The organism is Cronbergia sp. UHCC 0137, assembly GCF_034932285.1.
Taxonomy (GTDB): Bacteria; Cyanobacteriota; Cyanobacteriia; order Cyanobacteriales; family Nostocaceae; genus Cronbergia.
Genome location: NZ_JAYGHC010000003.1, coordinates 1716 through 59386 on the forward strand (window position 1 = coordinate 1716; position 57671 = coordinate 59386).

A 57671-nucleotide genomic window follows, 5' to 3' on the forward strand; every position below is an offset into this window, starting at 1 on the left:
TTAAATAAACTTCTAAATCGCCTAAAAAATCATGGGAAATATGAAGACTGACTTGAATATCTTGCACAGTCACAACTTCAATAGGCGCAGTTAAAGAGATATTACTTTTAACTCCTTGTTGATGATCATCAGGAATAACTATGGGTGTATTATTTTTAAGCTGGATTTTCCGGTTGGTAGATGTCACCACTGCTACTTGTTGGGCTGCTCGTACCGCCTTAGCTGCGTTCACCTTCCCATAACCAAACCACTGACAATGACCATTACTATCATAACTACCCTCTCGTAAACCTAATTGGGGGTCAGGATCAAGATCAACAATTTTATCAGCCGTTTCCTGAAGAATCCGCTTCACCTGTTGAGCCGTTAAATTAGGATTAACCGATAAAACCAAAGCCGCAACCCCAGCCACAATAGGAGTAGCACTAGAAGTACCACCGAAATTATTAGTAAAATTACCAGGGTCGTAACCAGCAACCCCCAACTGGTCTGTCGTAAATATACTCATACCGTACAAAGAAAGAGCGATCGCTGGTTGAGTGTGAACAAAACCCAACTCCTGAAACCACATCCCCGGAGGAGCATTATTACTAGGAGCGCAAACAGCAATATTCGCACCCCAATTACTATAGGCCGCCTTCTTATTCAAGCTCGTAGACGCAGCCACAGCCATCACATCAGGATGAACAGCAAAACCACTCAACCAAGCCGTCTCACCCTTTAAAATCTCCTTTGGCCAATTTCGTTCATTTACGGTACCTGCAACCGGACGATTGGCATTGCCCGCAGCAAATAAAATTACACAACCCTTACCATTGCGTCCCAGAGTTGCAGCCCTAGTAATAGCCGCCTTTTGCCGCAAAGATAAAGGAAAATAAACAGCAGAAGCTCCCCAGCTACAAGAAATTACACTCGCACCTTGAGCAACAGCCCAATTAAATATATTCTCAACAGATTGATCATCCAAAAAACCAGTCGTGCGAATCGGCATTAACGCACAACCAGGAGCAACCCCCACAATTCCCGTACCATTTTCCTCCGCTACAGCCAGCCCCGCGCAAGCAGTACCATGACTTGTTTCCTTTTCCCCAGGTAAAGGTAAAAAATCATTTTCCTTCAAATCTCTCGGCGCAACAATCTTACCCTGACCTTGAAAATCTGGGTGATTCAAATCAAAAGAATCATCCACCACCGCCACCACCACAGAACGCACACCACGAGTCACGTCCCAAGCCTGTTCTACCGCAATATGAGAACCCGCCGCCAATTGACTACCACCCTGATGATTGAGATACCATTGTTGGGGATAAAGAGCATCACTGGGTTTGTAATGTGATTCCTGTTGAATCAGGATATTTGGTTCAGCCGCTAAAACCTCAGATAGTGCTTGTAAACGATTAGTGATTTTAATGGGATTTTCCGTAGCTTGTTTACTTACCAGAAACACAAAAGTATTAGGTAGACCCAAAACAGGCTGATCTTCGATTAAGCTAAAGGAGAGAGCCATAGACCTAATTTTACTCTCATCCACCCATGTAGCAAATTGAATCGTAATTTGATCACTCAAATAGACAAAAGTACCGGGATGATCTCGCAGTTTGTAAACATGACTGACGAAAACCACATTTTTATCAGCCCGTGCCTTCAACATCACCCCTTCTAAATCCCCAGATTCCACAGTAAACAGTTCTAATTGTGCTTGGGGAATACTACGCCGCCACACAGCACCACTAACCTCATTAGCTGACCCAAAACCATCTAGACGCATAGTAAAGCGATCTACAGCCTTCTCTAACATCAACTCCTCACCACCACGTTGTAGAATTAATCCCTGGTTAGTGATTAGAGCATCAGAGGCATCGACATATTGGGGCAGTCCATCATTGTTATCGCTCATAAAAAAAATAGTTAATCAACAGCAAAAAAAGGAACTCTTTCAAACCGATTTCCAGTCTAAATCAAAGAAACTTATTCCATAACGTTGCTTTATCTCTTACACAAACAGAGTTAAGATATCCTAAGTTTCAATACATTTTCTACAAACCTGTTCTAATAATTAGCCTCGTTAAACTGATCTTGTTTCCGTTCTTTTTCTCTAAAATCTCAAGACACGTTCATTTCTCACTTACCGGATATTTTTTATGCACTCTGCTGTTATGTTCTTAATTCGCTTCACCTCCCCATCACTGGTCGTTATCTTTGGACTATTATTACCCGTGAATGCTCAAGTACCACAGTTGCCCAGTCAGAATGGCGAGATACCAGCCAGTCAGCCAAAAGAATCAAACACCCTCAGTCCCACAGGACAAAGTAACAGTCTTTTGAGTATAGAAGGAGGCCAACGTCTGCTCAAAGAATCAGATGATGCCGTTTCTGCCCAAAAATACGATGTAGCTGCCAAAAAACTCCTAGAAGCACGTCAGTTGTTTAATCAGCTATCCAATTTGTATCAGGATCTCAACTCCAGCTTTTCGGGAATTGACAACCGAGTATCAGATTCTCAACGCAAAAAAGCCCTAGACACAGCCCAACTACGAGATGAATCTACCTATCGGTTAGCATTGGTACATCGTTCTCTCAATCAGCCAGATTTAGCAATCCCATTGTTAATACAAATTATTAAAAGTCAAAACCCAACCAGAGAATTAGGTAAAAAAGCTTATCAACAATTAGTCGAATTAGGTTTTGTTGATATACAGTATCCCCGAACTGGCGCTAAGTAGATTGGTAATTGGTAATTGGTAATTGGTGATAAATTAATTATTCCTCCCCTCCTGCCTCCCCTGCCCTGACAGGTGTAGGTATTTTACAATCAAGAAGAGTTGGCAAAAAGAAGTGAGAAAAACCAGGACACAATCAATGGAAACCATTGGCAGATATAGTCCCCCAACCAGGACAATCTTGATCAGGTCAAGTAGTCTGTTTTAAAACTAATCCACTGGCTTGTACACTACTTGCTCGTTGGGATCTGGGTTATAAGGATTCTTGGCTCATTCTCACTGATTTGCCACCTAATCAAGCTGATGCTAGTTGGTATGGTTTGCGTCCCTCTACTGAATGTGTTTATCGTGATCTTAAAAAAACCATGCAGATTATCCAAAGTCTCCATACAGCCATTTTGATTACAAATCTAGAACGCTCTGAAAACTTCTATGGACAAGTATTAGGATTAAATAAAATAGAACGCACCCTTAAATACCCCGGTGTATGGTATCAAATTGGTGATTCTCAACTGCACCTGATTGTTGCTGCTGTTGTCCCAACGGAAAATCAAGCCGAAAAATGGGGACGTAACCCACATATCGCTTTCAGTGTTGCTAACCTAGAAGCAGCCAAAGCCAAATTACTGAGTCACAATTATCCAATTCAACCCAGTGCCTCCGGTCGTCCTGCAATTTTCACCAAAGATCCTGACGGAAACGTGATCGAATTACAGCAGATTGCAAATAATTAATTCTCTCTGCGCCTCTGCGTCTCTGCGTGAAAAAAAAAGATGAAAATCATCGCCTATATATACAGTAATCCCCTCTTAGAAACTGCACCAGAAGAGAATAGCTGGGGTTGGGAAATAGATAAAGTCTACCAAGATTTAGGAAAAGAGCGATCGCAATTACAAAAATTATTCACCGACTGTAAAACCGAACCAGCCAACTATTTATTAATTCGCCGATTAGAGGAATTAGGGGATAATGTAGAACAAGTGAGCGATCGCCTCCGTGAATTTGAAGAAATGGGTATAATTGTTATCTCTACAGAACAACCCTACACTTCAGACGCAGTTAAACTTCTCACACTCCTACAACAAATCCAATATCAACAACGCAGTCGCCGTATCCGTCAAGGACACGCCCAAAATCGTCTTGATTCTGCACCTCCACCGGGAAAAGCACCCTATGGCTACCGCAAAAGTAAAGATAAATATACCATTGACCGCAGTACCTCACCTGTAGTTAAGGAGTTTTTTGAACACTTTATCCTCTATGGATCTTTGCGAGGTTCAGTCCGTCATTTGGCTAAAAAATATGGTAAAAAAATCTCTGTCACCACTGGAAAGCGTTGGTTGACGAATCCAGTTTATCGGGGTGATACAGCTTATCAAACAGGCGATATTATCTCTAATACTCATGTAGGGATTATTTCTAGGGAAGAAGCCGCCCAAATTGACCGATTACTACGGCGAAACAGTCGATTACCATCCCGTACCGCCAGCGCCCCCCGTTCTCTAGCTGGGTTGGTGGTTTGTAGCCAGTGTCAATCCCAAATGATTGTTACCCGCGTTACCCAACGCCATCAAGATAAAGAGTATTTATATTTACGCGCCCTTGACTGTCCCCAAACTCCTAAATGTCGGGCTATAGCTTACCAAACAGTTTTAGAAAGGACGATAGAAACCGTTTGTCGAGATTTACCTGTGGCGGTGGCTGGGGTAAATTTTCCCCAACTTGATAGTATTAAAGATAATATAGGGAGAGCGATCGCTCGTCAGCAAGAAATTCTCCAACAGTTACCCCCTTTAATAGAAACAGGGGTTTTAGATTCAGAAACAGCAAAGTTAAGGGCTTACAAAATCCGTACAGAAATTTCCCAACTGGAAGCCAAGTTAGCAATTCTCCCACCCGTTAATTTGCGTTCTGTTGCTCAAGCCGTATCTATTCCCCAATTTTGGTTAGATTTATCAGAAGTAGAACGACGTTTTTATCTAAGAGAATTTATTCGTCAAATTAATATTATTCGCCATCATCAAGAATGGAATTTAGAAATTATCTTTATTTTCTAAACCATAAAACTCCCACTCATTTTATTAAAGCACCCTACAAGATCAGCGATCAGAACTTAGCTGGTTATCGCTATTATCCATAGTCTGTTGATTGCTAATTCTCCGAGCATTAGCGCGGCGCTCTAACTGATTCCTATACTTGTTGTAATCTTTTTTTCTTAGATTTACCCGTACCTGACGGAGAAGTCCATAGTGGTGATCAAAGTCTCTTTCAAATGTTGCGGGGCTTACCACTAGATCATGAACCATGTCAGCCAAATGGCTTATTAGGGAAAGCTTGAGCTGGAGAGACATAAGATTCTCATTGTTAAGGAGCGTTTGTTTATCTGCGTTTAATCCTGTTCCTTCTGAATTAAGTGGATTAATCCATTGACCATGAGCAAGTCTATTACGAATCTCTATAACTATTATCAGGTCATTGACTAGGGTATCTTTTATATCTGTGTATCGGTCATTGTTTTGGCTACCTAAAGACTGCTCATTAAGTGATGCTGCTGCAATTCCATAGTGTTTACGAAAGGCTAGATCAACTGTCTCTTTCCACCATTTTAACTGTGTTTTCTTTGATTTTACTTGTTCTCGTTCAGCAGAAGTAAATCCAAACTCTTCGTGAAGCAACTTCTGTAAACGACACTCAGCCCATGCTCCAATCAGAAGCGTATAAATTCGGAGCAGGCTTCTCAGGCTACTTTCTGGATCTTTACGCGCAATCGTTTCTCTAGCTAACCGAGAGATATTTCTGAGAGCTACCTCAAGTTCTCGAAGATTCTCAACGTGATATCTGTATATCTGTGATGGATTCCGTTGGACTGAACTTTCTGATGTCATTGTGAAGGTTTGAGAAATTCACGGCGGGGGAATCGAACCCCCGCTAATACTCCGCCGAGGCGGGATGTTTTCCCTTACACCATCGTGCGAAATTAAGTTATAGCAAATCTAGTTTACAAGTTATTATAAGGAAAATTTCCGTATAATATTTTTGCATACAACTATATGGTAATCATTACAGGCGATCCTTGTCAAGTTATGCAGAATTTTTCTAGATAATATCCCTATTGGTGTGTCATACAGAATTTTTCCGTATAACCGAAAAATAAAGCAACCCAACCAATTACACCACATTCAAATATCAGCCAAGCAACACACGGCAAAAAATCGCTAAAAATGTGGAAATTAGAGCTTTAGCGTAGCTTACCGTAGCGATCGCCCCCATTCCAGAACCAAAATATCACAATATTGTCCGCTCTGAGGATTGGTTATATAGCGTTAGGGTAGCTTACCGTAGCGATCGCTTCTCTACGATATCGCACTACTCTATTACATTCATAATTACGCTCCTAAGCTCTTTATCAGGAGGACGCTTTTGAAACTGCTCATGACTATAAATCCATAATGGTCTAATAATAAGTTTACCTTCATTGACCAGATAAATAAGTCGAACTTGTCCAGAAGCACCTTGCCCTACTTTTATTTCAAGTTTGTGAAGAGTCCATTCATTTGGAATACTTATTCCTCCAGGTAATGGTTCATCTCTAGAATTTCTAGGATAAACCTCATGCAACAAGTCTTTCAGGATTGCGGCAATTGTGTTGGGAAAATCGTTGTCGTATGCTTTGCTTTTAGCCAACTTCTTAAAAGTTCTTTCAAAGCTATCTGTCTTTTCAAGAGAGAAGGGAGGTAAGCCAGTCATTTATCTCTTCCTCTTGAACATATTGGGGATCTTTAGCAGGCTGTTTAAAAGATTGCTCGAGTAGATATGAAATTGAAGTCTTGTAAGCAGGATTATCTTGCTCAATCTGTTCCAGCTTATCATAGCCAAGTAATTTCATATCTTCTAAAAGGATAGATTCTGTAGATCGGGCTTGGGATGGAAGTCCTTTCCGTGCTTTCTTCCAAGGAAACTCTACATGAGTCATCCCACTTAAATAGTAAGCATGGTGTTGCCCAAAATAATCCCAAACCTCTTCAAGCACATCCTTTCGATCATCAGCAATCTGTGAAAAAGAATCTTTATCTGGTATTGGGAGTTGTTCAGCTTCAAATTGTGAATAAAAGCGGTAAGCTGGGGGGCAAACAGGTCCATATCGCCACGCTTGAATTTCATCCTCGAATAAAGGCTCATCAAAAAGTGCAAGATGCAAACTTTGTGCGTAGTAAAGAAGTTTTTGCACCTTCATATTAGTCATTTGCTCTTCTCGCCCATCCTCGTAGGCTCTGAGTATGAAGAACTTAGCAACCTGCAAGCAGTTAAACATTGCTTTGCCTCCTAAAATATCCCAAGTCTTATATTATGACACAATCTATATCCATCCTCAAATCAACCTAACTTTCCTGTGGCATAGATTAGTAAATGTGAGACATATCTGTTAATTTTGCAGCACACCATAACAAATCGCTAAAAATGTGGAAATTAGAGCTTTAGTGTAGCTTACCGTAGCGATAGCTTCGCTCGCCGCAGGCATCGCCCCCATTCCAAAACCAAAATATCACAATATTGTCCACTCTGAGGATTGGTTATATAGCGATCGCTACAAGCCCAGAGTGTGTTTCAATGCTTGATCAATTTCTGCTGTCGGCAATGAGCCAATCACACGATGAACCGCTGATATTGCGATCGTTGCCAGATTATCAGTCATCACAACTGAGTCTGTCAACAAGCCTGACTGTTGCCCCTCAAGGGAATTCAGCAAAATAGTGATACGACTGGGATGCCCTGTCCGAAACATTTGGCTGGTAATCATCGCCACAATAATTTGGGGCAGTCCTGTCTGTAAGTCATCTGCTTGCACGATCAATGCAGGTCGTGTCTTTGCAGAAATCAGATTGGAATTTGGAAAGAGAACCAGAGCAACATCACCTCTACTAACCGTTGGCTTTGGCTGCATCATAGTTGTCATAAACACTCATTTCAGGGCTGTTCCAATCGTCTGAAAAGGTAGCTAGACTTGTGCGTAGAGTCTTAGCTTGCTCTCTATCAATTCCTTGAGATGCCAAGTTAATATCATTCAAGCTAACAAAGGTAACAATTACACAAGCCCCTTCAGGTACGTTATTAGGACTTTCTGTGAGTTCTATACGACCGTTGCGGTAAACCCCTTCAACACTTACCAGCATATTTCCTCCTGAAGACTTAATCCTAACAAGATTATAACTTTTGAGGTTACCCCATCACAATTTGCTGTAAACCCCATTCAAATATGAGCCAAGCAGGATTGACACGGCAACAAATCACTAAAAATGTGGAAATTAGAACTTTAGGGTAGCTTACCGTAGCGATCGCTCCCATTACAAAACTAAAATATCACAATATTGTCCACTCTGATGATTGGTTATATAGCATTAGCGTAGCTTACCGTAGCGATCGCTTATAGTTTATTTCATTAACGCAACCTACAAGAACAGCGATCGCTTGATACTGTCGATGTGCAACGGGATTGTTATGCGGTAATTGCTTTGCATTGAGCATACAACTCTTGTGGAACTTGATCAAAATACTTAAATAAAGCAGGGCATAGCCACCCTTCTAGATCAAACTCCGCATTGTAATACCAGTTTCCTCCATATTCTTCGCGTCGCCAATCAAATTTAGCTTGATATCCTGGAAAAGGTTGAGCAGAAAATAATAAGCTGAATCCTGCTTCTGCGTTTGGAATCTTGACAACCATTCGGTCAATTATACGATCTGCTCCTGCAACGAAAGGCTCTCGTAGCAAACCAACCTTATCGTCATCAAACACCCACATCTCGTCGTATTTGTATGGATGTATAACCATGATTGAATTCATATCACTATCTCAACTCAATAATTACAAATGCTAGGGGATAAACAGACGACTAACGCCTAGATAATTTTCAAGGTAAAGAGCAATCTCAATCAAGCGATCAACACATTCTTCTCGATATTCTCGTTCAACAATCCGATCAATATTTGCGATAGTAACTACAGGCAAGGAATTTGGTAAACATTCTTCTCGAATTACTTGTTCTAAAGAATCTTCACCCTTCATGCTACGGTTAGCTGTTAGCAAAATCATTTGATTCTCTTGAGCAAATCGCTAAACTACTCTGTCGCTGCTGGTAATTGGTAGTTCAACTTCATCGAATGACATAAAACGAATTGGTAATGTTTCTAGCCATCCTTCAGAAGTAAGACTTCCAAAAAGCATGAGCGATTGCCCTTCAATATTATGATCGATTAGAAAAATCACTGGCTTATTGCTGCTCGTTTAGATTTGGGGGTCGTCAGTGTTCATCAACCCTACATCTTGAACACGAACTATATCTAATTGGGGCAATCGTCTCACTAGACCACGCAATATAGCCCCGTTAAAATTTTCGTCGGCTAAAAAGCGCACAGGGATCTATCTCCCCTTTGTTTGAGAACGGGCAAGTAAGCGTTGCCTCAAATCAGATATATTGTGCTTTTGAGAAAGTTGCTGCCTTAGTTGCTGAGATTGATGGCTGCGTTGCTCTAAATAGCGATCGATTTCCTGGCGATGGTTTAAATAATAGGCGATCGTGCTATACACATCTTCTAAATTCAAAACCGAGAACTGAATAGCAATTTCTTCTGGAGTCGCTCCATGATGATAAGCTGCTAGAACACTATCGAGGGTAACGCGACTTTGACCTATACGAATTCCTCCAGCCTCATCCCACCGAAATGGTGGAGCAGATACTTTAAATTCAAGTTGTATGCTCATAATTCTTAACTTAATATATACTGCTATTATAGCCAACCAATTACACCCCATTTAAATATTAACCAAGCAGCACACAGCAAAAAATCGCTAAAAATGTAGCTTAGGATCGTGGATTTAATAAGGTGTCAAACTTAGTGATACATCGCCCATTACAAATTTGGCAGCTATTGGACAGCTAGATTTGCTGCAAAGACTGTACAACCGCATCATTATTCCAGTAGCCGTCTACAATGAGATGGTAAATGTTGGTAAACCTGTTCCAGGCGCTACAGAGGTGAGAACTGAAAATCCTTAAATCCTGATTGAGACAGTAGGGTGTGTTAGCGAAGCGTAACGCACCAAAATTGATTAAATTTAAGCTCATGAATTAATGTGCGTTAAGTCTCGCTCATAATTTAATGTATGTTTCATGATATTTTTACGAGCCATCTGTTGTAATCAGCTTAAAAATTAAGACTTATTTTTATTCAAGCATTCTTTTAACTCTTTTGCTAGTTCAGATAAAAACTCTGGCTGATGTTTAATTATCCATTCTGTAATTTTGTATGAGTGTGTGGTTTTTTTAAACTCTAATCCAGTTCCACAAAAGTTTTGAAACAATTTTTCAAGAAGATTTGCTCCGTGAACTTTTAATAACCAGTTATCGTCTGAAATTGTTTTCATGTTAATACCTGGAAATAATTTTTCTTTTTCTCTATTATCAATGTTTTTTTGTTCAATACTTTTAATATTTTCAAGATTGAGATATTCCTTGATTTGATTGATGGTGATAGGTATTTCTAACCCACCTTCTTCATTAATTATTTCTGCTATTGCTTCTGGATTCAGAATATAGTTTTCATACATACGTCTTTGTAAAAAATGAAAATGTTCGTTCTTATCTTTTAACTTTTTAATTTTATCATCATCCTTATTTTCTCTATCGAATATGAATGCAATAGCGGGAGGAAACAAACCTGCTCCTACAGTTAATCTTTTATAAATATCAGCAACACGCTCAGATAGTTTTCCATCCAAGAGAGCATCAGGACTACCAACAGGTAAGATTTTAATCCCCATTAAAGGTATTTTAAGTATTTTTTCAAGTATCAGTGGATAGCAATCTTGCTCAGTTTCTCCTTCCACCCAAATAATACTATCAGCACCAAAAACATCAGATAATCTAACCCCTAATTCTGTTAAAATTTCCTTTTGTAGCTTTATCTTTTCTTCATCCATAACAGCTGATGCAGTTGTTTCACAATTTTCATATTTCAGCTTGATAATATTAGTAGGATCTGCCGTTGTGATAATATCTGGTGAATGAGTAGCAATAAAATATTGATGTTGAGGAAATTGTTTAATAGTCTCAATCAGCTTTTTCGCTGCACCTGGATGTAAGAATGATTGTGGTTCATCAATAATTAATGTTCTAGGTTCTTCAGAAGAAACTAGGATATATACAATTGCTAAAACTTGACCAACTCCACTTCCACATGAAGAAAGAGGAAAGGATAAATCATCTCTATTAAGTTCTTCGGTCATCCAAACCTTAATTTCAACCTCTGAATTATCTCTTGGTACTACAGAAATATACTTTATTTCATCTAAAATGCTTGAAACTTTTTTATTAAACTCCGAGAAAGTCCCTGGTTTTTTACCTGGCAATATAGATAATACTTCGGCAAGATTAGAAGCATCTGATTTTAGTTGATTATTATTTTCAAATTTGCAAATACCAATATTTAGACGTTCAGCTTTAAATCTATAACTACGGCTTACAAAAATGTCAAATAATTTCTTGCCTATGCTATCCTCAACTGTTCCTTTATAATTAGAAAATTGTCCTCCTAATCTACAATATGTGTCTTCATCGTCATATTCATTATATTCAAGTTTCAATTTTCCATTATCATCATAATTAAGTTTGTAAAATCTTACTCTGTCGGAATAAAAAGTTGTTTCATAAGAATCAAAATTAAGTAATTTAATAAGACTTTCTTTCTCTAATTGTTTAGAGCTATTTAGAGTTAAATTTAATTTACAAGGATCTGAGTTTTTTAGAAAATCTTGAAATTTTTTAAATGCTTCCTTTGTTTTGTCATTAAAAAATTCTACTTCCGTTAATGGTTCTCCTGGCGAAGTTGCACAATAATATTCCTTATCATCATAGTATAGTTGAGGAATAGCAATATGAGTATTAGAATAAATCTCCTTAATGAAATTCCACAACTCCTCTTTTTCTATATGCAAAGTAATTTCTATTCTTGATTCGTCTTCTATCCTAGAACTCTTATTTGGTAATCTCTTTATTCGATCAGGATATTTTTCAAAATCCAAAATTCTATGCGGCTGATATTCAAAATTCAGAGTCAGCACTTCAAGTAAAGATGTTTTACCTGCATTATTTTTTCCAACAATAATATTGATACCAGGAGTAAATTCCATTACCCCAGAGTCGAAATAAGACTTATAATTGTATACTCGCAGCTTCTTGATATACATCTTGTGTCATTTATTTACTCAGTTAATTCTATTATTAGCGATTTCACGTAATTTGCCAAGTTCAATTAAATAAACTCATTATAGCGGTGCGTTAAACACTTGACAGATGTTAATGACGAATAGAGTTAGCCTAGCTTACTGTAGATATGGCTGATATTAAAAATGGTAAAATATAAAAAAATACTGAGATAACATAAGGCTTTTGTCATCCCATATTAGTGCGGTGCGTCAGACAGAGAAAGTCTGTTAGATGCTCAATTATAGGGTCTGACGCACCCTACAAGAGATAGAATTGATAGTGCTTATTTAATAGATTCTGTCAAGGCGTAAGTTATATAAATTTAGCCTTTTTCCCAAAACTGTCGCAAAATTTCTCCTGGTTTTCTATCCCAAGTGTCAATATGCTCATATATTAAGCCATCTGGATTTAACTTATAAGTTGAATCACCGTTGAAAAATAAACGTGCTTGCCAAGGAACACGCAAAACACCGCGCACAGTCCATTTAGCTACTATCTTATCCTCCGCTAATTGACTGACTTCGTGGAGATCAAAGGCAATTTGGGTAAAAAATAAGTGGGCATGAAATCGCAAAGTCCAAAATATAATCCGATAGTTGAATTTGCCTTTAAATTTGTTTACCGGATCACAAAAATAAATATCCTGACTGTATATATCATAAGAAATGTCTTGCTCAAACAGTGTTGGTAAGTCCTGTTGAATGATTTTAATAACTTGTTCTATTTGTAATTGAGATTCCACCAATTTAATCCCTTTTCATTATATTTTGGCAGGAGGCAGCACTTCTCTACGAGACGCTTCGCGGTAAGCGTCAGCTATGCCGTTAGGCTTTACGACTACACTCAGTGACCGGAGGCAGGAGGCAGGAAGGGAAAATAAAACTGTTCCCTGTTCCCCGTTCCCTGTTCCCTGTTCCCTCTTTCCTACTATAAATCTTTTAATAAGCAGAAATTAACTTGCGGTGGTGATTAGCAGTGGTATCATGCGAGTATTACAAAAAGTAAAGGGCAATTTTACTATGACCAAAGCACCTGTTGCTCCTGTGGTGCTAGTCATTTTAGACGGATGGGGGTACTGTGAGTCTAAGCGAGGAAACGCGATCGCTGCTGCTAAAACGCCAATCATGGAGAGTTTATGGGCAGCTTATCCTCACACCCTCATTCGCACTTCAGGAAAAGCCGTAGGGTTGCCAGAAGGTCAAATGGGCAACTCAGAAGTTGGTCACTTGAACATTGGCGCTGGTCGAGTCGTACCCCAAGAACTGGTACGCATCTCTGATGCTGTAGAAGACGGTTCTATTGCGTTAAACCCGGCACTTGTCAAAATTTGCCAAGAAGTGCGCTCATCTAATGGCAAGTTGCATTTAGTAGGGCTTTGTTCTGATGGTGGGGTACATTCCCACATTACCCATTTATTGGGACTACTGGACTTAGCCAAAGATCAGCAACTTTCACAAGTTTGTATCCATGCTATCACTGATGGACGAGACACTGCCCCCAGTGATGGGATCAAAGCAATTCAAAAATTGCAAGACCATATAGATCGCATCGGGACTGGGCAAATAGTTACTCTTAGTGGGCGCTATTATGCAATGGATCGCGATCGCCGTTGGGATCGAGTCCAACGCGCTTACGATGTGATGACGCAAGATGGTGTGAGTAACGGACTCACGGCTGTAGAAATCTTGCAAGCATCCTACGCGGAAGGAGTGACTGACGAGTTTGTTCTCCCAGTCCGCATTAACCCTGGTGCTGTAGAACCAGGAGACGGAGTAATATTTTTCAACTTCCGTCCCGACCGTTCCAGACAACTAACTCAAGCTTTTGTAAGTTCGAGTTTTAATGGTTTTGAAAGACAGCAAATCAAACCACTATCATTTGTAACTTTTACTCAGTACGATCCAGAATTACCAGTTTCGGTGGCCTTTGCACCCCAAAACTTGAGTAATATTCTGGGTGAAGTGATTGCCAATCACGGACTTAAACAGTTTCGTACTGCGGAAACAGAAAAATATGCTCACGTCACCTATTTCTTTAATGGGGGACTAGAAGAAGCCTGTGCTGGTGAAGACCGGGAATTAGTTAGTAGTCCCATGGTGGCGACTTACGACCAAGAACCGGCGATGTCAGCCCAAGCGGTAACGGATGTAGCGATCGCGGCGATTAAAAAGGGTATCTATTCTCTAGTCGTGATGAATTATGCTAATCCAGATATGGTAGGGCATACAGGACAAATAGAAGCCACAGTGACAGCTATTGAAACAGTAGATCGCTGTTTGGGTCGCCTAATTGAAAATGTGGGCAGAATCGGGGGAACAATGATTATTACCGCCGATCATGGTAATGCTGAATATATGCTAGATGATGATGGTAATCCTTGGACGGCTCACACTACCAACCCAGTTCCGTTAATTTTAGTGGAAGGGGAGAAAATCAAAATCCCTGGATACGGTACAGACGTTGAACTGCGGAGTGATGGTAAATTAGCCGACATTGCACCGACAATTCTGGAGATATTACAGCTACCCCAGCCACCAGAAATGACAGGGCGATCGCTCCTTAAAGTTGCAGGGTATGACTTGACACCAACTCGCACTCCCGTCCAAGTGGGTTTGTAAAATAGTTAGGAGTAAGGGTTTAGCAATGCATACGTGTCAACTTAAGATTAAATCGGCGGTTAAAAACCGCATCTACACAGGCAAAACCCACCTCCGTGGGTTTCAGATCCTTGATTTTTCCTGAGTCCGCGCAGGCGGACTTTGTTTGTGTAGCCGCGACTTCCAGTCGCCGGGGCTTAAGTTGACACCAATGAGCAATGCTAAACCCTTACACCTTTAATCAGTTAAAATTTTATTTTGTGCTAATCGGGATTTCTAATATGACAGTTACTAGCATTGTGCAAGGTATTTGGGCATTTTCCGCCTTGGGTCTAATTATTTTAGTATTGCTACATAGCCCAAAAGGTGATGGTATTGGTTCAATTGGTGGACAAGCCCAATTATTTAGCAGTACAAAAAGTGCAGAAAACACATTAAACCGAGTTACTTGGTCACTGACAGCGATTTTCTTGGGTTTAACAGTGGTTTTAAGTGCCAATTGGCTACCTAAATAATCGGATAATAAGCAAATGGGGAAAATAACCCAACGCCTATTAGCAGTCCTCATTCTAGCTATTAGTACAGGACTGCTAGTTATTTTTACTAACTTCCACGCGATCGCTGTTTTCGATCAAAGCGAAACATTAATCCAAAAATCTCATCCTTTACCGTCCACACTGGCACAATGGGAAGATAAAACTAATAGTAGTGATTATTTTGAGCAAATTAAACCCACTCCAGTTGGTTATTTAATTTGGTCACGTTTTCCCGTGCGGGTGAAGGTAGAAACACCAAGGGGAATTAATCAACAACAGGGGGAAATATGGGTAAAAAGTGTTTTGCAAGCAATAGAAGAATGGGATGTTTATTTACCTTTGCAGGTAGTAGAACAAAGGGAAATTGCTGATATTACCATTGTGCGAAAAGCCCCCGCTTTACAAGTTGAACCTAATAGTAAAATACCTCGTGCGCGATCGGCTTTAACTACCTACGAGTTATATACTGAAAATAATATTTTATCTCACCGGTTCACAATTTTATTGAGTCCTAGTCAAACTGGTGATTATCTAAAAGCAGCAGCACGTCATGAAATCGGTCACGCTTTGGGGATTTGGGGTCATAGTTCATTACCAACAGATGCACTTTATTTTTCTCAAGTTCGCAACCCACCAAATATTTCTGCGCGAGATGTGAACACCTTAAAGCGAGTTTATGAACAGCCTACAAATTTAGGGTGGCCCATATCAGAAAAATCTTGAAATTCAACTTTTTAATTAAGACTTCAAAATATCTCTCAAAACCTCATTTCTCTGCGTTCTCTGCGCCTCTGCGTGCATAACTTTTATCCCCCAATTCAGCAAAGCCTAATCTTTTAAGGCAACCACTTTTTATCCAAAACTTGAACTAAGCTATAAGGACATACTTGAGGTAAAGTTTTTAGCTGTGTTTTAGCTTTAACATAATCTAAAGCATGACTATAAATAAGGGTAAAATTATCCTCTAGATAATTGCGTAAATTGCCAGTTAGATCTTCATTTAATTGATTACGAAAACTGGTAATTTCTGCTGCCCAATGATTAGCATTTCTTGGTTTTTCTAAATCCCAGTATTGATAAAGCAGTAAATGTCTGATTATTTGTTCCAATAAACTTTTTACGCGCCTTTTTTCGTTTTTAGCCAAATCTTCTAATTCTTCTATTAAATTTTCATAATCAAGTTCTGCGAATTGACGCGATTTTAAACATTCAATAGTCTCCTCTAACCATTGCAGATAGTTGGATTCATATAATGTCTTGATGTCAATAATTGCAGTCATAGAAATTAATGAATATTACTTTGATAACAGAGCTTAGAGCGATCGCACAAACTATTAAAAATAAGTCTATTTCCATTAATAGCAGATTTTATCAAAAGTGAGGAGACGCTAGGATAAACTTAACAAAAACTTTATTTCCTAACGCCTCCTATTTAATTAAACTCGACGTAGGTTCATCAGTTCTTGAGGAGATGCCAGCATATCGATCGCTACGAAGAAGATTTTTCCTTCAGGATTGATTAAGAAACGCCAGGAAATATTCATGCCCACATTAACACCAAACCAAGGAGTTTGTACCACACCTGTAACTTTCAATTGTTTTGAACCATCTGGTTGAACTTCACAGATACCTTGCTGAGGCATCATATTTAGTCCTTGTGCTTCTTCACGCATATACTTAGAAATCGCTTCACGACCAACAATCGGTTTTTGGAATGGTGGTTGTAGTGCGCCTTCATCAGTAAATAGAGCAACCGCAGCATCAAACTTGTCTGCATTCATGGCTTCAATGTAACCCAATACAGCAGGTTCTGTGATACCTTCAATTTTGACCGATGTAATAATTGGTGTGGTGCGCTCAAATGCAGGTTCAGTCGCGGCTCTTGGATAACTACTAGGACCAAACTCAGAAGTATCAAATCCCATATCTACTACTGTATTACGCAGTACAGTAATTTGCTGACCTTGATCAAGTTTTTGGGTGGCTTCTAATACTACTTTTACCCCAGGAGACATTTGATAACCAGCAGGCATGGGAGCGACAATGCCCTGTTTCATCAATTCCCCTAACTCGTACCAGAAAGCTAATTTAGTATTAACACTAAAGAATCCATAGGAACGACCAATAGGTGTATCCGCACGACTAGCAAGGTCTCTCATTACCTTGGTTTGTTCTTCAGGAGACATTTGCTTAATTTGGTTGAGCAATCCTTCTGCTAGTTGTAACCGTGCTGCACCAGGAGCGGCTGGGGTAATGGTTTTACCCATTTCTGTGTAAGCATACCATAGATATGCTAGTTGATCATCAACGTTGAGTTGCTCGAAAAGTGCGATCGTTGCGGGAATTGGACTAGGAACTTGAGTGTTAGAGAAAATACTTTGTGCTGATTCAATAGTCAAAGCCATGATCGAAGTCTCCAATTTTATTTGCTAATTTAGACGATTTGAAAAATACAACGAAAAATTTTAAACCCGGGATCAGGGAGAAATCCCATTGGCCTTAAAAAGCCAGGTCAAGGGAAGGAAAAGTTTCTAAAACAGCTTAACTGCAAAGGGTCAAGCAGTTTTTTTAATGTCTGGGTTAGTTTTGATCATGAACTGTAATGATAATATCTTGATTTATGTAAACAAATTTAAATTTTTATGAGATATTTTAGGTAAAAATTTCTTATGGGTTTGATTAGTTAGAGATTAACCAGTAAAAAAGCTCGTTTATGCTTATAGGCCAGGTATCTCTCCTGACCCATATAATAATTTGTGCTTATTAAAAACTTAAAGGGAAATAATTTTTCGCCTATCTACTCCAAGTGAGATTTAAAGGTGGGTGTGACAAAATCTTGGTATATAGTTCTTCCAAGTGGCTGATATTATCTTTCAGAGTATAGCGTTCTAATACCCGCTTTCTCGCTTTTTGACCCAACAGTGTTGTTAACTCTGGATGGTCTTGGAATAAAGGTAAAAGGGTTTTGAGTTGCGATCGCACCGTTTTTGTATCAATCACCACACCAGCACCATTTTCCAACACTTCCCCGTCAGCCCCGACATTAGTAGCTAAACAAGCTAATCCACAGGACATGGCCTCCAACAAAGACAAGGATAAACCCTCAACTAGAGAAGGTAAAATAAATAGATCCGCCCCCCTAAGAATTTCGATGCGTCGAGTTTCATCGGCGATAAATCCTAACCAAATAATCCCATATTCCGCGCCATAAAATGGTTCTAAAGACGGTTTTAAAGGTCCATCACCGACAATTAGCAACTTACTGTTAGTTTCCATTTCCGACTGTTTCCAAGCCCGGAGGAGAGATTCAACATTTTTTTCCGGTGCAATGCGACCTTGGTAAACAAATAGACGTTCTGCCCCAAATTCTGCTTTAATTTGCGAAACACCAGGAGAATATTTGGTCGTATCCACACCGTTAGGAATTACAGCTATCTTTTCTTCCCTAACTCCCATACTTGATAACAATTCACGCTGAATTTGCGAAAATACAATTACGCGATCGTAATTATCTAAAAATGGCGCGTAAAGTTGATAAGCCAAAAGTTGTGTGCCAGATATTAACTTTGCACCCTTACCAGCAAATGGCGTATGAAAAGTAGCAACCAAAGGCAAATTTAACTCTTGACAGATTTCCGGTAAGAAAAAATCTAGAGGAGATAAAGTCAACGAAGCATGAACTATATCCGGTTTAATTTCCCTTAACGATTCGGTTAAAACCTTAGTAGCTTTAAAAGTGGGAATAGTGTAAACCTGAGACTTGTAAATAAAAGGTAAAGAAACCTCTTGGAACTTAGGCCAATTATCTGGTTCTGGGTTTTCTTGAGCAAAGTGTAAGAAACTAACTTGATGTCCCCTGTCAAGTAACGCATTTGTAATTTCTCGACTGTAGGTGACATTGCCACAAAAGGGAGTTTTTTTTCCAATCCAGGCTATACGCATTCTTTAAATTACTTGTTAAATAAAGCCAGTTTTTGCTATCAGTTTTTTATATTTTGCTATTTTGATTCCGTTATGCTTGCTGGATCGATAAGTATGCTCAAGCATAGCCATATCCTACTTACAAAAGATATGGTTACAAGCAGATTAAACCAGTACATTCATAAGTTTTTGTGTTATTAGTTTTCAGCTTAATAACAACAAAAGGAGGCTAATGTATGGTTTATTCTCAGCAAGCATTTCCTGAGTTTTGAACGGAACGATGATAGCACACAAATCAATGATTTGAGTAAATTATTGATTAGGTCAAACCTGATAACTAGTCACGAGAATTATACCACGTTAATATACCACCAAAGAAGACGATCGCTGCTAGTCCTAAAAAGACTGCTCTTAGACCAATAAAGGTTTCAGCTAAACCTGCTAAAGCCAAGGGTAGAGAGAGAGCAATGTTAATTACATTATTTTGCAGACCAAAGACTTTGCCGCGCATTTCTGGAGGTGTTTCTGTTTGGATAGCTGTTTGCATAGGGATACCCACTAAAGCGCCAAACACACCGACTAAAGCTAATAAGGCCATGATGATCCATAGCTGAGTTGTGAATACCGATAGGCCAGCTAGAGAGACGGCCATACCCAGACAACCCCAAAGGCTAAGTTGGCTATAGGAAAAGCGTTGACCAAATTGACCCAGAATTGTTGCCCCCACTGCAATCCCTACACCACCAGATGATAGTAAAAAGCCGAATTGGGAGGCTTTGATATTAGGAATGATTTCTGCCATGCGAACAGCAAGAACAGTTAAGGCAGCAAAGATGGAAAATAAGATAATTAGTTGTAGTAAAGCATTACGGACGCGATGATTTTGTTTTAGGTAGCGCAGACCATCCCATAAATCAGAGAAGACGTGGGGAAATTCGGTTTCTGGGGGGTGGGGCTTTTCATTGGTGTTGAGGAGTAATAAAATAATAGCAGCGATCGCATAACTACCACCAACCAAAAGTTCTTTACCTAACCCACCACTACCACCAAATTTTAACCACAGTCCATCCGCTATTGCTAACAAAGGTTCTCCCACCGCAAACCCAACAATTACCGATGCCATCATTGTGGTTGTGTACAGAGAATTAGCCGAAAGTAAATGCTGTTCTTCCACCACCAAAGGAATAGTTGTCTGTTCTGCTGGGGCAAAAAATTGGGTCAGAGTAGAAACTAAAAAAGTCACACCCAAAATAATCAAAAAACCCACTGGCAAAACTCCCACAGGATGCCAATCATGGGTGAACCAAAGCAGGAAAGGAATAGACAAAACCAAGATCCCACGCCAAGCATTGGTAGCCACCAACACAGCCTTTTTTGACCAACGGTCTACAAACACACCCGCAACAGAACCAAACAGCACTGCTGGAATCGTAAAAGTCATCATCAAGGCCGAAACCCAACCACTAATACTCTGATCACCACTTTGAAACTGAGTATTAATCAAAGCAATCATCAGCACTAAATATACTTTATCAGCCAGTTGGCAAAAAACCTGACCACCCCAAAGAGCCAGAAAATTCGGGTTTTTTAATACAGGTAAAAACCCATTTTTTTGTCCATTCTCTGATGTTGCTTTTCCACCAGAACCAGATCCATCTAATAATTCCGGTTTACCCTCAACTTGTAAACTTTGAGCATCCTGAACCTTGCCATTCGTTGCATTATTTGTGAATGGTAACTCAGGTTCTATTTTTAATGGATTTGACGTATCCTTTGGTGGAACTTGCTCTGATACATCATGGAGGGATAATTCTTGGCTATCGGGTACAACACTAAGATGAATAGGTAATGTAGTATCCGATATCCTATGCTTTTTTGTAGCGTGGCTGGGTGACAGAGGCAGGATTTTGGTATCGAAATCAGACGGTTGCATCATGGTTGGCGACAAAATAAGAATCAATCAAGGTGGCAGAGCGAATAGGGTGTCCAAGATGATACTGGGCATACTGACGCAAAATCTGCTCTACAGATAACCAGCCATAATCTGTGGCTGCTTCTATATTTATTATCTCTGGTTGCGACAGATGTTGAAGCATCACAAATTCCATCGCAGTCAGACGACTAGAAATTACAGGTAAATCTTGACGATGTACAATAGTTTGATAACTGCGATCGACAATAGGCTCAACTTCTGATTTTAGCTTTACCTTGTCCCTTTCTTTTCTCAAACTTTCCCAAGCCTCCAAACAAACCGTTCCCCCCGCAGGAATGCTAAATCCTACTTGCCAGTTTGGGTTTTTCCAGTCTGGTACGAGAGGACGTTGGGTAAGACAACAGCGTTCTATTTCCGGTGTTAGTCCCGCTAAAGCTAAAAACTGAAACACCCCCTGGGCTAAATGAGCAACAATACTTACTCCTTCCGTTTTCGGTAAATCTTCCAAACGCTGGAGATACTCATTTAGTAATTCATAGATTTCTACTTGAGGTTGTTCACTCAAAGCTTGAGACAAAACTATTTCTGCTAAATATTGACTAGCAGCTAATTTTCCCAAATCTTTAGCTAACCCAGGGTAAGTTTTAATAGTTTCCGCTTGGCTAATTTTATCAAGAGTTGGTTTAGATTGACCTTGGTATCGCCCTTGGGAAATTAATAATTCATTAACAACAAACACCCCACTCCTACCACCTAGAGTAGAATTTTGTTTACGCGCCCCTGGAGCAACTACCCGAATCAAGCCTAACTCCTGTGTCAAAATCGTCACTATTTTATCGGACTCTCCTAGCGCCTGGGCTTTGAGATTAATTCCAGTTGCTTTATAAGTTCTACTCATTAGTTATTCGTCTTTGCCCTTTTCCACGTGATTGCGCTGATGGAGCAAATCAATTCCGCGAGAAGTACCTAATCTAGTAGCACCAGCTAATATTAAGTCTAAGGCTTGGTTATGAGTACGAATACCGCCTGAAGCTTTAATTCCCACTCTCTCCTGTGTTATTTCTTTTAATAGCTGTACATCTGACACAGTTGCACCGCCATTCCAACCTGTACTGGTTTTCAAGAAAGCCGCACCCGCGTCCATAGCTATTTCCGCAGCTATTTTTTTCTCTCTATCCGTCAGTAGGTTAGTTTCCAAAATTACTTTCACACATTGCCCGGCCACTTCACATATTGTAGCAATTTCTCGGTGAACTTCCTCAGTTTTTCCAGCCTTCAACCAGCCCAAGTTAATCATCACATCCAACTCATCAGCGCCATTTTCCAATGCTTGTTGAGCTTCATAAAACTTAACCTCTGAAGTTGTCGCACCAGTAGGAAAGCCAATTACCGTACAAACTTTCGGGTTTTTGTTGTGTAGGAGTTCCACTGCTTGTTTGACATAACAGGGTTGTATGCAAACTGTGGCAAAATTAAACCTATATGCTTCATCACACCATTGCTCAACCTGTTCTGGGGTGGTAGTGGGTAACAGGAGGGAGTGATCGATAAATGGCGCAATATCAATATTTGGATAGTCTGCTGCCATTGTTTTTCCTGTGCTAAATAATTAAACTTTATGAGAAATTAAAACTTTTCTTATATATTAAAGCACGTTTATGATCAATTTATCATGAAAATGCTAGGCTAACTAAAATTTGGATCTGCCACTCTCCCCTGTATTGTTAAGCCTAATCATAGTTATGATTTAAACATTGACAAAATTCCCTAAATATGTATTTTGGTTTTTATCTCATGTAGGTTGCGTCAGATTGCAGAACTTTGTTAATCATGGGCAATTTATCAGTTCTGACGCACTCTATTAATATGTGGGAAATGATTAATTTTGTTTAATGCGTATGTTGTTTAATTTGTATCGTGCGTAATCCCTCTTAACGTAAGTTCCTTTTTTAGATTAAATAAGGTGCGTCAGAATTTTAAAATCACTGATTTTAGCCTAAATTATTCTGTCTGACGCACCCTACCAACGTTCTAGTTGGGTAAGTCGAGAACTAGCAATTTCGGCTATTATGATTCAAATTGACATTTAATATCTTTAGCCCCAGTACCTAAAAAGTCAAGAATAGTTTGAGCTAAAGCCTTTGCTGCTAAGTATGGAACACCATTACCAACAGTTTTAAACATATTGGTAAGTGACATATTATCTGGGAGGACAAAATTTTCAGGTAAAGATTGAATTGCTAAGGCTTCCGCTACAGAAATACGTCGAACTTTGTAAGGATGTAAATGTACTTCATTATTACCATAGCAAGCTGTAGGAGAATAACGCCATCTATGGAGACGTTTAAAAGATTTTTTAGAATCATCTCCTTCATCAATAGTAGCAAATTTAATCTTACCTGCTCTTGGTTGAAAATAATGTTTTGAGTTGGGATGGTTGAGAACATCATTCTTTCTAAACCAATATTCTACAGTTAGTTCTTGAGGAATATTTTCAGGACAAGGAATGATAGAATTTTCTGTAAATGGTTCGCTTTTATTCCAAGGATAAGCAAACACTTTTGATTGAGGATATAAAATATATTTTTCCCAAGGAAAGATAAAATCATTTTTCATTCCCATATCTTGAAGAAAATTATTTTTAAATCCCATTAAGATAATTCTATCTCTATCTTGCGGGACACCATATTCAATAGAATTAATTAAACGTTCTGTTAATATATAACCTGTTTTTTGTAACTTTGTTTTTAGTTCTTCAAAAAATAAGCGGTGTTTGGTTGTTCTCCACAAACCTTTGACATTTTCAAATAAAAAGAACTCAGGTAAGTTTTGACAAATCAATTCAATATAAGCAGATGATAGTTTTCCATTATCACCTAAATGTCCTTTGTTTTTACCACCAATAGAAAAATCTGGACAAGGTGGACCACCAATAAAGCCAATTATATTATGTGATTTGCGGGAATCTTTAACTAATTCATTTAATCGTTGTGCTGGTGTTCCTGCTATTAATTTGCTTACATCTGCGTCTTCTCCTTGATGATATCCATATTCAGGAGGTGTGAGGTTGAGAATTTCCCGTGAATAGCGATATCCGAACATGAATGGGGGGAAAATTTCGTTAACGTAAGCAATATTATAGCCTGTGGTTTCAAAGCCTAAATCGAGGAATCCTGAACCGGAGAAAAAGGAGAAGATAGAAATGTTTCCATTCATTGATAAAATCAAATGATACCGTTTTTGCTTAATTAAAATATTATTATATCTTCATCTGATTGGGAAAATTTCTTATCTGAAGGAAAAAAAGCAGTTAAAATAGTTCGTAGAGGGTTAATAAATCGTGGTATCAATGCTGGAGAACCAAGAATAACAGAATTTGGTACTGATGAAGATATTCCAGTATGTAGCGGTGATAATCAGCATATTTTTTTGCATCTTAAAACTCAATTTCATCTATATTTGCAGATTGGACAGTTTGTGCCATTATTTCAGAGAATGTATTTTCAAATTCAATAAATAGAAAATTATTAATTCCAGTTTCTCCAAAGAAATTATTGTGATTTTCTCTTATCATACTTATACTGGCAGGTATTTGTCCAGGGCAGGGCAAGAGCATCTCAATCAGGGTTGACATAAGGGTTGAGAGGAATCTAATATAGAGTCAATGAAACAGGAAGTGAGAACTCTAATCATATAATTGTTATCCATAGCAGTGCGTTTCATTTTTTGTCGGAGACTACGTTGATAAGTTTTTCCTTGAGAGCATTGAATTTTTCTCACTTATCTTGCTCTGATGTCAAGTGTATTTTTTATCTGCTCACTTATGCTTATCTTGTTACTTTTGTCAAGTTCATATTATACAAGATTAGATGAGCTTAACCTGCTTCAAAATCTCAGAAATACATATGGATAAAGCTAGTCAATAAGCACAAAGTAATGGTTTAACTCCTGAAATTTTAGAATCTATTTTGCAAAATTATTAAGATTTAGGTAGATGTGTTAATTATGATTTTTATTAAATAGTTTTTTAGCCTGTTCATAAACTTCAAGAGTAATTAGAAATGTACTATTTTCCTGAGCATAATTTTCAATTTTCTTACGGGCAAAAGGACGAACAAAAAAAGGAATGTCTTTGAGTTTAGCTTCAGCTTCAGCAGTCCATTTAATTGGTTCAGTCATGGATTTTTAGAGTTTAATTTCAATATAAAGATTGCGATTGATGTACTAGGTTTTAGATCCCCGATTTCTTAAATAAGTCGGGGATCTGCTTGTTCAGTAATTAAGCTTGCGCTACAGGTTCTTTCGCCAAAAACTTCTCCAACTCAGTCAAAGCATCAGCATCAACCTTAGTCTGCATTGGACAGAACTTAGGACCACACATCGAACAAAATTCAGCCGTTTTATAGATATCTGCTGGTAAAGTTTCGTCGTGATATTCCTTCGCTCTTTCTGGGTCTAAAGATAACTCAAATTGACGATTCCAATCGAAATTATAGCGAGCCGCAGACAGTTCATCATCTCTATCTCTAGCACCAGGGCGATGTCTTGCAATATCCGCCGCATGAGCCGCAATTTTATAAGCAATTAAGCCATTACGCACATCTTCAGCATTAGGTAAACCTAAATGTTCTTTAGGAGTCACATAACACAACATCGCCGTCCCATACCAGCCCGCCATAGCTGCCCCGATCGCTGATGTAATATGATCATAACCTGGAGCAATATCTGTCACCAAAGGACCAAGAACATAGAAAGGCGCTTCCGAACACTCTTCCATTTGCTTGCGGACATTGAACTCAATTTGATCCATTGGTACGTGGCCGGGACCTTCCACCATCACCTGGACATCATGTTCCCAAGCTTTGCGGGTAAGATTTCCCAGAGTTTTCAGTTCCGCTAATTGCGCTTCATCTGAGGCATCATGGGTACATCCAGGGCGCAGGGAGTCGCCTAAACTGAAGGAAACATCATATCTTTTAAAAATCTCAATGATGTCGTTGAAATGGGTATACAGGGGGTTTTGCTTATGGTGATGCAACATCCACCGCGCCAAAATTCCACCACCACGAGAAACAATCCCTGTAATCCGGTTTCTGACTAAAGGTAAATGTTCAATCAAAATTCCCGCGTGGATAGTTTGATAGTCTACCCCTTGCTGGGCGTGTTTTTCAATGATGTGGAGAAAGTCGTTAGCGGTGAGATTTTCGATTGTCCCGTGAACGCTTTCTAAAGCTTGGTAAACTGGAACAGTCCCAATGGGAACAGGTGAAGCGTTGATAATTGCGGTACGAATTTCATCTAAATTCCCGCCACCGGTGGATAAATCCATGACGGTATCTGCACCGTATTTTACCGCCAGGTTGAGTTTATCAACTTCTTCTTGCAGGTTAGAGGAGTTGGGAGAAGCGCCAATATTGGCATTTACTTTACACTTAGAAGCGATACCGATCGCCATTGGTTCTAAGTTAGTGTGATTAATATTCGCAGGGATAATCATTCGTCCCCGTGCCACTTCTTCGCGGATTAGGTCAGCAGGGAGGTTTTCCCGCTTGGCGACGTAGTGCATTTCTTCTGTAATTACACCCTGACGAGCGTAGTGCATTTGCGATACGTTGCTTTGTCCACGTCGCTTGGCTACCCATTCTGTACGCATATTAGATTCCTCAATAGACAGCTTCCCTCCGCTGGTATTACCCAGACTCAGGTGTTAAGGGTTTGATCTCAGCTTGGTTTCTCAAGCACCCCTAGCATGGTCTAGATTGTAGCATTTTGGTGATGGTCGAGGGGAAGGGTATTATAAAAACAAACAAGGATTATTATGAATTATGAATACGAACCACAGAGGCACAGAGGACACAGAGGTAAGAGGTTTGGGAGAGGATAGGAATGAGCTTACGGGGGAGATTATTGGGGCTGCAATTGAGGTACACCGGGTTTTGGGTCCTGGGTTTTTGGAGGAGGTGTATAAGGAAGCTCTTATTGTTGAATTTATGATTCGCGGTATACATCATGAGGTTGAGAAGTCAATCGGTTTGACCTACAAAGGACATGAGGTAGGTTGGGGTAGATTGGATTTTTTGGTTGCAAATTGTTTAATTGTGGAATTAAAAGCTGTGCAAAACTTAGCCCCAATTCATGAAGCTCAACTTTTGTCCTACCTCAAAATCACTAACCTTTCTTTAGGTCTTCTCATCAACTTTAACGTTCCCCTTCTCAAAGACGGTATCAAACGCATCATTCTTTAACTCTTCTCTCTGTGTCCTCTGTGCCTCTGTGGTTCGTTCATTACCCCTCAAACCTCATCTGGATTAACCCCCAACTCCCGCAACCGTTCCGCTAAACGTGCAGCTTTTTGCTGTTCCTGTTCTAACTGAGATGTTAATTGTTGCGTTTTCTCGCCACTATGTAACAGTAAATTCCCTTGAATATCCCACCAACGTAACCAAGGAGCTTGCATATTATTATACTGTCCTTCCCAAATCCCCAACTCTACACCTAACGGTAAAATAGGATAATGACCTCTTTCATTAGCTGGTAGTAATTGATAATATCCATCAACCAGATGATAAACTTCTATACTGGCTTTTTGTACCTCATAAATGCCATAAAACGGTACTCTTATTGCTTGTTCATATACCCAAAATTTACCAGTTATCGGTGTTTTATCTCGCTCCTCTGAACCATTACCAGAAACAAATTCTAAAACTATTAAAGGTGCTATATATTCCTGCCACAATACATAAGAACGGCGGAATTTACCGTTTAACATCGGTGGCACATTGGCTACATAAAACCAATCTGGTGATTCTGCTCCTTTTTCTGGAGGTTCAGCTAAACGCCAATAAATACCGCAATCTTGACCGATCGCATATTGTCCATCAGAATGTAGTTGTTCCAATACGCTGTTAATCGAGTCAGTGAGCAGAATACTCTGGGGATGTTCTTGAAAGTTCTTGACAAAAGTACCATCCGACTCTGGTAACTCAGTGTGGTCGGGAAGATGAATAATGTTTAATTCAGCAGATTTAGCAAGAGTCATAAAACTAGGGATTTGGGTTAAAGACTCGGTTGCATCTATTCTAGTTGAATATTATGGTACTACAGAGCGATCGCCCTTGAAAATCACCAATGACCAACGACCATAGATATATTATTTTTCATAAACCCTACGGAGTGCTGAGTCAATTTACCCAAGAAACCCCCAAACATAGCACCCTCAAAGACTATATAGATGTCCCCAATGTCTATCCTGTGGGGCGTTTAGACTGGGATAGTGAAGGTTTACTATTATTAACCAATAATGGACAACTCCAACATCGTCTCTCCAATCCCCGGTTTGGTCATCAACGCACTTACTGGGTGCAGGTAGAACGCATTCCTGATCCAGAGGCTATTAATAAATTATGTCAAGGAGTAGAAATTCAAGATTACCGCACTCGTCCCGCCCAAGTTAAACTATTTTTAGAAGAACCTACCGTTACTCAACGCAACCCTCCCATTAGATTTCGCCAAAATATCCCCACAGCTTGGTTAGAAATGACCCTCACGGAAGGTAAAAACCGTCAAGTGCGACGTATGACCGCCGCCGTAGGTTTTCCCACGTTACGATTGATCAGAGTGAGTATTGCTGACCTACAATTAAATGGTCTAAAACTAGGTGAATGGCGTGACCTCTCTCCCATAGAAATCAAAAGCCTGAATAATTAATGAGGTGACAAGGGAATAGGCTATGCCCAGTACCCTTGTGTAAAGTCACCATAAAAAGTGATATTTAGTGGCTAGAAGCACCTTAGAAGAACAATCAAGGATCTTCCACTATGCTGATTTGTCCCCGGTGTAAATTTAAAAACTCTAATAAAAACAAATTTTGTCAAAATTGTGGAAATTCTTTAGCTCACAAAATTTGTCCTCATTGCAATACAAGTGTTGTTGCGGATGCAGTACATTGTTACAATTGTGGTGCAGAATCTGGCCAAATTTGGTGGGCAATTATCTCCCAGCAATTATCCTCTACAAACTCAGGTGTAGAGAAATCTCAGCCCCTTGTTACAGACTTCCCCTCTGGACTATGTTCACAATTATTGTTCAGCAAACCTTATTTAGATCCAGGACAACGCTATCAATTTTTGGAGTTACTCCCAAAACCAGAAGTTGTTGCTACCAATATTGAGGTTAAAGTTAGGGTTTTAGATCGTCAACCATATCAAACATCATTTCTTGAAGCAATGCTAGAAAACGAAGCAAAAGGACTAAAAATTCCATCAGTGAGTATCAGTGTAATTCCTAGTTTAGCTAAGGCTTATCTGAAGTTACAATCTGAAAATCAACCAGGAATACCACGGATTCACGAAGCCTGGGAGCAGGATAATATACAAACTTTACTCCTAGAAGATCGATCTGGCTGGCAGTTTCTACTTGACCTCTGGCAACAAGAAACAACTAATTCGTTACAAATATTACATTGGTGTCATCAAATGACCCAATTGTGGGCAATTTTAGAGCCAGTTAATTGTCGCCAAAGTTTAGTAGAGTTGTCCAATCTCCGTTTAGATGAAGACCAAACACTGTCCTTACAAATGTTATATTTAGAACAACCCGCTCCAGCACCACCTTTAACTGTTAAGGTTTTGGGGCAGGTTTGGCAAAACTTATTTAGGCAGTCTCAACGTACTCAATTTGGACCAATTTTACAGATGTTACAAGATTTAGAAATGGGTACAATTGAGACATTAGCGCAATTGCGATCGCGCTTGGAAGAAATATCAACACAACTAGCCAAGACAGAACCTACTCCTCCCCAAGAAATATCCCCTTCTGCACCAACTATCCTGCAAATACATGATATAGAAGATTCCACAACTAAAAATGATGATCCCCCCACGGTGATTTTATCAATGCAGTTGACCAGTTTAGAAGATGTTGGACGCACTGACGTAGGCCGTCAACGTCGTCATAATGAGGATTGCTTCGGCATTGAAACCAACATCCAAAAACAAGAATTTCCCAAAAACAAAACTTTGCAAGCCCGTGGTCTATATATCCTCTGTGATGGTATGGGAGGACACGCTGGAGGTGAAGTAGCAAGTGATTTAGCAGTTAACACTCTCCGGCAATACTTTCAAGAAAACTGGGTTACTAACCAACTCCCTACAGAAAAAAGCATTCTCGACTCCATCTATTTAGCCAATCAGACGATTTACGACCTCAACCAACAAGACTCTCGTTCTGGAATTGGACGCATGGGTACTACCTTAGTCATGGTATTACTTCAAGATAATCAAGTGGCAGTAGCTCATGTCGGAGATAGTCGTCTTTATTCCCTAACTCGCAAACGAGGACTAGAACAGGTAACAGTAGATCATGAAGTTGGCCAACGGGAAGTGTCTAGGGGAGTAGAACCCGACCTAGCTTATGCACGTCCAGATGCCTACCAACTCACCCAAGCCTTGGGTCCCCGCGAAAAACATTTAATTAATCCCTCTGTGGAGTTCTTTGAGATTACCGAAGACACTCTTTTACTCTTGGCCTCAGACGGTTTATCAGATAATGATTTACTAGAAACCCATTGGCAAAATTATTTACAACCTCTATTGAGTTCTAGCACAAACCTAGTATCAGGTATGAATAATTTGATTGATTTAGCAAATGAATATAATGGTCACGATAACATTACAGCCATACTGATTCGATTAAAAGTTAGCCCAATTCAGGAAAATTTTCAATGATAGGTGAAAATAAGGAAGAAATTTGATTTGTCCTATTTTTCCATTAGACATCTCTAAAAAAGCAGTTAGAGACTTTCCATGGAACGTCTCTACAAGGATTTTAAATCCCACATATTTAATTTTCATTAGCTGTCTATTAATTCATAGGGAACTCTTAACAGAAAAAACTCCTGTTTAAAAACATGAGATTGAAATTTTATTTTCTTATCTGTTCCCTGTTCCCTATTCCCTATTCCCTATTCCCTATTCCCTGTTCCCTGTTCCCTGTTCCCTGTTATTTGGCAAATAAATACTTTATTCTTTTAGGTCTTATTGTGGTTACTCTAATTCTGTTAGAAGTGGAAAAAACAACCCCGATTCAGCAGTGGCATTTTAAAGATTCTACTGTCATTCGTATTGGCCGTTCGGTAGATAATGACATTGTTTTATCTAATTATTTAGTTTCTCGTCATCATCTTGAAATTAGACAAATTAGTAATGGCAATCAGGGTAATTATTGGCAAGTAATTAGTAAGGGGACAAATGGTACTTACCTCAATGGTATTTTCCTCAATGGCGATTCAGTCATCACAAGTACCCTACCAGATAAATCCCTCATCCAACTGGCAAAAGATGGTCCTTTACTCAAGTTCCAACTCCAGGATGAATCAGATTCAGATGATTTATCTACTCAGTCACAACACCAAATTAAACCAACTTTCACCACACCAACACACCCAGATTTGGGCTGTACCCACCAGGGTAATTCTCCTAACAATCTATTTTGTATTCACTGCGGTCAACCCATCAGCGTACAAAAGACGATTCGCCAGTATCAGGTGTTGCGAACTTTGGGACAGGGAGGCATGGGTACTACCTATTTAGCTTGTAATACTACAAATTTAATTATGGGTGTACCACAACGGCTGGTGTTAAAACAGATGAATGCTGATATGGCAAAAATCCCTAAAGCCCAAGAATTATTTCAGAGAGAAGCTAAAACTCTTAAAAATCTCAATCACGTGGGAATCCCCAAGTATTATGACTTTTTTGTGGAAGATGGCAAAAAATACTTGGCAATGGAATTAATTGATGGGCAAGATCTAGAACATAGGGTAAACTTTACAGGGCCTGTGACACAAAGGCAAGCGATCGCTTGGATGATCCAAACCTGCGATGTCTTAGAGTATATTCATAGCCAAGACCCACCACTCATTCACCGGGATATTAAACCGGCTAATTTGATGGCGCGAAATTCTGATAATCGCATTGTAGTCTTGGATTTTGGCGCTGTGAAGGAAAAGGAAGCTGGAACTGCACCAGGAACCAAAATTGGGGCAGAAGGGTACTCCGCGCCAGAACAGAATAGAGGACAACCCTTGACTCAATCAGATTTGTATGCTATTGGTCCAACGCTGATCTTTTTACTTACTGGCGAAAATCCTTATAAGTTCTATCGTCAACGGGGACGGGGTTATCACTTTGATTTGACAAGAGTTCCCACTATTACCCACCAATTAAGGGCTGTGATTGAACATACAACAGAGCCTCTGGTGCGCGATCGCTATCAGACTGCCAAGGAGTTGAAAATGGCTTTAGCTGAGTGTATCTCAGGGTAAGGGGTGCAGGAGGAATGACTAATTGGTAATTACAATTACGAATTACCTATCCTTCTTCATCCCAAGTTTCCACTGCCAGCAATTCGCTAATTGGATCTTGCATACTAAAACCAAAGTCTAGCAGTTCCTGTTTCCAGTGCTGCCATTCATTGCCATAGAGTAAGGCAATTTTCCAAATGCTATCGCCGGGCTTGATAATATTCGATTCTACGAGTGATTGCACGTTACGCTGCAATTTCACCATTGGGTGAAGTACTTGCTGAGTCATAACCTATGATTAAGTTCAGATTGTTTTGAGTAAATGCTTAATTAAAACTGCTTCCCGATGTACGATTGTTATCGGTGCGTAGGGGGCTATATTTTGGCAAAGCTAGTCTTAACTTTACTAACTATACCATAACTAACTCTCAGATGGCTAGTAAATTCTGTTTTGTACGGTAATCACCACCACAAAAACCTAACTCTGGCCAACAGTCAAACAATTTTGTACTTGGACTACGCTCAGTTGATAGCGTAGCGTGGCGTTAGCCATACGATTTTCGATGGACTCAACTGATAGATCTGAGGGCTTATACCATCAAGGAGTTGTTCGTCATGGTGATAGATGGTATTCTCGATCAGGATATCTGATGGATTTTTAGTTTTTTTGGTTAACAACAGTTGTATTTTAGGGCTAAAACCCATAATTTACAGGCTGATTTGCAGGTTTTTAGTTAATGCCGAATTTTTGCTAGGTAATTGCAAAGATCCGCAGTTATTTTTTAAGCAATATCTGGAGTATAGCAAATATAGCAGCCAACAAGCAACAGGTTTCGCCATCAGCGAGCGATTTGGGAGGAAAGTCTTGTGGTATATGGGTTTGAACCATTCATAAGGATAGATTTTATGGGATAATTATTTGGGAATAGTCCTTTGAATTGATCCAAACAGCCAAATGTTGCTTTTACAGACCATGATAGTTTCTGCAACATTGTGGGTAAGCTTGATCATGTTAGGAGGATTGCTGTCATATCAATATTATCAGCAGCAAATATAAAAACATGACAACTGCTAAGGAAGATTATTTAAGTAAACGTGGGAAGCAAATTCAACAAAGAAAAAGAATTGTTACTTATATTTCCCTGGTAGCTTTTGGTGGTTCAATGTTATTTGCTGGGGTTAACACTGTTAAACAGGCCTGGGAAACTCCGCAAACCAAAGTAGTAGAATCGGCTCAAGTGGCATTGAAGCAAGAAGTAGAGGGTTATGAACTGGTTTTACAGAGAGAACCAGAAAATCAATTAGCACTAGAAAAATTATCTTTGTTACGGATGCGATCGCAGGACACAAAGGGTGCTAAAGTGCTGGTAGAAAAGTTGGTGAAACTACATCCCAACCGACAAGATTACAAAGTTGTTTTAGAGCAAATTCAAAAACAAGAAATGAGCGAAAAACAGTAGTATTCTATGAAAGGAATAATTTTAGCTGGTGGTTCTGGGACACGGCTTTACCCGATAACTCATGTTATCAGTAAGCAGCTAGTACCTATTTATAACAAGCCCATGATTTATTATCCCTTATCTGTATTAATGCTGGCTGGGATTCGGGAAATTTTAATTATTTCAACACCTAGTGATCTACCGCTATTTCAACAACTTCTCAAAGATGGTAGTCAATTAGGCTTAACTTTTAGTTATATTGGACAGCCTGAACCAGGAGGATTAGCCCAAGCTTTTATCTTAGGTAAAGATTTTATTGATAATGAGCCAGTATGCTTAATTTTAGGTGATAATATTTTTTATGGTTCTGGATTAACAGATTTACTGATTCGCTCTGCAAATTTGACAAAGGGCGGTTTGGTATTTGCGTATCAGGTTCAAGACGCTAAACCCTATGGAGTTATTGAATTTGATGAATATGGAAAGGCAGTCGGTATAGAAGAAAAACCTCTAATTCCTAAGTCTAAATATGCTATACCAGGTATATATTTTTATGATTCCCAAGTAGTAGAAATTGCATCTAACCTGAAGCCATCTTCTCGTAATGAGCTAGAAATTACTGATATAAATTTACATTATTTGAATGGAGGTAAGTTAAAAGTAGAAGTGCTAGGAAGAGGATATGCTTGGTTAGACACAGGCACTCATGAATCTCTGCATCAAGCTGCTAATTTTATTCAGGCTTTAGAGGAGAGACAAGGGCTAAAAATAGCTTGTATTGAAGAAATTGCATACAACAAGCGATATATTAGCTTATCAGAACTTCGTCAATTGGCTGAAGCCATGTCAAATAGTAGTTATGGATCTTATATATTGGAGATTACAGAAAATGAAACAAAATCTGGATTTATGCCACGTAATGCTGTCAATATTAACGCAGTTCTCAATTAGTAATAAACAAGAGATTAGCGAAAAATAGCAAGAGTTTAAATAATATTTAGTCACAGTAAATTCATAGTCGTAATTTAACAATGTTTAATAATAAGTCTATTTTAATCACTGGCGGTACAGGTTCATTTGGTCATAAATTTGTCAAAAGTATTTTAAATAAATATACTCCCCAAAAGGTGATAGTTTATTCAAGGGATGAGCTAAAGCAGTATGAAATGGAGCGGGAGTTCAATTCACCAGTCATGCGTTACTTCTTGGGGGATGTGCGCGATCGAGATCGTCTACGTTTAGCATTACGGGGTGTTGATTATGTCATTCATGCTGCCGCACTCAAACAAATTCCCGCAGCCGAATATAACCCAATGGAATGTATTAAAACTAATATTTATGGAGCAAACAATGTCATTGATGTAGCCCTGGAACAACAAGTAGAAAAAGTAATTGCTCTTTCCACAGATAAAGCCGTCAATCCAATTAATCTTTATGGTGCAACCAAGTTAGCAGCCGATAAGCTTTTTGTAGCTGCCAATAATATTGTTGGGGAAATGAAAACCCGATTTTCCGTAGTTCGCTATGGAAATGTAGTTGGTTCAAGGGGTTCAGTTGTTCCCTTATTTCAAAAGCTCGTACGGGAAAAAGCCACAGAAATTCCAATCACAGATCCTCGAATGACCCGGTTTTGGATTACCCTACAACAATCTGTAGATTTAGTATTTAACAGCTTTGAAAGAATGCAGGGAGGAGAAATTTTTATCCCTAAAATTCCTTCAATGAAAATGATAGATTTAGCGGAAGCCCTAGCACCAGGAGTACCAATTAAAATTATTGGGATTAGACCAGGGGAAAAATTACATGAAGCTATGTTTTCTAAAGAATCTTCCCATTTAGCCTTAGAATTTGCTGATCATTATGTACTTAAACCAACTATCGAATATTCGCGTAATGTTGATTACGCTCGTAATGTTTTAGGTGAAAGAGGAATAGCAGTTTCGGACGGATTTGAGTATAGTTCTGAGACAAATACTGAATGGCTAACATCTTACCAACTGCTAGATATGATAAAACCATGAATGACTATATACCCTATGGAAAACAGGATATAAATCAAGCAGATATTGATGCTGTAGTAGAGGTTTTGTGTTCAGATTGGATTACTCAAGGACCAACAATAGAAAGATTTGAGCAAGCTGTCGCTAAATATTGTGATGTAAAATATGCTGTTGCAGTTTCCAGTGCTACCGCAGCATTACATATTGCTTGTTTAGCAGCCAATTTGGGGAATGGTGACATTTTGTGGACATCACCAAATACCTTTGTTGCTTCGGCTAATTGTGGGCTTTATTGTGGGGCTAAAGTAGATTTTGTAGATATTGATCCTTACACCTACAACTTGGGCATCAATGAATTAGAGCAGAAATTAATTGCAGCCAAAAAACAAAATTGTTTACCTAAAGTATTAGTTCCAGTCCATTTTGCTGGACAATCTTGTGAGATGGAGCAAATTTTTTCTTTATCACAAGAATATGGATTTAAAATTGTTGAAGATGCTTCTCATGCCATTGGTGGAAGCTATCAGAAAAAAAGTATTGGTGGTTGTCAATTTTCTAATCTAGCGGTTTTTAGTTTTCATCCAGTGAAGATTATTACGACTGGAGAAGGTGGTATGATTTTAACCAATCAGGAGGAATTATATCAAAAATTAATTAGATTAAGAAGTCATGGTATTACTAGGAATCCAGATTTAATGCAAGGTAATTATGATGAAGAGTGGTATTATCAGCAACTGGAATTAGGCTTTAATTACCGCATGACGGATATTCAAGCGGCTTTGGGTGCTAGTCAGATGCAAAGATTAGATGAATTTGTATCACAACGGCGGTTTTTAGCGCAAAGATATCATCAACTACTTCAAGAATTACCAATAGTATTACCTTGGCAGCATCCAGATACAGAATCTAGTTGGCATTTATATGTAATTCGACTCAAGTTAGATAAAATTAATCAAACTCATAAAAAAGTATTTACAAAATTGCGTCAAGCTGGAATTGGAGTAAATTTACATTATATCCCTGTACACACTCAACCTTATTATCAACAATTAGGATTTAAAGCAGGAGATTTTATTAAGTCTGAACAGTATTATCAGGAGGCAATTAGCCTACCAATTTATTATAGTTTGACTCAAGAACAGCAACAAAAAGTAGTAATGACAATCCAAAATATTTTGTTGGGAGGGTAGTAAAAAATGCCTGTTATCTCTGTGGTAATTCCGGTTTATAAAGCAGAAGATTGTCTTCAGGAATTGTATAAACGTTTAGTAAAATCATTAGAAATAGTTTCTGCTGACTTTGAGATTATTTTAGTTGAAGATTGTGGAGGCGATCATTCTTGGGAAATCCTCTTACAGTTATCAGAAAAAGATCCTCGTGTTAAAGGAATTCAATTTAGTCGTAATTTTGGTCAGCATTATGGTATTACTGCTGGTTTAGATCATTGTGATGGAGATTGGGTAGTAGTGATGGACTGTGATTTACAAGATCGTCCAGAAGAAATTCCTCGTTTATATGCTAAAGCTCAAGAAGGTTATGATGTGGTACTTGCGAGAAGAGGAAAACGTAATGACATTCTATTAAAGCGTTGGACTTCTTGGTTTTTTTATAAATTATTTAGTTATCTTACAGATATTAATTATGATGGTCAAGTCGGTAATTTCCGCATCATCTCTCGGAAAGTAGTAGAAAGCTTCCGTTTAATGCGGGAACAGTTACGTTTCTTTGGTGGTTTAATAGACTGGATGGGTTTTCCTACTGCTAGTATTGATGTTCAGCATGAGAGTCGTTTTAAAGGTAAAAGTACATACACTTTTGGCAAGCTTTGGAAACTGGCAAGTTCCACAATTATTGCATATTCTGATAAACCATTAAGAATATCTATTAAACTCGGTTTTACAATATCACTACTAGCATTTATTTATGGGATATATATATTAGTTCGTGCTTTAATTTATGGTTCTGTAGTAACCGGTTGGAGTAGTTTGATTGTTTCTATTTATTTCTTGGGGGGTATTATTATTTATAATTTAGGAATCATTGGAATTTATTTAGGTAAATCTTTTGATGAAGCAAAAAAGCGTCCTTTGTATTTAATTAGGAATTCCACTCAAAGTATAAAAACACTTCAAACATATAAAACAGATAAAAAATTAATCACTAGCAATAGTGAGGATCATTTTAGCCACTTACATTTGTCACAATAAATGAGTTGAAAAACTATGAATAGCAAATATTTAGATATTATAGCTTATGAAACACGAAACTTGGGAATTACCAGTTTTGCGTTAAATGAAGTTTTTTTTGAGTCTCCAGAGCAAAATCTCTTAAAACAAGATATATTTGCAGCTATCCAAGCATATAATCAAATTTTTATTCAATGTCGCTTATCAAAACAAAATATAAATTTATCTTCTATAGTGCAAAATTGTGGTTTTTATGTAGTAGAATCCACTCTTTCACCTTACACTAATTTGAATAAAAATAAAATTATAAAAAGTTTTATACAAAATAAAGATAATTTTATACCTGCTAGATATAAAATAGATAAATTTAATATTACCCAAATAAATATCAATGATGCTTGCAACTCCAGAGAACAAATTCAGAAAATTGCAGAAGAATCTTTTATTGATGATAGATTCCATGTAGATCCTAATTGTACACAAGATATTGCTAATAAAAGATTTAGTTATTGGGTAGGTGATTTATGCTCTGATAGAAATGTAATTTTTGAATGTTTAGAGTACGAAAATGAAAAAATAGCTTTCATGTGTAGAAAAGAAAGTAATTTAATTTTAGCTGGCTTTAATAAAAGATATAGAAATAGTGGTTTAGGAGAGTTTTTATGGTTATCAATTTTAGAAAATATGATCCAAGAGGGGATTCAATATGCAAGAACATTGATTTCTACTAATAATACTTCAGTGTTAAATCTATATGCAAGAATTGGTTTTCAATTTAAGAACCCTTTATTTACTTTCCATTATTGGCATAAATCGGAGTAATTAGTAGATTCTAAAATGTTGAGATTTTTTGTATTGTCTGAAATTTTATTATTGATAATAACTAGGAAAAATAAATGAAAATATGTCTTAAATGTAATAAAAAATTTGATAACTTATACTGGGTTTGTCCCTCTTGTCACCATCAAATTGGAAAAATTAATAGTTATTTAGCCTTTGCTCCTGAACTTGCATTTACTAATGACGGTTTCAATGTTTCTGCGTTTGCTAAACTTGCTGAACTAGAAGCTAAAAATTTTTGGTTTTGTTCTCGCAATCGCTTGATTATATGGGCATTAAAAAATTATTTTACCCAAATGTATCAATGCCTAGAAATCGGTTGTGGTACGGGATTTGTTTTATCAGAAATAGAACAAACATTTCCACAATTAACCCTTTATGGAAGTGAAGCATTTATCACAGGCTTAGACTTTGCTAGAAAAAGATTATCTAGAAGTGAATTATTTCAGATGGATGCAAGAAAAATTCCTTTTGAGGATGAATTTGATCTGATTTGTGCTTTTGACGTATTAGAACATATAAAAGAGGATGAAATAGTTTTAAAATCAATGTATAGAGCTACAAATAAATATGGAGGAATTTTGTTAACTGTTCCGCAACATCCCTGGCTATGGAGTCAAGCTGATGCTTATGCTCGCCATGTACGTCGTTATAGCAAGGAAGATTTGAAAAATAAGGTAGAAGACGCTGGATTTAGAATAGTAAAAATGACATCTTTTGTATCATTACTACTACCCCTGATGTTATTATCCCGCTTACGTCAACGAAAACCCACTTCCAATTATGATCCTTTGTCTGAATTTAGAATTAGTGGTATATTGAATGTTGTTTTGGAAAAAATTCTTAATTTAGAGCTAATGATGATAAAATCTGGTATATCTTTTTCCTATGGAGGTTCTTTATTATTAGTAGCCAAAAAAATGTAAATTTATGTTCAGTTTATAATATTTTTAATTAAAACAAATTTATGAATATACCTTTTAATGAACTGTCAATTACAGGCAATAAGTTCAATGACATTTTTAATAAATTGCGAATGGTAATCGTTTAAAAAATATCAAGTTTATCGAAAAATAGCAATAAAACATATTAATAATCGAACCTTAATTATTATGGTTAATCATCTTTACATATTACTAACAATATTGTTTACAGTCTATGGACAAATTGTTATTAAATGGCAGGTTAACTCCACAGGTAACTTACCTACAGAAGTTATGAATAAAATTGGATTTATTCTGAACTTACTATTAAATCCTTGGATAATCAGTGGTTTGGCTTCTGCTTTTTTAGCTTCTCTTAGCTGGATGGCTGCTATGAGTAAATTCCCTCTTAGTTATGCTTATCCTTTTATGAGTTTGTCTTTTGTACTCGTTGTTTTTCTCAGTTCTGTATTTTTTAGAGAACCCATAACTATACCAAAAACTATGGGTATGGCTTTAATTATTGCAGGCATTATTATCGGAAGTAGAGGTTGAATCCCACAAAGTTAATTAATTAAAAACATGATTCCTTTTAATAAACCGTCAATTACAGGTAACGAATTAAATTATATTTCTCAAGCGATTGCCAATGGTCATCTTTCAGGAAATGGTGAATTTACCAAGAAATGCCAACATTTTTTTGAATCAAAAATAGGTTGTTATAAAGCACTGTTAACTCATTCTTGTACAGCAGCTTTAGAAATGGCAGCAATATTAGCTAATATTCAGCCAGGAGATGAGGTAATTATGCCATCATATACATTTGTTTCTACTGCTAATGCTTTTGTGCTACGGGGTGGTATACCTGTTTTTGTAGATATACGTCCAGATACTCTCAACATAGATGAATCAAAAATAGAAGCGGCAATTACTCCTCAAACAAAAGCGATTATTGTAGTACATTATGCTGGTGTAAGTTGCGAAATGGATAGTATTATGGATATTGCCCAACGTTACCAACAGATAGTGATTGAGGATGCAGCACAGGGAATTGCGTCTAGTTACAAAAATAAACCTCTTGGAAGTATGGGAGATTTAGCAACAATGAGTTTTCATGAAACTAAAAATGTTATTTGTGGTGAAGGTGGTGCATTACTGATAAATAATCCTTTACTGTGCGATCGCGCTGAGATAATTTGGGAAAAAGGAACTAACCGCAGCCAATTTTTCAGAGGTATGGTAGACAAGTACACATGGGTGGATATTGGTTCATCTTACTTACCTAGTGAAATTAATGCAGCCTTTCTTTGGGCGCAACTAGAAGCAGCGGAATTAATTACTCAAAAAAGGAAAAATATTTGGCAACAATACCATCAAGCATTTGCAGAATTAGAATTTAATGGCAAATTACATCGTCCATTTATTCCCAATGAATGTGAACACAATGCCCATATATACTATTTATTATTACCAGACTTAGAAACCCGGAATTTTGTAATTGACTACCTCAAGAACTTTAGTATTCAGGCTGTGTTTCATTATGTTCCCCTGCATTTATCACCTGCGGGGAAAAAATATGGACGTGCTTGCAAAGAATTACCAATTACAGACAATGTTAGCGATCGCCTTCTACGTCTACCTTTGTGGGTAGATATGACACAGGAGGAAATTGCATTGGTAATCAAAGTTGTCACAGATGCCGTAAAGGTTTAATTAACGTTTATATTATAAATATAATGCAACAAACAAACTCAAATGATATAGCCTTAGAAGATGCTAAAAATACTATTGCTATTTTTTCTACAACAATGGCATTTTCTATAGCAATTGTTTACTATATCGCTCGTATAGGTTTTGATAATCCCATATTACCTATTCTCAAGACTTTATCATTAAGTAGTTTTTTGTTGCTTCTACCTCAAGGATATAGATTTTTTAGTCAGAAATTACAACTCAATATTAAACCATCTTGGCTTAATTGTGACGCAGCTATTTCTTTATGGGGATTAATAATTATCATCTTTTTAGGAATAGTTGCTTCTTATCTTAATTTAAACTTATTCATTCTTATATTTTGTATAGGATTTTTGTTACTTGCTATTAATTACATTATTTTTTGGCAACCAGGTACTACCCGACAGAATTTCAGGTTTATATTAGTAACTATTCTCTTTTCTTTATATATAGCCAGTTTTAAGTATGGTACTGGTTATCTTAATCCATTGTTTACAGAGGGTTTAATACAAAAAAATGCTCACATTGATCAATTATTTCATGCTGCTATTAGTAACATTATCAAAACATACGGCATTCCTAGCACTGGTATTGATGGATTAGTCTATCTACCTTATCACTACGGTAGCCATTGGCTTTTTGCACATTTATCTAGTTTATTAAATATGGAAATATTAATATTTTATCAATTAGCTTATCCAGTCATTATTGTGCCGTTTTTCTTTCAAAAAATATTAGAATTTTCTTTTGATTTTAGACGAAAATTTATCAATGATTCTGTTGATATTAAACTCAGGATTAATTGGCTATTATGGTTTATTTTTTTCCTTGGCTTTTTGGGATTTATACCAAGGGTATTATCTTTTCAAGCTGGATTTTGGGTTTTTTCTCCTTTAAGTGCCGAATCTCATGTTACGGCATTTGCTATCAGTTTTATGGCTTTCTCTCTAGCATTACAAGTTAATATAAATTCCCTGTATCATAATAATATTTCTTGGATAGAGGCTATATTACCTGCTTTAGTTCTTCCCTGTCTCATCAGTACAGTTGCTATATTAAAAATTTCTGTAGGTGTACTTTTATTTTGTGTTTCTATATATTTAGTAGTAAGATTTAAACTATATAAAAGCAAAGTTTATGTTACTTCATTGTTTATTTTGACTGTAATGTTTGCGACTGCATTCTTGCTGGCTAAAAATCCTTCACCAAGTCCATTTAAACTTTTTGCATTTATACAAGATTGGGTAGAAGATCCCTGGAAACCTTTTTGGTTTCATTTGACATTTTTCTGGTCATGGATATACATTATTTTTGTTGTTAAAATGAAAAATATTAAAAATATAAAAGATTTTATTACTGCTATTAATCAATTCATGGTAATAGATATAGAAGTCATTTTACTTTTATGTATTGTTGGTGCAGCTCCTGGTATGCTTCTGCAAATAGGAGGTGGAAGTGCTTACTATTTTACCGATTTTCAAATTGTTTTCTCTCTCAGTTTATTAATAGCAAATATTCCTAATATAAAAACATTTTCCAATAAAGTTTATGAAAAAAGATAAAATTCTGAACTTAGAAATTAAATACTTATTATGGGTATTGCTGTTATGTCCGTTTCTAGTATCAGCAACCGATAATTTTATTAAGTATTTTTATGATTTTATCCAATCAAATGTAAATACTAGAATATTCATACTTCAACAAGGTATGAAACCAGGTGAACAATTACCACTCACAACTCCCCCTCAATCCTATTTGAAAAATAGTCCAAGATATATACTTCTAAAAACTTTAGAAGAATTAGGTAAAATGCCTGTAGGAGATAAACGTCAGACAGCCTTATATATTCCCCAATCAAATAAACTTTATTGGAACTGGCTCAAAAATTGTAAATCTGTTTCTTTTATTGCTCCGGCTGTTAGTGGTATGGTAATGATTGATGGCTTACCTGCTGCCTACTGTAACGCAGATTTTTACGGTTATGAGTCTTATACATTACGAACTACTAAACAACTACCACAAAGTAAACAAGAGATTTGTAACAACGCTAAAACAAAAGGATTTTCTCATGTAATAATCATTGATACTGACCCAAATCAAAATGTTGTTACTCAAGAAATATCTTGTTATAAGTGATACTATTGTTTATTAAGGGTATTTTATGAAACCAGTAGCAATTATTCAAGCACGCATGAGTTCTACTCGCTTACCTGGCAAAGTAATGAAACAACTTGGTGGCAAAAGTGTTTTATCTCATGTAATTTCTAGGGTGAAAAGTTGTTCGTTAGTGGATAAAATTGTAGTTGCTACTACGACATCTTTAGCTGATGATGTGATTGTTGCAGAAGCAGGAAAATGTGATGTAAAGTTTTTTAGAGGGAGTGAGGAAGATGTTTTAGAGCGTTATTATTTAGCAGCTAAACAATATCAAGCTGATGTGGTTGTGAGGGTGACTTCTGACTGCCCTTTGTTCGATTCTGAAGTTTTAACTAGGATGTTGGAATACTTTGAAGCTGAAAGAGTGAATGGATTACAAATAGACTATTTGAGTAATTGCCTAAATCGTAGTTATCCTCGTGGTTTAGATGCAGAAGTTTTTACATTTTCAGTGTTAGAACAAGCATTTAAGGAGGCAGATAAAGCATATCAAAGAGAACACGTTACACCTTATATTTATCAACACCCGGAAATTTTTAGTTTATACAACCAAGTCAATGATGATGATCTATCTGATTATCGCTTGACTTTAGATACAGAAGATGATTGGAAACTAATAGAGAAAATATATAAAAACTTATATCGTGAAGGGGAGATTTTTGCAACTGATAAGGTAGTAGCTTTTTTAAAAGCAAATCCAGAACTTTTGTTAATAAATACTCATGTAAAACAAAAGGATTTGAGAGATTATACAACTTAAATTATCATGATGAATAAGCATACAATTACAATTATTGATTATGGAATGGGTAATTTACGTTCAGTTTATAATGCTTTTGCCTCTTTTGAATGTTCTGTAAATGTTACTCAAAACCCAGAAGATTTATATCAAGCCAGCCATATAGTTTTACCAGGTGTTGGTGCTTTTGGAGATGGTATAAAAAATCTCGAAATTGGTGGTTGGATAAAAGTTTTGGAAAAAGAGGTAAGAGAAAAAGGTAAGCCATTTCTAGGTATTTGTTTGGGTATGCAGTTATTAGCCACAACTGGAACTGAGTATGGTTTACATAAAGGTTTAAACTGGATTCCAGGTACTGTGAATCGGTTAGAAATTAATAATGACAATAATGACTCTGTGAGGATTCCTCATATTGGTTGGAATGATGTTAATTTCGTCAAGAAAGATTGTTTGTATAAAAACTTAGGTGAATCTCAGGTTTTTTACTTTGTACATAGTTATGTGTTTAATGTAGAAGAAGAAGGTTTAATCACTGGGCTAACTACTTATGGATCAGATTTTGTTGCCAGCCTTAAAAAGGCTAACATATATGCAACTCAATTTCACCCTGAAAAGAGTCAAAATGCAGGAATAGAACTCTTAAAAAACTTTGTTGATTTAATTTAAAAAATAAAATGCTTAAAAAAAGACTCATTCCTATCTTGTTACTAAAAAATGGCTTGCTAGTTCGTAGTGAGTTATTTAAAATTCACCAAATTATTGGCAATCCAATTTATGAAGTTCAACGTTTTAATGAATGGAATGTTGATGAATTAATTTATTTAGATATTAGTAAAGAGGATAAATATGATTTACGACGAGATGATCATAAGGTTAGGGGCTTAACAGATTCTTTAGAGATATTAGATGAAGTTAGTAAAACTTGTTTTATGCCTTTAACATGGGGAGGAAGAATTCGCACAATTGAAGATATGCGTCGAGTGATTAGTAGAGGTGCTGATAAAATTGTCATTAATACAGCCGCAGTAACTAATCCAGAATTAATTACCCAAGGAGCAAAAACATTTGGTAGTCAGGCAATTGTTGTTAGTATAGACGTATTAAGAAACTCTAATGGAGAAACAGAGGTTTTTATTGAAGGTGGTAGTAAAGCTACAGGATTAAACCCAGTAAATTGGGCTAAAGAAGCCCAAAGGTTGGGAGCGGGTGAAATTTTATTAAATAGTATTGATCGTGATGGGACAGGACAAGGTTATGATATTGAATTAATCAAGACAGTAAGTTTTCAAGTCCAAATCCCCGTAATTGCTTGTGGTGGTGTGGGAAGATATGAACATTATGCAGAAGGTATAAAAAATGGTGCTTCTGCAGTAGCTGCCGCCAATATCTGGCATTTTAAGGAATTATCAGATAGAGGAGGAAAGCGAGCATTGGCAAAGGCTGGAATTGAAGTTCGTTTATTCAAAATTCACCAAGGGAAATAAGCTATGTCCGTTCAATATTGTACAAAATGTGTTTATCCTTCATCAAGCGCAGTCCCTTTAATGTTTGATGAGCAAGGAGTTTGTTCTGGCTGCCGTATTCATGAAAAAAGAAATTCTCTAGATTGGCAACAGCGTTGGCAGTGGCTTAAAGAGTTAACTAGTGAGTATTGCAGTAGCAGTAACTATGACATTATTATTCCTGTTAGTGGTGGTAAAGACAGTTACTTTCAAACTCATATTGCCGTTAAAGAATTAGGTCTTAAACCTCTGTTAGTGACTTATCATGGTAACAACTATCTACCTGAAGGAGAATATAATCTCTACAGAATGCGAGAAGTATTTGATTGTGACCATATTATTGTTCGCCCCAGTGTAGACACTCTCATTAAAATGAATCGTATTGGATTTAAGTTGCAAGGTGATATGAATTGGCATGGCCATTGTGGAATTTTTACAGTACCTATTCAAGTCGCTGTTCGCTATAAAGTACCTTTAATTTTATGGGGTGAACATGGTTTTATGGATTTAGGGGGAATGTATTCCTATAATGATTTTGTAGAATTTACAGCTAAGTTTCGCTTAGAACACGCTTTGCGAGGATACGATTGGTATGACTTTACTGATCAAGGTTTGGAAAAACTGGGTAAGTCTAAATTAAAAGAAGGGTTAAAAAGTAAAGATTTATTATGGGCTAAATATCCATCTGATGAAGAGATTGATGAAGTAGAAGTACGTGGTATTTATCTCAGTAATTTCCTGAATTGGGATCCAAATGAACATACAAAATTAGTTATGGATTTATATGGTTGGCGACCTGCACAGCAACCATTTGAACGTACTTATCGTCAAATGTCTAATCTTGATGATATGCACGAAAATGGTATTCATGATTACTTGAAATTTGTAAAATTTGGTTATGGACGTGGTTCTGATCATGCTTCTAAAGATATTAGAGGAGGTATAATGACTCGTGAGGAAGGTATAGAAATGGTACGAAAATATGATCATGTCAAACCACGTCGAGATTTAGAACGTTGGCTCAAGTATGTAAATATGACAGAGGCAGAATTTGACTATATTTGTGATACCTTTCGTGATTCTCGTGTATGGCAAATTGAAAAGGGACAATGGGTAAAAGATAATATTTGGGGTGAACGTTCAACCTATGGTATTGCTCATCAGAACTAAAAACTCTCAAAAACTCTGGTCATAAGAAAATGTACTTACTAATTCGTGCCAATGCTTCTAGTGAAATTGGTATAGGTCACTTAATGCGATGTTTGGCTTTAGCCCAAACTTGTAAAGAAAATCAATGGCAAGTTATTTTCTGTATAAATAAGAAAGCATCAATTTTAGCCTCTCGCTTAATAAGCGAATCTATACAAGTTTATTATTTAAAATCTTTGCCAGGAAGCAATAAAGATGCTCAAGAAACATCCAATCTAGCAAAAGATTTTGATTGTCAATGGGTTGTAGTAGATGGGTATCAATTTGATGCTGAATATCAAGGAATAATTAAAGTTTCTGGGTTAAAGCTTTTATTTATTGATGATTATGGACACGCAGAACATTACTATGCCGATATTGTTTTAAATCAAAATATTTCTGCTGATGACGGTTTATATACTAATCGAGAATCTTACACTCAATTGTTATTAGGTACACGTTATACACTCTTACGGCAGGAGTTTTGGCAATGCCAAGGTTGGAAGAGAATTAATCCACTTGTAGCTAGTAAAATATTAGTGACAATGGGTGGTGCTGACCCGGATAATGTTACTTTAAAAGTAATTCAGGCTTTGGAGTTGGTAAAAGTTGATGGATTAGAAGTGATAGTTGTAGTTGGTGCAAGTAATTCCCATGATGAACAATTGCAAGTAACAGCAAAGGAATCAAAATTAACAATTCGTATAGAAAAAAATGTTCAAAATATGCCTGAGTTGATGGCTTGGGCTGATGTGGCAATAACTGCGGGTGGTAGTACCTGTTGGGAATTGGCTTTTATGGGTTTACCCAGTTTAATATTAGTTTTAGCAGAAAATCAGAGAGCGATCGCACAACAACTACATAAATTAGAAATATTTATAACCCTGGGAAATTATCAAGATGTTTCGGTAATTGATATAGCATCAACAACTAACCAATTATTGCTAAATATCAACATACGCAGCCAAATGAGTAGACTTAGCCAAAAATTAATAGATGGACAGGGAAATCAGCGTGTGGTGAAATATCTAAAACAAAATTTGTTGAAATTACGCTTTGCATCTCACCAAGATTCTGGTTTGTTATGGGAATGGGCAAATGATTCAGATGTACGTGCAGTTTCTTTTTCATCAGAACCTATAAATTGGGAGGATCATGTTAAATGGTTCAATGCAAAATTAATAGATTCTAATTGCATTTTTTATATTGCTATTGATTACAATAATATACCGATTGGTCAAGTTCGCTATGATATCAGAAATAATCAAGCTGTAATATCAATTAGTATTGCTTCACAATTTCGCTATCAAGGTTACGGTAGCTATCTAATTAAAATAGCTCAGGAAAAATTATTTAAAGATTCAAATGTTTATCAAATAAATGCTTATATCAAACCAGATAATCAAACTTCTATACAGGTTTTTACTAAAGTTGGTTTTCAGTCAATAGGAACGACTATTATCAAAGGTCAACAAGCAGTTCATTTATTCAAAACTAGGTAAAAATCCAAATGCAAATTAACATCGCAGGTAAAAAAGTTGGTGCTAACTATCCTCCCTTTGTAGTAGCGGAAATGTCTGGTAATCATAACCAATCATTAAATAGGGCATTAGAAATAGTTGAAGCAGCAGCAAAAGCAGGGGTACATGGGCTGAAAATCCAAACTTACACAGCCGAAACAATGACCTTAAATATCAATGAGGGGGAATTTTATATTAAAAATCCTGATAGTTTATGGCATGGTCAATCCCTGTATAAATTATATGAACAAACTTACACACCTTGGGAATGGCATCAACCGATATTCGATAAATGTAAAGAACTGGGAATCATTGGTTTTAGTACGCCATTTGATGCTACTGCGGTCGATTTTCTCGAATCGTTAGAAGTACCTTGTTATAAAATTGCCTCTTTTGAAAATACTGATTTACCCTTAATTCGTAAAGTTGCCAGCACTGGTAAACCGATGATTATTTCTACAGGAATGGCAACGGTAGCAGAACTAGATGAAACAGTCAGAACAGCAAGGGAAGCAGGATGTCAAGACTTGATTTTACTCAAATGTACCAGTACCTATCCAGCGACACCAGAAAATAGTAACTTACGGACAATTCCCCATTTACGCGACTTGTTTAATGTCCAAGTAGGACTATCAGATCACACAATGGGGATTGGTGTAGCCGTTGCCAGTGTTGCTTTAGGGGCTACATTCATCGAAAAACATTTTACACTGCGGCGGGCTGATGGTGGAGTTGATTCCGCTTTTTCAATGGAACCTGAAGAAATGCAACAGTTAGTGATTGAAAGTGAAAGATCCTGGCAAGCCATGGGTAATATACAGTATGGGGCGACTAATGCTGAAAAAGACTCCTTGGTTTTTAGGCGATCGCTCTACATTTCTCAAGATATGAAAGCTGGGGATATATTCACACCAGATAATTTGCGGGCAGTACGTCCAGGATTTGGCTTACCACCTAAATACTATCAAGTTTTATTAGGCAAAAAAGTAACAAAAAACTTGGCAGCAGGTACTTCTTTAGATTGGAATATCCTACTAGATTAACTTCAGTATTTGTTCCTTTAGTATTTAAGTTTAAAATTTACTGGATATTTAATGTATGTTAACTTTACAAGAAACTTTATCTAGTCAAAATAACCTTTATCAACTTTGCTTAAATTGCCAATTTAAATCTTATGAAATATTTTCTGGAAACTATTTCTATGGTAACGACTTTATCTTAAAACTATATGCTGGATTACCTCACAACTATCCGTTTAAAATTATATTACCACACGGTGTATATATGGATAGGAATTTTATTTGGAATGAAGAAATAATGTCTCCACTTCCTGTGATATTATCGTACCCTTTTGAGCGCCAACAAATATATATTGATTATATTAATCGTCACGGAGTTAATAAAGTTGTTATCCCTTCAGCATCACCCTTTTTATATCTGCTCGAATTGCTCAAAAACCAACCTAAACCCAACAGAAAAGGAACTATATTTTTCCCATCCCATTCTACACACCATGTTACAGTACAAGCAGATTGGGAAAAACTAGCAGATGCATTAATTAATCTTGATGATGAATATCAGCCTGTCACAGTTTGTGTTTACTGGCGCGACTTTGAACTAGGAAGACATATTCCTTTTCAAAGAAGAGGAATACGAATAGTGTCTGCTGGTCATATGTTTGATAAACATTTTTTATTTCGCTTCTATCATCTCTGTTCCACACATCGCTATGCAGCTAGTAATGAAATAGGAGCAAATCTATTTTTTTCAATAAAAGCTGGATGTTCATATTTTTTTATGGATAAATTTGATTGTTTTTATGAAGCTGAAAATGAAGAAATTTTAAAGAGAGATGTAGAGAGTCCAGACAAAGCTATATTAGAATCTTTAAAATTACTATTTAAAAATCCTAATCCCTATATAACAGCCGAGCAAATAGAAACAGTTAATTATTATCTTGGGGCTGAACACTTGAAATCACCTGAAGAATTACGTCAGGAACTGATCAACAGATGCTCCAGCAAGTCTGTGATGAACAAGAAGTGGATATTTTTGTTTCTACTTACTACACTACGCCAAATGAAACGCCTTCCGTGTGTGTAGCTTATGATATGATTCCAGAACTTAGAGGATGGGATTTAAATAAGCCTCTTATCAAAGACAAGCATCGTAGTATTGAAAATGCAGCAGCTTATATTGCTTTTTCCAAAAATACAGCACAGGATATAGTTAAAAATTTTCCAGATATCTCCTTGGATAATGTAAATATTGCTGAATATGGATTTGATTCCTCAAATTTTTCTGTAGCTACTCAAAAAGAAATTGATGACTTCAAAACAAAATATGGTATTAGTAAACCATATTTTATTTTAGTTGTCGGTGGTAGTGCTTATGAGAATAGTATTTTATTTCTTCAAGCCTTTACTAATCTCGCAAGTAAAAACGGATTTGATATAGTTTGTATAGGCAATGACTCAGCATTTGAGCGTCTACTGAGAAACTATACATCAGGTAGTTCCGTTTATACCCTTATACTAGAAGGTAGAGAGTTGGCAACGGCTTATTCTGCGGCTCTGGCATTAATCTATCCATCAAAGTACGATTATTTCATTTTACCTGTAATAGAGGCAATGGCTTGTGGTTGTCCTGTAATTAGTGGAGAAAACCCGGCAGTTTACGAAGTAGCTAAAGAAGCAGCTATTTTCATCAATGATGATGATTTAGATGGTATGATTAACGCTATTTGTGAAGTACAAAAATTAGCAGTTCGACGTTCATTAATTTATTCAGGATTGATTCAAGCTAAAAGGTTTTCCTGGTCAAAGATGGCGGATGATATTAGCACAAGTTTAATTAAAGCCACTCTATTTTCTTTAAATCTCAGAGAAATTAACTTTATTATCTTCCCTGATTGGTTGCAACTAGAAGAGACAATTAGCTTAGAATTAGAAAGAGTGATTAAAGCGATCGCTACTCATCCTGATAGCGATCGCACTACCTTACTGATCAATATCACCAATATTTCAGAAGAGGATGCCGAACTGCTAATATCTAGTGTGGCAATGACTCTAATGATGAAAGATGGTATTGACTTTGCTGATGGGTTACAAATTTCTCCTTTAGTCCAACTAGCTGATATCCAATGGCAAGTTCTTTTACCAAAGATTACAGCAAGAATTATTTTGGAAAGCGAAAATACAGTTATAATATCCCAGTTATCGGCGCATCTTCTGCCCTGTCATCACTACAATAGCTTTATTAACCAGTAATATAATATATAGACAACACAACCATGACTAACAAAATTAAAAACACCGCATCAAACGATTTAATTGCTCCTGAAATCAAAAACGATAAATTTTACATAGCTATTCAAAGAATTGCTAGAGAAGAGAACATTAAAACAGTTTTAGAAATTGGTTCGTCTTCCGGTGAAGGAAGTACAGAAGCATTTGTAACTGGACTAAGACTTAACCCCAACAAACCAACATTATTTTGTATGGAGGTTATAGCCAATAGATTTAATGAGTTAAAAAAAAGATACGAAAATGAATCATTTGTTAAATGTTATAATATATCCTCCATAGCTCTAGAAAACTTTCCTGATGAAGAAGAGCTTATTGATTTCTACAATCAGATTCAAAGTAATTTAAACTTTTATCCACTAGAGCTTGTCCTTGGCTGGTTAAGGCAAGATATTGAGCATATAAAAGCATCTGGATTAACAGAAAATGGAATTAAAAAAATTAAGCAAGAAAATAATATTGATTTTTTTGATCTAGTATTAATCGATGGTTCGGAATTTACTGGTAATGCAGAATTAACTGAAATATATGGAGCTAAAATTATTTGTTTAGATGATATTAAAACATTTAAAAATTATGCTAATCATCAAAAATTACTCAAAGATCCAAATTATATACTAGTTGAAAAAGATGATTTTCTTCGTAATGGATACTCTATTTTTAAGAAAATAGAACCTTCTAATCTACCAATTCATTTTTTTACTATAGTTCTTAATGGACAACCCTTTATTCAGTATCATATACAGGTATTAAAAGACCTGCCTTTTAAATGGCATTGGCATATTGTTGAAGGTGTAGCAGATTTAAAACACGACACCAGTTGGAGTCTACAACTGGGAGGAAGTATTAATGAAGAAATACATAAAAATGGACGTAGTTATGACGGAACTACAGAATATATCGATGAACTAGCTAAACTTTATCCTGATAATATCACCATTTATCGAAAATCAGAAGGAATTTTTTGGGATGGAAAGCGGGAAATGGTCAATGCCCCACTTCCTAATATTCAAGAAGAATGCTTACTGTGGCAAGTTGATGTAGATGAATTATGGACATTTGAGCAGATTTGTACTGCTAGAAAAATGTTTATCAAAAACCCTGATAAAACTGCTGCTTTATATTGGTGCTGGTATTTCGTAGGTGAAAAACTAATTATCAGTACCCGCAACTGTTATGCAGAAAACCCTCAACAAGAATGGTTAAGAACTTGGAAATTTAAACCAGGAGCATTTTGGGCTGCCCATGAACCACCTGTATTAGTAGAATCTTTGCCAGATGGTCAACTAAAAAATGTAGCATCAATTAATCCTTTTGTACACCAAGAGACAGAAAACTCTGGTCTAGTTTTTCAACATTTTGCCTACGTTACACCAGAGCAATTGCGATTTAAAGAACAATATTATGGTTATAGAAATGCTATTTCTCAGTGGCAAAACCTACAGGTAGCAAATAAATTCCCAGTTATGTTACGGGAATATTTTGGATGGGTAGGGGACGAAACAAAGGTAGATACTGCTGAATCTTATGGTGTAATACCAATTGTCCAAAAAGAACTTAGCAGTAACAGTTGGGAATTTTTATCACCAGAAGAATTAGAAAAACAAAAAGCAGCGATTCAAAAACCAATACTAACAATTCACAGTACGGTGAATAAGATTAATAATATGAAGAAACATATATTACTCTACACAGATGATTCGGGAAGTGGTGGAGTAGCACAATATAACCACTCTCTTATGTGTGGTTTAGTAAAATTAGGCTATCAAGTAACTTGTGTACAAAGTCATGCAAATAATCCTTTAATTGATGAGCGTCAACAATTAGGAATAGAACATTTATGGTTAGAAATTGACACTAATATACCTAATAGTCTTGGTCGTGCATTAGTTGATTCATCAGATGCAGAAAAGATTTTCCCTGCTTGTAAACCCGATTTAATTATTTTTAGTGACTGTTGTCCCTTGTCTAATTTTGCTGCCAAACAGGTGGCTAGATCACAAGGTATTCCTTATATTATTGTTATTGGTTTTGTTGCTCCTTATCTAACAAGATTGCTAACTCATATAACCCCTGATACTCTGCAAAAAACTTATGAAGAATCTTGTGCTGTAATTGCCGTATCTTATGAAAATCTAGAATTATTACATAAATATTTTTGGTTACCTGCTAATCTAGGACAGGCAATTTACTATGGTAGACCTAAAGAATATTTTAATCCAGTTACTTCTTCTGTAAGAGAGCGTCTACGTTATGAATTAGCTATTCCTAAAGAAGCAGTAGTTTGTTTTACATCTGGTCGATTAGAGGCTGTTAAAGGCTACCAATATCAAGTAGCAGCAATAGAATTACTAAAACAAAGTGAAGTCTGGCCAAACATTTATTTTGTATGGGCAGGAACAATTAGAAAAGATGCTTCTGAACTGATTATAAACAAAATTAAGTCTTTAGGAGTAACCAACCAAGTTAAGATTTTAGGACAACGTTGGGATATCCCAGATTTACTAGACAACGCTGATATTTTCATTTTACCTTCAGAATTAGAAGGAATGCCGTTAGCAGTTATGGAAGCTATGGCCAAGGGCTTACCAGTAATTGCTTCCGCAGTCAGTGGAATTCCTGAAGAACTAGGAGAAACTGGTAAACTACTCACTGACCCTAAAATCGATCCAGAAGCAGCAGTAAAAGAGTTGGCAAAAACTATCGAAGATTGGACAATAAATCCCCAATTGCGGCAGTCAATTGGTCAAAATTGTCGGCAAAGAGCAGAAAAAATGTTTACAGAAGAAAGAATGATTAAAGAAACTGTGGAGGTAATTCAAAAAGCATTATTACCAAAAGGTGATTATGTTTCACCTGGTCTAGAAATCATCCAGCCAGATTATGCTTTTCCTAATATGATTGTAGGAGATACTAATACTTGTGCTTGGCCTTACTTACGTCGCCATATTACTCATAATTGGTATGTTGATAAACGACGACAAACTGTAGGATTTCTCAGTCGAGATGAAGCCCATATTATTTATAATACTGCTCTAAAGTTTAAAGGCAAAAAAGCATTAGAAATAGGATGCTGGATGGGTTGGTCAGCTTGTCATATTGCCTTGGCAGGTGTTGAATTAGATGTAATTGATCCTTTATTATCTGTAGAAGATATTTATGAAAGTGTTAGTAGTTCTCTTACATTTGCTGGGGTTTTTGAATCAGTTAATTTAGTGGCTGGTTATAGTCCTCAGAAGGTAGAAGAGTTAGCGAAAAAATCTCAAAGTAAATGGGCGCTAATTTTTATTGATGGTGATCATGAAGCAGAAGTTCCCCTCAATGATGCGATAATTTGTGAACAATTTGCAGAAGAAGATGCTCTGATTTTGTTTCATGACTTGAATGCTCCTGCTGTAGCTAAAGGTTTAGACTATTTACGGAAACAAGGCTGGAATACAATGGTCTACCAAACTATGCAAATTATGGGTGTTGCATGGCGAGGTAATATTCAGCCAGTTCAACATCAACCTGATCCAACAGTTAACTGGTATCTACCAAAACATTTACAAGAATATTCTGTTAGCTTTTTACTCAATGAAGTAGAAGAAAATTTATTAAATAATGAATTTATATCACCATCAATTTTAGTTGATGGTGTATTTTTCCAACTTTATCAAACTGGTATTGCCCGTGTCTGGAAATCGCTGCTAGAAGAATGGGTAAATAGCGGTTTTGCTAAACATATTATTGTCCTGGATAGGGCTGGAACTGCACCAAAAATAGGGGGCGTAAAGTATCTGACTCTCCCCTATTATGACTACAATAACCCTGATAATGATAGGGAAATGTTACAGGAAGTTTGTAATCAGGAAGGGGCAGATTTATTCATCTCTTCCTATTATACAACGCCAATTACAACACCCTCTGTATTCATGGCTTATGACATGATTCCTGAAGTGATGAAATGGGATATTAATGAACCCATGTGGCAAGTAAAACACCAAGGGATTCAACACGCTTCTAACTATATAGCTATTTCTGAACATACAGCACGGGATTTAGTGAAGTTTTTTCCCGATATACCTTTAGAGTCGGTTAATGTTGCTTATTGCGGAGTTAGTCAGACTTTTACCCCTGCTAAACCTGACGTGATTAATGCTTTTAAAAATAAATATGGAATTACAAAACCCTACTTTTTATTAGTTGGGATTGGGGGGAGTTATAAAAATAGTATTTTGTTTTTCCAAGCTATAGCAGAGTTGGTAAATAATTATGGTTTTGATATTGTTGGTACTGGTAATGCTGGCATATTAGCACCTGAGTTGAGAGCCTATTCTTCAGGTATAACTGTACATATGTTGAAACTGAGTGATGAGGAATTAGCAGTAGCTTACTCTGGTGCTGTAGCATTGGTTTATCCTTCTAAATATGAGGGTTTTGGAATGCCTATTGTTGAGGCTATGGCTTGCGGTTGTCCTGTGATTACTTGTGCTAATGCTTCAATTCCAGAGGTGGCTGGTGAGGCTGCAATATATGTACCTGATAATGATGTTGATGAGTTAGCAAATGCCCTTTGTGAAATTCAAAAACCTGGGGTGCGTAATTCTTTAATTAGGGCAGGTTTGGAACAAGCGAAAAAGTTTTCTTGGGTAAAGATGGCTGAAACCGTAAGTTCGGTTTTAGTTGATACGACTCTTTTATATTTGAATCTCCAGGATGTTAATTTAATTATTTTCCCAGATTGGTCAACGGATGAAGAAAAATTAGGTTTAGAATTAGCTAGAATATTTTTTGATGTTGTTGATCATTTTCAGCAGGAGGCAACTACTCTTTTAATTGATACGACTGGTGTTGGTTCTGAGGAGGCTGATTTACTCATTTCGGCTGTCGTGATGAATATAATGTTAGAACAAGAAATAGATGTTACTGAAAAGTTACAAATTTCTTTGCTGTCGGAGATTACGCCGTTAATGTGGAAATCCTTGTTACCAAAACTGCATGGTTATTTAAAACTTGATTGTGAAAATAAACTACTAATTAATCAATTAAATCTGCCAAAAACTCTAAATTTGAATCTAGAGTAATGTAAGTTGCTAGTTAGAGGTTGTTTGAAAAGTATTATATGAAACTAATAGATATTAGAAACCTAACCCCCCTAGCCCCCCTAGCCCCCCTTCCCTACAAGGGAATGGGGGTTTCAAAGCCTCTCCCCGCGTCGGGGAGAGGTTTGGAGAGGGGTTTATTTATACATGAATAACTTTTTAAACATCCTCTTAGATCAAATAAGGTGCGTCAGAAACTTAAAATTACTGATTTTAGCCTAAATTATTTTGTCTGACGCACCCTACAGACTACAAAATATCCGAAAAATTAATAATTAGCAACTTGAGTGAGTAGTAATTTTCGGGATTTTAAGGATACCAATTATCATTTAATAATTGTTCTAAGGAGTATGGACATTTATCGGGAAATAAATTTGATGATAGTCCTGTTTTTTGAATAACGATTTTTAAGGCAACACTATAAATATTTTCTAATTCTTCAATTAATTTATTTTTCAATGTCGTAGTTAGACTATTGCTTAAATCATCTCTAAAAGCAATAAGTTCTCCCTGCCAATGACGATAATTTCGATCATATTCTTGTTGCCAATACTGCAATAATAAAAGATGAATAATAATTTGTCTTAATAGACTTCTAACTTTGTTTAAATTATTTTTACCCAAACTTTCTAACTCTTCAATTAAATTGTTTATGTCTAAATTGTGTAAATCTTTGGTTTTTAAAAGTTTAATGGTTTCTTCCAACCAAAGATAATCGTCAATTTCGTATAATTGTTTTAGTTCATTGATATTAATCATCACAATACCTTGTGGTTAGTATG

Annotated in this window: 54 protein-coding genes, 2 pseudogenes and 1 riboswitch; of the genes and pseudogenes, 32 read left to right on the plus strand and 24 right to left on the minus strand. The window is 37.0% G+C overall.

The annotated features are described in order from the left end of the window. Positions 1-1897: S8 family peptidase (locus VB711_RS01585; protein WP_323283925.1), on the minus strand; the 1897-nt coding region annotated here is incomplete at its 3' end. A 244-nt stretch (positions 1898-2141) separates the two neighbouring features. Here VB711_RS01585 and VB711_RS01590 point away from each other — a divergent pair. The 3 genes from VB711_RS01590 to VB711_RS01600 all read left to right on the plus strand — a co-directional run bounded on the left by VB711_RS01590 (position 2142) and on the right by VB711_RS01600 (position 4777). After that, positions 2142-2723, plus strand: a complete 582-nt coding sequence (locus tag VB711_RS01590; protein ID WP_323283926.1) for a hypothetical protein — start codon at positions 2142-2144, stop codon at positions 2721-2723. 362 nt (positions 2724-3085) lie between these two features. Then, the gene (locus tag VB711_RS01595; RefSeq protein WP_323284084.1) at positions 3086-3454 is read left to right on the plus strand and encodes a VOC family protein; all 369 of its coding nucleotides are present in this window, start codon (positions 3086-3088) and stop codon (positions 3452-3454) included. A 39-nt stretch (positions 3455-3493) separates the two neighbouring features. Beyond that, positions 3494-4777 (plus strand): recombinase family protein, encoded by a 1284-nt coding sequence (locus VB711_RS01600; protein ID WP_323283927.1) that lies wholly within the window; start codon positions 3494-3496, stop codon positions 4775-4777. A 42-nt stretch (positions 4778-4819) separates the two neighbouring features. On the opposite strand, the gene VB711_RS01605 is transcribed toward VB711_RS01600, so the two are convergent. The 8 genes and pseudogenes from VB711_RS01605 to VB711_RS01640 form a co-directional block, all read right to left on the minus strand. Then, complete coding sequence (locus VB711_RS01605) at positions 4820-5605, minus strand: hypothetical protein (RefSeq protein ID WP_323283928.1); 786 nt, start codon at positions 5603-5605, stop codon at positions 4820-4822. Positions 5606-6086: 481 nt separating this feature from the next. Continuing rightward, positions 6087-6467, minus strand: coding sequence for a hypothetical protein (locus VB711_RS01610; RefSeq protein ID WP_323283929.1), 381 nt, complete (start codon positions 6465-6467; stop codon positions 6087-6089). Next, complete coding sequence (locus VB711_RS01615) at positions 6439-6963, minus strand: Panacea domain-containing protein (RefSeq protein WP_323283930.1); 525 nt, start codon at positions 6961-6963, stop codon at positions 6439-6441. Before VB711_RS01615 ends, VB711_RS01610 begins: the two co-directional genes overlap by 29 nt. Before the next feature lie 342 nt (positions 6964-7305). Next, a complete protein-coding gene (locus VB711_RS01620) occupies positions 7306-7674 on the minus strand; it encodes a type II toxin-antitoxin system PemK/MazF family toxin (protein ID WP_323283931.1) in 369 nt (122 codons plus the stop codon). Next, complete coding sequence (locus tag VB711_RS01625) at positions 7640-7891, minus strand: hypothetical protein (RefSeq protein WP_323283932.1); 252 nt, start codon at positions 7889-7891, stop codon at positions 7640-7642. The genes VB711_RS01620 and VB711_RS01625 overlap by 35 nt, the downstream gene beginning before the upstream one ends. A gap of 323 nt (positions 7892-8214) precedes the next feature. Then, positions 8215-8550 carry a DUF6717 family protein gene (locus VB711_RS01630; RefSeq protein WP_323283933.1) on the minus strand — a complete coding sequence of 112 codons (336 nt, stop codon included), beginning with the start codon at positions 8548-8550 and terminating at the stop codon, positions 8215-8217. Positions 8551-8592: 42 nt separating this feature from the next. Further along, a pseudogene (locus VB711_RS01635) lies at positions 8593-8985 on the minus strand (ACP S-malonyltransferase). Positions 8986-9138: 153 nt separating this feature from the next. Then, positions 9139-9480 carry a DUF433 domain-containing protein gene (locus tag VB711_RS01640; RefSeq protein ID WP_323283934.1) on the minus strand — a complete coding sequence of 114 codons (342 nt, stop codon included), beginning with the start codon at positions 9478-9480 and terminating at the stop codon, positions 9139-9141. A gap of 157 nt (positions 9481-9637) precedes the next feature. On the opposite strand from VB711_RS01640, the gene VB711_RS01645 reads away from it, so the two are divergent. After that, positions 9638-9775, plus strand: a complete 138-nt coding sequence (locus VB711_RS01645) for a hypothetical protein (RefSeq protein ID WP_323283935.1) — start codon at positions 9638-9640, stop codon at positions 9773-9775. Positions 9776-9930: 155 nt separating this feature from the next. Here the strand turns inward: VB711_RS01645 and VB711_RS01650 are convergent, their stop codons facing one another. Both VB711_RS01650 and VB711_RS01655 read right to left on the minus strand, forming a co-directional pair. After that, complete coding sequence (locus tag VB711_RS01650) at positions 9931-11964, minus strand: AAA family ATPase (protein ID WP_323283936.1); 2034 nt, start codon at positions 11962-11964, stop codon at positions 9931-9933. Positions 11965-12305: 341 nt separating this feature from the next. Next, positions 12306-12725 (minus strand): DUF2358 domain-containing protein, encoded by a 420-nt coding sequence (locus VB711_RS01655; RefSeq protein ID WP_323283937.1) that lies wholly within the window; start codon positions 12723-12725, stop codon positions 12306-12308. A gap of 277 nt (positions 12726-13002) precedes the next feature. Between VB711_RS01655 and gpmI the strand changes: the two genes are divergently transcribed. The 3 genes from gpmI (at position 13003) to VB711_RS01670 (ending at position 15839) form a co-directional block, all read left to right on the plus strand. Further along, positions 13003-14601, plus strand: a complete 1599-nt coding sequence (gene gpmI, locus VB711_RS01660) for a 2,3-bisphosphoglycerate-independent phosphoglycerate mutase (RefSeq protein ID WP_323283938.1) — start codon at positions 13003-13005, stop codon at positions 14599-14601. 260 nt (positions 14602-14861) lie between these two features. Continuing rightward, on the plus strand, positions 14862-15095 hold the full coding sequence (gene secG, locus VB711_RS01665; RefSeq protein WP_323283939.1) for a preprotein translocase subunit SecG: 234 nt from the start codon (positions 14862-14864) through the stop codon (positions 15093-15095). Between the two features lie 15 nt (positions 15096-15110). Beyond that, entirely contained in the window at positions 15111-15839 is a 729-nt protein-coding gene (locus tag VB711_RS01670) for a peptidase (RefSeq protein WP_323283940.1), read from the plus strand. A 113-nt stretch (positions 15840-15952) separates the two neighbouring features. On the opposite strand, the gene VB711_RS01675 is transcribed toward VB711_RS01670, so the two are convergent. The 10 genes from VB711_RS01675 to thiC all read right to left on the minus strand — a co-directional run bounded on the left by VB711_RS01675 (position 15953) and on the right by thiC (position 26623). Beyond that, positions 15953-16396: a DUF29 domain-containing protein gene (locus VB711_RS01675; RefSeq protein ID WP_323283941.1), complete on the minus strand. Its 444-nt coding sequence runs from the start codon at positions 16394-16396 to the stop codon at positions 15953-15955. Between the two features lie 156 nt (positions 16397-16552). After that, positions 16553-17521 carry an orange carotenoid protein N-terminal domain-containing protein gene (locus tag VB711_RS01680; RefSeq protein WP_323283942.1) on the minus strand — a complete coding sequence of 323 codons (969 nt, stop codon included), beginning with the start codon at positions 17519-17521 and terminating at the stop codon, positions 16553-16555. Between the two features lie 388 nt (positions 17522-17909). Continuing rightward, positions 17910-19058, minus strand: coding sequence for a glycosyltransferase family 4 protein (locus tag VB711_RS01685; protein ID WP_323283943.1), 1149 nt, complete (start codon positions 19056-19058; stop codon positions 17910-17912). Positions 19059-19374: 316 nt separating this feature from the next. Continuing rightward, positions 19375-20970, minus strand: coding sequence for an MFS transporter (locus tag VB711_RS01690; RefSeq protein ID WP_323284085.1), 1596 nt, complete (start codon positions 20968-20970; stop codon positions 19375-19377). Continuing rightward, positions 20957-21868: a DNA repair protein RecO gene (gene recO, locus VB711_RS01695; RefSeq protein WP_323283944.1), complete on the minus strand. Its 912-nt coding sequence runs from the start codon at positions 21866-21868 to the stop codon at positions 20957-20959. Before recO ends, VB711_RS01690 begins: the two co-directional genes overlap by 14 nt. 3 nt (positions 21869-21871) lie before the next feature. Further along, on the minus strand, positions 21872-22558 hold the full coding sequence (deoC, locus tag VB711_RS01700) for a deoxyribose-phosphate aldolase (RefSeq protein ID WP_323283945.1): 687 nt from the start codon (positions 22556-22558) through the stop codon (positions 21872-21874). A gap of 479 nt (positions 22559-23037) precedes the next feature. Further along, positions 23038-24186 (minus strand): DNA cytosine methyltransferase, encoded by a 1149-nt coding sequence (locus tag VB711_RS01705; protein ID WP_323283946.1) that lies wholly within the window; start codon positions 24184-24186, stop codon positions 23038-23040. A gap of 220 nt (positions 24187-24406) precedes the next feature. Beyond that, the gene (locus VB711_RS01710; RefSeq protein WP_323283947.1) at positions 24407-24604 is read right to left on the minus strand and encodes a hypothetical protein; all 198 of its coding nucleotides are present in this window, start codon (positions 24602-24604) and stop codon (positions 24407-24409) included. 365 nt (positions 24605-24969) lie between these two features. Continuing rightward, on the minus strand, positions 24970-25149 hold the full coding sequence (locus VB711_RS01720; protein WP_323283948.1) for a PCP reductase family protein: 180 nt from the start codon (positions 25147-25149) through the stop codon (positions 24970-24972). Positions 25150-25249: 100 nt separating this feature from the next. Beyond that, complete coding sequence (thiC, locus tag VB711_RS01725) at positions 25250-26623, minus strand: phosphomethylpyrimidine synthase (protein ID WP_323283949.1); 1374 nt, start codon at positions 26621-26623, stop codon at positions 25250-25252. A gap of 6 nt (positions 26624-26629) precedes the next feature. Continuing rightward, a riboswitch (TPP riboswitch) is annotated at positions 26630-26726 on the minus strand. A 69-nt stretch (positions 26727-26795) separates the two neighbouring features. Here thiC and VB711_RS01730 point away from each other — a divergent pair. After that, on the plus strand, positions 26796-27215 hold the full coding sequence (locus VB711_RS01730) for a GxxExxY protein (RefSeq protein ID WP_323283950.1): 420 nt from the start codon (positions 26796-26798) through the stop codon (positions 27213-27215). Positions 27216-27262: 47 nt separating this feature from the next. On the opposite strand, the gene VB711_RS01735 is transcribed toward VB711_RS01730, so the two are convergent. Next, positions 27263-28009, minus strand: coding sequence for a Uma2 family endonuclease (locus VB711_RS01735; RefSeq protein ID WP_323283951.1), 747 nt, complete (start codon positions 28007-28009; stop codon positions 27263-27265). Between the two features lie 89 nt (positions 28010-28098). Between VB711_RS01735 and VB711_RS01740 the strand changes: the two genes are divergently transcribed. From VB711_RS01740 to VB711_RS01750, 3 genes are all read left to right on the plus strand, one after another. Continuing rightward, positions 28099-28677, plus strand: a complete 579-nt coding sequence (locus VB711_RS01740; protein WP_323283952.1) for an rRNA large subunit pseudouridine synthase E — start codon at positions 28099-28101, stop codon at positions 28675-28677. A 110-nt stretch (positions 28678-28787) separates the two neighbouring features. Next, complete coding sequence (locus VB711_RS01745; RefSeq protein WP_323283953.1) at positions 28788-30695, plus strand: serine/threonine phosphatase; 1908 nt, start codon at positions 28788-28790, stop codon at positions 30693-30695. A 314-nt stretch (positions 30696-31009) separates the two neighbouring features. Continuing rightward, complete coding sequence (locus tag VB711_RS01750; RefSeq protein WP_323283954.1) at positions 31010-32293, plus strand: protein kinase domain-containing protein; 1284 nt, start codon at positions 31010-31012, stop codon at positions 32291-32293. 46 nt (positions 32294-32339) lie between these two features. On the opposite strand, the gene VB711_RS01755 is transcribed toward VB711_RS01750, so the two are convergent. Next, positions 32340-32561, minus strand: a complete 222-nt coding sequence (locus VB711_RS01755) for a DUF4327 family protein (RefSeq protein WP_323283955.1) — start codon at positions 32559-32561, stop codon at positions 32340-32342. 772 nt (positions 32562-33333) lie between these two features. Here VB711_RS01755 and VB711_RS01760 point away from each other — a divergent pair. The 21 genes and pseudogenes from VB711_RS01760 to VB711_RS01855 all read left to right on the plus strand — a co-directional run bounded on the left by VB711_RS01760 (position 33334) and on the right by VB711_RS01855 (position 56871). Beyond that, positions 33334-33732, plus strand: coding sequence for a tetratricopeptide repeat protein (locus VB711_RS01760; protein WP_323283956.1), 399 nt, complete (start codon positions 33334-33336; stop codon positions 33730-33732). A gap of 6 nt (positions 33733-33738) precedes the next feature. After that, positions 33739-34662 carry a glucose-1-phosphate thymidylyltransferase RfbA gene (gene rfbA / locus VB711_RS01765; RefSeq protein ID WP_323283957.1) on the plus strand — a complete coding sequence of 308 codons (924 nt, stop codon included), beginning with the start codon at positions 33739-33741 and terminating at the stop codon, positions 34660-34662. A gap of 80 nt (positions 34663-34742) precedes the next feature. After that, positions 34743-35732, plus strand: a complete 990-nt coding sequence (gene pseB, locus VB711_RS01770; protein WP_323283958.1) for a UDP-N-acetylglucosamine 4,6-dehydratase (inverting) — start codon at positions 34743-34745, stop codon at positions 35730-35732. Beyond that, on the plus strand, positions 35690-36901 hold the full coding sequence (gene pseC / locus VB711_RS01775; protein WP_323283959.1) for a UDP-4-amino-4,6-dideoxy-N-acetyl-beta-L-altrosamine transaminase: 1212 nt from the start codon (positions 35690-35692) through the stop codon (positions 36899-36901). The genes pseB and pseC overlap by 43 nt, the downstream gene beginning before the upstream one ends. 6 nt (positions 36902-36907) lie before the next feature. After that, positions 36908-37918 carry a glycosyltransferase family 2 protein gene (locus VB711_RS01780; RefSeq protein ID WP_323283960.1) on the plus strand — a complete coding sequence of 337 codons (1011 nt, stop codon included), beginning with the start codon at positions 36908-36910 and terminating at the stop codon, positions 37916-37918. Between the two features lie 15 nt (positions 37919-37933). After that, complete coding sequence (locus VB711_RS01785; RefSeq protein WP_323283961.1) at positions 37934-38719, plus strand: hypothetical protein; 786 nt, start codon at positions 37934-37936, stop codon at positions 38717-38719. A gap of 74 nt (positions 38720-38793) precedes the next feature. Further along, positions 38794-39663, plus strand: coding sequence for a class I SAM-dependent methyltransferase (locus VB711_RS01790; RefSeq protein ID WP_323283962.1), 870 nt, complete (start codon positions 38794-38796; stop codon positions 39661-39663). A 186-nt stretch (positions 39664-39849) separates the two neighbouring features. Continuing rightward, positions 39850-40215: an EamA family transporter gene (locus VB711_RS01795; protein WP_323283963.1), complete on the plus strand. Its 366-nt coding sequence runs from the start codon at positions 39850-39852 to the stop codon at positions 40213-40215. A gap of 27 nt (positions 40216-40242) precedes the next feature. Beyond that, complete coding sequence (rffA, locus tag VB711_RS01800) at positions 40243-41373, plus strand: dTDP-4-amino-4,6-dideoxygalactose transaminase (RefSeq protein WP_323283964.1); 1131 nt, start codon at positions 40243-40245, stop codon at positions 41371-41373. 23 nt (positions 41374-41396) lie between these two features. Further along, positions 41397-42956, plus strand: coding sequence for a hypothetical protein (locus tag VB711_RS01805; protein ID WP_323283965.1), 1560 nt, complete (start codon positions 41397-41399; stop codon positions 42954-42956). Further along, complete coding sequence (locus tag VB711_RS01810) at positions 42943-43530, plus strand: hypothetical protein (RefSeq protein ID WP_323283966.1); 588 nt, start codon at positions 42943-42945, stop codon at positions 43528-43530. Before VB711_RS01805 ends, VB711_RS01810 begins: the two co-directional genes overlap by 14 nt. A gap of 25 nt (positions 43531-43555) precedes the next feature. Beyond that, positions 43556-44311 (plus strand): glycosyltransferase family protein, encoded by a 756-nt coding sequence (locus VB711_RS01815; protein WP_323283967.1) that lies wholly within the window; start codon positions 43556-43558, stop codon positions 44309-44311. 6 nt (positions 44312-44317) lie between these two features. Next, positions 44318-44956, plus strand: a complete 639-nt coding sequence (hisH, locus tag VB711_RS01820; protein WP_323283968.1) for an imidazole glycerol phosphate synthase subunit HisH — start codon at positions 44318-44320, stop codon at positions 44954-44956. 8 nt (positions 44957-44964) lie between these two features. Then, positions 44965-45774: an imidazole glycerol phosphate synthase cyclase subunit gene (locus VB711_RS01825; protein ID WP_323283969.1), complete on the plus strand. Its 810-nt coding sequence runs from the start codon at positions 44965-44967 to the stop codon at positions 45772-45774. 3 nt (positions 45775-45777) lie between these two features. After that, positions 45778-46962, plus strand: a complete 1185-nt coding sequence (locus VB711_RS01830) for an N-acetyl sugar amidotransferase (protein WP_323283970.1) — start codon at positions 45778-45780, stop codon at positions 46960-46962. A gap of 29 nt (positions 46963-46991) precedes the next feature. Continuing rightward, positions 46992-48482: a UDP-2,4-diacetamido-2,4,6-trideoxy-beta-L-altropyranose hydrolase gene (pseG, locus tag VB711_RS01835; RefSeq protein WP_323283971.1), complete on the plus strand. Its 1491-nt coding sequence runs from the start codon at positions 46992-46994 to the stop codon at positions 48480-48482. Between the two features lie 8 nt (positions 48483-48490). Continuing rightward, positions 48491-49543, plus strand: coding sequence for a pseudaminic acid synthase (gene pseI / locus VB711_RS01840; RefSeq protein ID WP_323283972.1), 1053 nt, complete (start codon positions 48491-48493; stop codon positions 49541-49543). Between the two features lie 55 nt (positions 49544-49598). Beyond that, complete coding sequence (locus VB711_RS01845; RefSeq protein WP_323283973.1) at positions 49599-50603, plus strand: hypothetical protein; 1005 nt, start codon at positions 49599-49601, stop codon at positions 50601-50603. Next, positions 50513-51769 (plus strand): glycosyltransferase, encoded by a 1257-nt coding sequence (locus tag VB711_RS01850; protein WP_323283974.1) that lies wholly within the window; start codon positions 50513-50515, stop codon positions 51767-51769. Before VB711_RS01845 ends, VB711_RS01850 begins: the two co-directional genes overlap by 91 nt. A 23-nt stretch (positions 51770-51792) precedes the next feature. After that, positions 51793-53445 (plus strand): annotated as a pseudogene (locus tag VB711_RS26430) (glycosyltransferase family 1 protein); the annotation flags it as partial. Between the two features lie 27 nt (positions 53446-53472). Next, positions 53473-56871 carry a glycosyltransferase gene (locus VB711_RS01855; protein ID WP_416233548.1) on the plus strand — a complete coding sequence of 1133 codons (3399 nt, stop codon included), beginning with the start codon at positions 53473-53475 and terminating at the stop codon, positions 56869-56871. Between the two features lie 327 nt (positions 56872-57198). Here the strand turns inward: VB711_RS01855 and VB711_RS01860 are convergent, their stop codons facing one another. Further along, positions 57199-57648 carry a DUF29 domain-containing protein gene (locus tag VB711_RS01860; RefSeq protein WP_323283976.1) on the minus strand — a complete coding sequence of 150 codons (450 nt, stop codon included), beginning with the start codon at positions 57646-57648 and terminating at the stop codon, positions 57199-57201. Between the last annotated feature and the right edge of the window lie 23 nt (positions 57649-57671).

Coding starts and splice junctions, on each gene's coding strand:
- VB711_RS01710 (WP_323283947.1), bottom strand. CDS start 24,604: ATGTCAACCCTGATTGAGATGCTCTTGCCCTGCCCTGGACAAATACCT.
- pseC (WP_323283959.1), top strand. CDS start 35,690: ATGGCTAACATCTTACCAACTGCTAGATATGATAAAACCATGAATGAC.
- pseB (WP_323283958.1), top strand. CDS start 34,743: ATGTTTAATAATAAGTCTATTTTAATCACTGGCGGTACAGGTTCATTT.
- gpmI (WP_323283938.1), top strand. CDS start 13,003: ATGACCAAAGCACCTGTTGCTCCTGTGGTGCTAGTCATTTTAGACGGA.
- VB711_RS01640 (WP_323283934.1), bottom strand. CDS start 9,480: ATGAGCATACAACTTGAATTTAAAGTATCTGCTCCACCATTTCGGTGG.
- VB711_RS01815 (WP_323283967.1), top strand. CDS start 43,556: ATGAAACCAGTAGCAATTATTCAAGCACGCATGAGTTCTACTCGCTTA.
- VB711_RS01730 (WP_323283950.1), top strand. CDS start 26,796: ATGAATACGAACCACAGAGGCACAGAGGACACAGAGGTAAGAGGTTTG.
- VB711_RS01735 (WP_323283951.1), bottom strand. CDS start 28,009: ATGACTCTTGCTAAATCTGCTGAATTAAACATTATTCATCTTCCCGAC.
- pseG (WP_323283971.1), top strand. CDS start 46,992: ATGTACTTACTAATTCGTGCCAATGCTTCTAGTGAAATTGGTATAGGT.
- VB711_RS01705 (WP_323283946.1), bottom strand. CDS start 24,186: ATGAATGGAAACATTTCTATCTTCTCCTTTTTCTCCGGTTCAGGATTC.
- VB711_RS01720 (WP_323283948.1), bottom strand. CDS start 25,149: ATGACTGAACCAATTAAATGGACTGCTGAAGCTGAAGCTAAACTCAAA.
- VB711_RS01595 (WP_323284084.1), top strand. CDS start 3,086: ATGCAGATTATCCAAAGTCTCCATACAGCCATTTTGATTACAAATCTA.
- VB711_RS01675 (WP_323283941.1), bottom strand. CDS start 16,396: ATGACTGCAATTATTGACATCAAGACATTATATGAATCCAACTATCTG.
- VB711_RS01785 (WP_323283961.1), top strand. CDS start 37,934: ATGAATAGCAAATATTTAGATATTATAGCTTATGAAACACGAAACTTG.
- VB711_RS01590 (WP_323283926.1), top strand. CDS start 2,142: ATGCACTCTGCTGTTATGTTCTTAATTCGCTTCACCTCCCCATCACTG.
- VB711_RS01755 (WP_323283955.1), bottom strand. CDS start 32,561: ATGACTCAGCAAGTACTTCACCCAATGGTGAAATTGCAGCGTAACGTG.
- thiC (WP_323283949.1), bottom strand. CDS start 26,623: ATGCGTACAGAATGGGTAGCCAAGCGACGTGGACAAAGCAACGTATCG.
- pseI (WP_323283972.1), top strand. CDS start 48,491: ATGCAAATTAACATCGCAGGTAAAAAAGTTGGTGCTAACTATCCTCCC.
- VB711_RS01610 (WP_323283929.1), bottom strand. CDS start 6,467: ATGACTGGCTTACCTCCCTTCTCTCTTGAAAAGACAGATAGCTTTGAA.
- VB711_RS01795 (WP_323283963.1), top strand. CDS start 39,850: ATGGTTAATCATCTTTACATATTACTAACAATATTGTTTACAGTCTAT.
- rffA (WP_323283964.1), top strand. CDS start 40,243: ATGATTCCTTTTAATAAACCGTCAATTACAGGTAACGAATTAAATTAT.
- recO (WP_323283944.1), bottom strand. CDS start 21,868: ATGAGTAGAACTTATAAAGCAACTGGAATTAATCTCAAAGCCCAGGCG.
- VB711_RS01780 (WP_323283960.1), top strand. CDS start 36,908: ATGCCTGTTATCTCTGTGGTAATTCCGGTTTATAAAGCAGAAGATTGT.
- VB711_RS01615 (WP_323283930.1), bottom strand. CDS start 6,963: ATGACTAATATGAAGGTGCAAAAACTTCTTTACTACGCACAAAGTTTG.
- VB711_RS01850 (WP_323283974.1), top strand. CDS start 50,513: ATGCTCCAGCAAGTCTGTGATGAACAAGAAGTGGATATTTTTGTTTCT.
- secG (WP_323283939.1), top strand. CDS start 14,862: ATGACAGTTACTAGCATTGTGCAAGGTATTTGGGCATTTTCCGCCTTG.
- VB711_RS01805 (WP_323283965.1), top strand. CDS start 41,397: ATGCAACAAACAAACTCAAATGATATAGCCTTAGAAGATGCTAAAAAT.
- VB711_RS01685 (WP_323283943.1), bottom strand. CDS start 19,058: ATGCGTATAGCCTGGATTGGAAAAAAAACTCCCTTTTGTGGCAATGTC.
- VB711_RS01740 (WP_323283952.1), top strand. CDS start 28,099: ATGACCAACGACCATAGATATATTATTTTTCATAAACCCTACGGAGTG.
- VB711_RS01620 (WP_323283931.1), bottom strand. CDS start 7,674: ATGACAACTATGATGCAGCCAAAGCCAACGGTTAGTAGAGGTGATGTT.
- VB711_RS01825 (WP_323283969.1), top strand. CDS start 44,965: ATGCTTAAAAAAAGACTCATTCCTATCTTGTTACTAAAAAATGGCTTG.
- VB711_RS01600 (WP_323283927.1), top strand. CDS start 3,494: ATGAAAATCATCGCCTATATATACAGTAATCCCCTCTTAGAAACTGCA.
- VB711_RS01830 (WP_323283970.1), top strand. CDS start 45,778: ATGTCCGTTCAATATTGTACAAAATGTGTTTATCCTTCATCAAGCGCA.
- VB711_RS01605 (WP_323283928.1), bottom strand. CDS start 5,605: ATGACATCAGAAAGTTCAGTCCAACGGAATCCATCACAGATATACAGA.
- VB711_RS01625 (WP_323283932.1), bottom strand. CDS start 7,891: ATGCTGGTAAGTGTTGAAGGGGTTTACCGCAACGGTCGTATAGAACTC.
- rfbA (WP_323283957.1), top strand. CDS start 33,739: ATGAAAGGAATAATTTTAGCTGGTGGTTCTGGGACACGGCTTTACCCG.
- deoC (WP_323283945.1), bottom strand. CDS start 22,558: ATGGCAGCAGACTATCCAAATATTGATATTGCGCCATTTATCGATCAC.
- VB711_RS01810 (WP_323283966.1), top strand. CDS start 42,943: ATGAAAAAAGATAAAATTCTGAACTTAGAAATTAAATACTTATTATGG.
- VB711_RS01670 (WP_323283940.1), top strand. CDS start 15,111: ATGGGGAAAATAACCCAACGCCTATTAGCAGTCCTCATTCTAGCTATT.
- VB711_RS01760 (WP_323283956.1), top strand. CDS start 33,334: ATGACAACTGCTAAGGAAGATTATTTAAGTAAACGTGGGAAGCAAATT.
- VB711_RS01630 (WP_323283933.1), bottom strand. CDS start 8,550: ATGGTTATACATCCATACAAATACGACGAGATGTGGGTGTTTGATGAC.
- VB711_RS01690 (WP_323284085.1), bottom strand. CDS start 20,970: ATGCAACCGTCTGATTTCGATACCAAAATCCTGCCTCTGTCACCCAGC.
- VB711_RS01855 (WP_416233548.1), top strand. CDS start 53,473: ATGAAGAAACATATATTACTCTACACAGATGATTCGGGAAGTGGTGGA.
- VB711_RS01650 (WP_323283936.1), bottom strand. CDS start 11,964: ATGTATATCAAGAAGCTGCGAGTATACAATTATAAGTCTTATTTCGAC.
- VB711_RS01845 (WP_323283973.1), top strand. CDS start 49,599: ATGTTAACTTTACAAGAAACTTTATCTAGTCAAAATAACCTTTATCAA.
- VB711_RS01790 (WP_323283962.1), top strand. CDS start 38,794: ATGAAAATATGTCTTAAATGTAATAAAAAATTTGATAACTTATACTGG.
- hisH (WP_323283968.1), top strand. CDS start 44,318: ATGATGAATAAGCATACAATTACAATTATTGATTATGGAATGGGTAAT.
- VB711_RS01680 (WP_323283942.1), bottom strand. CDS start 17,521: ATGGCTTTGACTATTGAATCAGCACAAAGTATTTTCTCTAACACTCAA.
- VB711_RS01745 (WP_323283953.1), top strand. CDS start 28,788: ATGCTGATTTGTCCCCGGTGTAAATTTAAAAACTCTAATAAAAACAAA.
- VB711_RS01860 (WP_323283976.1), bottom strand. CDS start 57,648: ATGATTAATATCAATGAACTAAAACAATTATACGAAATTGACGATTAT.